Source organism: Desulfosporosinus youngiae DSM 17734, from assembly GCF_000244895.1.
Taxonomy (GTDB): Bacteria; Bacillota; Desulfitobacteriia; order Desulfitobacteriales; family Desulfitobacteriaceae; genus Desulfosporosinus; species Desulfosporosinus youngiae.
In genome coordinates this window covers 1,747,568-1,805,238 of sequence record NZ_CM001441.1, presented here as the reverse complement: position 1 = coordinate 1,805,238, position 57,671 = coordinate 1,747,568, and the positions used below count along the sequence as shown (strand labels likewise).

Annotated in this window: 46 protein-coding genes; 3 read left to right on the top strand and 43 right to left on the bottom strand. The window is 42.1% G+C overall.

Annotation, left to right across the window (positions count from 1 at the left end):
• Positions 1-90 precede the first annotated feature (90 nt).
• The 22 genes from DESYODRAFT_RS08495 to DESYODRAFT_RS08395 form a co-directional block, all read right to left on the bottom strand.
• Positions 91-1,491, bottom strand: a complete 1,401-nt coding sequence (locus tag DESYODRAFT_RS08495) for a sigma-54 interaction domain-containing protein (protein WP_007781824.1) — start codon at positions 1,489-1,491, stop codon at positions 91-93.
• A 20-nt stretch (positions 1,492-1,511) separates the two neighbouring features.
• On the bottom strand, positions 1,512-2,912 hold the full coding sequence (locus DESYODRAFT_RS08490; RefSeq protein WP_042339499.1) for a sigma-54 interaction domain-containing protein: 1,401 nt from the start codon (positions 2,910-2,912) through the stop codon (positions 1,512-1,514).
• A gap of 247 nt (positions 2,913-3,159) precedes the next feature.
• A complete protein-coding gene (locus DESYODRAFT_RS08485) occupies positions 3,160-4,614 on the bottom strand; it encodes a sigma-54 interaction domain-containing protein (protein WP_007781819.1) in 1,455 nt (484 codons plus the stop codon).
• A gap of 237 nt (positions 4,615-4,851) precedes the next feature.
• Positions 4,852-5,634 carry an enoyl-CoA hydratase/isomerase family protein gene (locus tag DESYODRAFT_RS08480; RefSeq protein WP_007781816.1) on the bottom strand — a complete coding sequence of 261 codons (783 nt, stop codon included), beginning with the start codon at positions 5,632-5,634 and terminating at the stop codon, positions 4,852-4,854.
• Positions 5,635-5,681: 47 nt separating this feature from the next.
• Entirely contained in the window at positions 5,682-5,834 is a 153-nt protein-coding gene (locus tag DESYODRAFT_RS28665) for a hypothetical protein (RefSeq protein WP_007781814.1), read from the bottom strand.
• 30 nt (positions 5,835-5,864) lie between these two features.
• Entirely contained in the window at positions 5,865-7,076 is a 1,212-nt protein-coding gene (locus DESYODRAFT_RS08475; RefSeq protein ID WP_007781812.1) for a thiolase family protein, read from the bottom strand.
• Positions 7,077-7,508: 432 nt separating this feature from the next.
• On the bottom strand, positions 7,509-8,702 hold the full coding sequence (locus DESYODRAFT_RS08470) for a thiolase family protein (RefSeq protein ID WP_007781811.1): 1,194 nt from the start codon (positions 8,700-8,702) through the stop codon (positions 7,509-7,511).
• Between the two features lie 50 nt (positions 8,703-8,752).
• Positions 8,753-9,607: a 3-hydroxyacyl-CoA dehydrogenase family protein gene (locus DESYODRAFT_RS08465; RefSeq protein ID WP_042338365.1), complete on the bottom strand. Its 855-nt coding sequence runs from the start codon at positions 9,605-9,607 to the stop codon at positions 8,753-8,755.
• A gap of 384 nt (positions 9,608-9,991) precedes the next feature.
• Positions 9,992-11,746, bottom strand: coding sequence for an acyl-CoA dehydrogenase family protein (locus DESYODRAFT_RS08460; protein ID WP_007781807.1), 1,755 nt, complete (start codon positions 11,744-11,746; stop codon positions 9,992-9,994).
• A gap of 35 nt (positions 11,747-11,781) precedes the next feature.
• Positions 11,782-13,125, bottom strand: a complete 1,344-nt coding sequence (locus DESYODRAFT_RS08455) for an MFS transporter (RefSeq protein ID WP_007781804.1) — start codon at positions 13,123-13,125, stop codon at positions 11,782-11,784.
• Between the two features lie 103 nt (positions 13,126-13,228).
• Positions 13,229-14,512 (bottom strand): CaiB/BaiF CoA transferase family protein, encoded by a 1,284-nt coding sequence (locus tag DESYODRAFT_RS08450; RefSeq protein WP_042338363.1) that lies wholly within the window; start codon positions 14,510-14,512, stop codon positions 13,229-13,231.
• 451 nt (positions 14,513-14,963) lie between these two features.
• Positions 14,964-16,343 carry an MFS transporter gene (locus DESYODRAFT_RS08445; protein WP_007781798.1) on the bottom strand — a complete coding sequence of 460 codons (1,380 nt, stop codon included), beginning with the start codon at positions 16,341-16,343 and terminating at the stop codon, positions 14,964-14,966.
• Positions 16,344-16,744: 401 nt separating this feature from the next.
• Positions 16,745-18,346 (bottom strand): sigma-54-dependent Fis family transcriptional regulator, encoded by a 1,602-nt coding sequence (locus DESYODRAFT_RS08440; protein WP_007781796.1) that lies wholly within the window; start codon positions 18,344-18,346, stop codon positions 16,745-16,747.
• Between the two features lie 33 nt (positions 18,347-18,379).
• Entirely contained in the window at positions 18,380-19,201 is an 822-nt protein-coding gene (locus DESYODRAFT_RS29510) for a methyl-accepting chemotaxis protein (RefSeq protein WP_007781793.1), read from the bottom strand.
• A 342-nt stretch (positions 19,202-19,543) separates the two neighbouring features.
• Entirely contained in the window at positions 19,544-20,974 is a 1,431-nt protein-coding gene (locus DESYODRAFT_RS29915) for a TerD family protein (RefSeq protein WP_007781790.1), read from the bottom strand.
• A 672-nt stretch (positions 20,975-21,646) separates the two neighbouring features.
• A complete protein-coding gene (locus DESYODRAFT_RS08425) occupies positions 21,647-22,189 on the bottom strand; it encodes a universal stress protein (protein WP_007781788.1) in 543 nt (180 codons plus the stop codon).
• Positions 22,190-22,450: 261 nt separating this feature from the next.
• The gene (locus DESYODRAFT_RS08420) at positions 22,451-23,023 is read right to left on the bottom strand and encodes a universal stress protein (protein ID WP_007781786.1); all 573 of its coding nucleotides are present in this window, start codon (positions 23,021-23,023) and stop codon (positions 22,451-22,453) included.
• Positions 23,024-23,052: 29 nt separating this feature from the next.
• Positions 23,053-23,682, bottom strand: coding sequence for a hypothetical protein (locus DESYODRAFT_RS08415; protein ID WP_007781785.1), 630 nt, complete (start codon positions 23,680-23,682; stop codon positions 23,053-23,055).
• Between the two features lie 280 nt (positions 23,683-23,962).
• The gene (locus tag DESYODRAFT_RS08410) at positions 23,963-24,673 is read right to left on the bottom strand and encodes a hypothetical protein (protein WP_007781783.1); all 711 of its coding nucleotides are present in this window, start codon (positions 24,671-24,673) and stop codon (positions 23,963-23,965) included.
• Positions 24,670-25,950, bottom strand: a complete 1,281-nt coding sequence (locus tag DESYODRAFT_RS08405; protein WP_042338360.1) for a sulfite exporter TauE/SafE family protein — start codon at positions 25,948-25,950, stop codon at positions 24,670-24,672. The genes DESYODRAFT_RS08410 and DESYODRAFT_RS08405 overlap by 4 nt, the downstream gene beginning before the upstream one ends.
• A gap of 855 nt (positions 25,951-26,805) precedes the next feature.
• On the bottom strand, positions 26,806-27,336 hold the full coding sequence (locus tag DESYODRAFT_RS08400; RefSeq protein ID WP_007781779.1) for a universal stress protein: 531 nt from the start codon (positions 27,334-27,336) through the stop codon (positions 26,806-26,808).
• Positions 27,337-27,338: 2 nt separating this feature from the next.
• Positions 27,339-27,809, bottom strand: coding sequence for a hypothetical protein (locus DESYODRAFT_RS08395; protein WP_007781776.1), 471 nt, complete (start codon positions 27,807-27,809; stop codon positions 27,339-27,341).
• 387 nt (positions 27,810-28,196) lie between these two features.
• Between DESYODRAFT_RS08395 and DESYODRAFT_RS08390 the strand changes: the two genes are divergently transcribed.
• Positions 28,197-28,439, top strand: a complete 243-nt coding sequence (locus DESYODRAFT_RS08390) for a hypothetical protein (RefSeq protein WP_007781774.1) — start codon at positions 28,197-28,199, stop codon at positions 28,437-28,439.
• 27 nt (positions 28,440-28,466) lie between these two features.
• Here the strand turns inward: DESYODRAFT_RS08390 and DESYODRAFT_RS08385 are convergent, their stop codons facing one another.
• The 4 genes from DESYODRAFT_RS08385 to DESYODRAFT_RS08370 form a co-directional block, all read right to left on the bottom strand.
• Positions 28,467-29,090, bottom strand: coding sequence for a hypothetical protein (locus tag DESYODRAFT_RS08385; protein ID WP_007781773.1), 624 nt, complete (start codon positions 29,088-29,090; stop codon positions 28,467-28,469).
• Positions 29,091-29,176: 86 nt separating this feature from the next.
• Positions 29,177-30,460 carry an ArsB/NhaD family transporter gene (locus DESYODRAFT_RS08380; RefSeq protein WP_007781771.1) on the bottom strand — a complete coding sequence of 428 codons (1,284 nt, stop codon included), beginning with the start codon at positions 30,458-30,460 and terminating at the stop codon, positions 29,177-29,179.
• Positions 30,461-30,543: 83 nt separating this feature from the next.
• Entirely contained in the window at positions 30,544-32,001 is a 1,458-nt protein-coding gene (locus DESYODRAFT_RS08375; RefSeq protein WP_042338357.1) for an SLC13 family permease, read from the bottom strand.
• A 684-nt stretch (positions 32,002-32,685) separates the two neighbouring features.
• On the bottom strand, positions 32,686-34,266 hold the full coding sequence (locus DESYODRAFT_RS08370) for an ATP-binding protein (RefSeq protein ID WP_007781768.1): 1,581 nt from the start codon (positions 34,264-34,266) through the stop codon (positions 32,686-32,688).
• 342 nt (positions 34,267-34,608) lie between these two features.
• Here DESYODRAFT_RS08370 and DESYODRAFT_RS29505 point away from each other — a divergent pair, with 342 nt between their 5' ends.
• Together DESYODRAFT_RS29505 and DESYODRAFT_RS08365 are read left to right on the top strand one after the other, a co-directional pair.
• Positions 34,609-34,743, top strand: a complete 135-nt coding sequence (locus tag DESYODRAFT_RS29505; protein ID WP_007781766.1) for a hypothetical protein — start codon at positions 34,609-34,611, stop codon at positions 34,741-34,743.
• Positions 34,744-34,877: 134 nt separating this feature from the next.
• Positions 34,878-35,489 (top strand): hypothetical protein, encoded by a 612-nt coding sequence (locus tag DESYODRAFT_RS08365; protein ID WP_007781763.1) that lies wholly within the window; start codon positions 34,878-34,880, stop codon positions 35,487-35,489.
• Positions 35,490-35,657: 168 nt separating this feature from the next.
• On the opposite strand, the gene DESYODRAFT_RS08360 is transcribed toward DESYODRAFT_RS08365, so the two are convergent.
• The 17 genes from DESYODRAFT_RS08360 to DESYODRAFT_RS08280 all read right to left on the bottom strand — a co-directional run bounded on the left by DESYODRAFT_RS08360 (position 35,658) and on the right by DESYODRAFT_RS08280 (position 57,654).
• Positions 35,658-37,055 carry a sigma-54-dependent transcriptional regulator gene (locus DESYODRAFT_RS08360; protein WP_042339497.1) on the bottom strand — a complete coding sequence of 466 codons (1,398 nt, stop codon included), beginning with the start codon at positions 37,053-37,055 and terminating at the stop codon, positions 35,658-35,660.
• A 72-nt stretch (positions 37,056-37,127) separates the two neighbouring features.
• Positions 37,128-37,760, bottom strand: coding sequence for a hypothetical protein (locus DESYODRAFT_RS08355; RefSeq protein ID WP_007781757.1), 633 nt, complete (start codon positions 37,758-37,760; stop codon positions 37,128-37,130).
• 674 nt (positions 37,761-38,434) lie between these two features.
• The gene (locus tag DESYODRAFT_RS08350; RefSeq protein ID WP_007781754.1) at positions 38,435-39,052 is read right to left on the bottom strand and encodes a hypothetical protein; all 618 of its coding nucleotides are present in this window, start codon (positions 39,050-39,052) and stop codon (positions 38,435-38,437) included.
• Positions 39,053-39,341: 289 nt separating this feature from the next.
• A complete protein-coding gene (locus tag DESYODRAFT_RS08345) occupies positions 39,342-39,878 on the bottom strand; it encodes a universal stress protein (protein ID WP_007781751.1) in 537 nt (178 codons plus the stop codon).
• Between the two features lie 36 nt (positions 39,879-39,914).
• Positions 39,915-41,723, bottom strand: coding sequence for a SulP family inorganic anion transporter (locus tag DESYODRAFT_RS08340; protein ID WP_007781748.1), 1,809 nt, complete (start codon positions 41,721-41,723; stop codon positions 39,915-39,917).
• 678 nt (positions 41,724-42,401) lie between these two features.
• Positions 42,402-42,749, bottom strand: coding sequence for a YlbF/YmcA family competence regulator (locus tag DESYODRAFT_RS08335; protein WP_007781746.1), 348 nt, complete (start codon positions 42,747-42,749; stop codon positions 42,402-42,404).
• Positions 42,750-42,975: 226 nt separating this feature from the next.
• Entirely contained in the window at positions 42,976-44,865 is a 1,890-nt protein-coding gene (aprA, locus tag DESYODRAFT_RS08330; protein ID WP_007781743.1) for an adenylyl-sulfate reductase subunit alpha, read from the bottom strand.
• 39 nt (positions 44,866-44,904) lie between these two features.
• Positions 44,905-45,342 carry an adenylyl-sulfate reductase subunit beta gene (aprB, locus tag DESYODRAFT_RS08325; protein ID WP_007781741.1) on the bottom strand — a complete coding sequence of 146 codons (438 nt, stop codon included), beginning with the start codon at positions 45,340-45,342 and terminating at the stop codon, positions 44,905-44,907.
• Positions 45,343-45,423: 81 nt separating this feature from the next.
• Positions 45,424-46,590 (bottom strand): sulfate adenylyltransferase, encoded by a 1,167-nt coding sequence (gene sat, locus DESYODRAFT_RS08320; protein ID WP_007781740.1) that lies wholly within the window; start codon positions 46,588-46,590, stop codon positions 45,424-45,426.
• Positions 46,591-46,853: 263 nt separating this feature from the next.
• On the bottom strand, positions 46,854-48,023 hold the full coding sequence (locus tag DESYODRAFT_RS08315; protein WP_007781737.1) for a (Fe-S)-binding protein: 1,170 nt from the start codon (positions 48,021-48,023) through the stop codon (positions 46,854-46,856).
• A gap of 152 nt (positions 48,024-48,175) precedes the next feature.
• On the bottom strand, positions 48,176-50,398 hold the full coding sequence (locus tag DESYODRAFT_RS08310; protein WP_007781736.1) for a hydrogenase iron-sulfur subunit: 2,223 nt from the start codon (positions 50,396-50,398) through the stop codon (positions 48,176-48,178).
• Positions 50,399-50,402: 4 nt separating this feature from the next.
• Positions 50,403-51,644 carry a CoB--CoM heterodisulfide reductase iron-sulfur subunit A family protein gene (locus DESYODRAFT_RS08305; RefSeq protein ID WP_007781734.1) on the bottom strand — a complete coding sequence of 414 codons (1,242 nt, stop codon included), beginning with the start codon at positions 51,642-51,644 and terminating at the stop codon, positions 50,403-50,405.
• A gap of 773 nt (positions 51,645-52,417) precedes the next feature.
• Entirely contained in the window at positions 52,418-53,308 is an 891-nt protein-coding gene (locus DESYODRAFT_RS08300; protein ID WP_007781733.1) for an NAD(P)-dependent oxidoreductase, read from the bottom strand.
• A 195-nt stretch (positions 53,309-53,503) separates the two neighbouring features.
• Positions 53,504-53,887: a desulfoferrodoxin gene (locus tag DESYODRAFT_RS08295; protein WP_007781731.1), complete on the bottom strand. Its 384-nt coding sequence runs from the start codon at positions 53,885-53,887 to the stop codon at positions 53,504-53,506.
• 125 nt (positions 53,888-54,012) lie between these two features.
• Positions 54,013-55,065, bottom strand: coding sequence for a M14 family zinc carboxypeptidase (locus DESYODRAFT_RS08290; protein WP_007781728.1), 1,053 nt, complete (start codon positions 55,063-55,065; stop codon positions 54,013-54,015).
• Positions 55,066-55,327: 262 nt separating this feature from the next.
• Positions 55,328-56,686 carry a VWA domain-containing protein gene (locus DESYODRAFT_RS08285; protein ID WP_007781727.1) on the bottom strand — a complete coding sequence of 453 codons (1,359 nt, stop codon included), beginning with the start codon at positions 56,684-56,686 and terminating at the stop codon, positions 55,328-55,330.
• A gap of 89 nt (positions 56,687-56,775) precedes the next feature.
• Positions 56,776-57,654, bottom strand: coding sequence for an AAA family ATPase (locus DESYODRAFT_RS08280; protein ID WP_007781725.1), 879 nt, complete (start codon positions 57,652-57,654; stop codon positions 56,776-56,778).
• Between the last annotated feature and the right edge of the window lie 17 nt (positions 57,655-57,671).

Sequence of the window (57,671 nt, the reverse complement as noted above, 5' to 3'; positions counted from 1 at the left end):
TAATCCTTATTTCGCAAATGCAACATTTTACTGCGTTTTGGCTACATTCTGTCCGTAATGCAACCTGCTGCCATGCTTTAATTTCCTGGGTCAGCCGCTGTTCTTCTTCCGGTACAGCATGCTGCTGTGGATTCCTAAGCGTTTAGCGGCTTCGCTCACCCGACCGCCGCATTCAGCCAGCACTTGATTTACATACTCCTTTTCAACGGATTTTTTAACACTCTTTAACGTCCCTTGATAGGGTTTTCCTGTTTCCGGCGAACACCGAACCGTTTCCGAACCAGCCTTAGTCTCTGCCAGCGAATCATTCCCAAAATTTATAACGTCACTGAAGGAGGTTATCACTAATCTCTCGATAACATTACGCAATTCACGGACATTTCCCGGCCAACTATACTTTAAAAAAGCCTGAATCACCTGGGGGGAAAATGTCTTTTTAAAACCATATTTTCTATTCAGCTCCTCTAGAAATTCATGCGCAAAGGCCAGAATATCAGCAGGCCGGTCCTGGAGAGGCGGCAAATTGATGGGTATCACATTAAGCCGATAGTATAAATCGCTCCTGAATAGTTTTCGGCTGATCATTTCATTCAAGTCTCTATTGGTAGCGGCAATAAACCGTACATTGGCCTGGTAGACCTTCGTATCACCCAACCTTTTTACTTCACTGGATTCCAGGACTCTGAGCAGCTTGGACTGCATGGTTAGAGGCAATTCAGCTATTTCGTCCAAAAACAAGGTTCCCTTATCGGCAATCTCAAACAATCCCGGTTTCCCTTGCGGATTTGCTCCCGTGAAGGCTCCCCGGGCATGGCCGAAAAATTCCGACTCCAGCAGCTCATGGGGAATCGCTGCACAATTCACCGGAATAAAGGGCTCATTGCAGCGCAGACTATGGCGATGGATATGCCTGGCCATAACTTCTTTGCCGGTGCCTGTCTCTCCAACCAGCAGGACAGTACTATCGGTTTTCGCTATAACATTACTCAGTTTAATAATCTTGCGCATTTCCTGGCTTTCAGCTATGGGTTCTTTCGTCTCTGCTGTTTCACTTAAATATTCTACCGCGGTTTTATAGCGTCTGACGTTCTTTCTTTCTTCTTCTAAAGCCACCAAATAATTATCTTCCAAATCTTCATTACGCCCATTGGTAATAACCATGACAATCTCCCCGTTTTCATCCAGCAGAGGCTTACTGGTGACCAGATGCTGAACTCCACGCGAGTTTCTCAGGATTCCTGATACAACAGAACGGGTCTCAATGGCTTTCAGAGTTGTAGACCAGTCGTATATACCTTTATCTACAAATTCTTTAACATTTCTCCCTATCAGATCTTCAATCTTGTATTCCATAAATATCCCGGTTCCAGGGTTAGCTAAGAGCACATTGCCCAATTTATCAGTGACAAATATGGAATCGTAGGAATTATCAATAATCTGTTGTAAAAACTGTTGTTCATTGGGCTTTAGCCTTTCAGGTTCGGAAGCCACTCCTCTATCACTCCTAACTATTATCCGGCTGATGTTTTTTTATTCAGCTTCCTGTAGAGCATGGTGCGGTGAATTCCCAAGCGGCGGGCCGCCTCCCCTATCCGCCCGCCGCATTCGGAGAGCACTTGATTCACATAGTCTTCTTCTACGGCTTTTATAACACTTTTTAAAGTTCCTTGATAAACTCTCTTAGGTACCGGGTAGCTTTGTTCAGTTTCTGAGCGTGTTTTTCTATTAACCAGGGAATCATCGTCGAAATCTAAAATATCCCCGGCCGATGTGATAACCAATCGTTCGATTACATTACGCAATTCACGCACATTTCCCGGCCAATTATAGTTAAACAGCCGCTTAGTCGCTTGAGGAGAAAACCTCTTCCTAAATGAGTATTTTCGATTTAGGTCTTCTAAAAATTTATGGGCAAAGGCCAAAATATCCTCAGCCCTTTCTCTCAAAGGGGGTAAACTGACAGGTATAACATTAAGCCGGTAATATAAGTCGCTTCTAAATAATTTTTGACCGATCATTGCTTTTAAGTCTCTATTGGTGGCAGCAATAAATCGGATATTGGTCCGGTAGATATTTGTGTCCCCCAACCTTCGGGCTTCTTTAGCTTCTAAAACTCTAAGCAGCTTAGACTGCATGGCTAAGGGCAATTCCGCTATTTCATCCAAAAATAAGGTTCCCTTATTAGCAATTTCAAACAATCCCGGTTTTCCTTGCTGATTTGCGCCTGAGAAAGCGCCTCTCGCATAGCCGAAAAACTCGGCCTCCAGCAGCTCCTGAGGAATGGCAGCACAATTTACGGGAATAAAGGGCTCTTTGGCCCGGAGGCTATGGCGATGGATATGTCTGGCCATGACTTCTTTGCCCGTACCTGTTTCTCCGATCAGCATGACCGTACTGTCCGTTCTAGCGATGACATTACTGGTTTTAATGATTTGTTTCATCTGCGGGCTCTCAGCCACCAATTCCTTATTGCCCGAATCAACCTCGCTTAAATATTCCACTGCAGTCTTATAGCGATGAACCGTTGTCCGTTCTTTTTCTAACGCTGCCATATAATTCTCAACCAAATCTTTATCCCGGGCATTGGTGATAACCATAACAATCTCGCCGTTTTCATCCAGCAAAGGCTTACTGGTAGCCATTTCCTGAACTCCATGTTTGTTTCTGACGATCCCTGATACCACTGACCGGGTTTCTATAGCCTTCATAGTAGGCGACCAGTCATAGACACCGCTTTTTACATGATCTTTTACATTCTTGCCGATCATATCTTCAGTCTTGTTGTATCCCATAAATACTTCCGTCCCTGAGTTAGCTAAGAGCACGTTGCCAAATTTATCGGTGACAAATATGGAATCATAGGAATTATCAATAATCTGTTGTAAAAACTGTTGTCCTGAGGCCGGACTCATTTCTTTGAGTGTTAATCCTTGCTGGCTGGCATTTGAGGCTTTGCGGTCAGAAGCAGCAGTCACATTATCTCCGTCCTCTCTAAAGGTTAGCACCTGAACAATTTTAGTTATCGAAAAGCGATCCGCCCCCATCGAAAGTTCTTGTCATTTTCCCAATATATTTTATATTCTGACTTTATTCTTCAAGGTTACTATATTTAAGTACAAATTACCAGGGGCAAATGAGCCGGAAATAACCTTCCGGAGTCTATATACATTTGTTATTCATCTTGCGATACAGCATAGTGCGGTGAATCCCTAAGCGACGGGCCGCTTCCCCTATCCGGCCTCCACATTCAGCCAAAACTTGATTTATATAGTCTTCTTCGACAGATTTAATAACGCTTTTCAACGTCCCTTGATAAACCCTCGTTGATTCCGGGTAACTTTGTTCAGTTTCTGAGCCTGTTTTTCTATTGACGAGGGAATCCTCCTCAAAATTCAAGATATCCCCGGAAGATGTTATAACCAGTCTCTCAATCACATTACGCAATTCCCGCACATTCCCGGGCCAATTATAGTTGAACAGCAGTTGGGTTGCTTTGGCAGAAAACTGCTTCTTCAAAGCATATTTCCGGTTTAATTCCTCAAGAAATTTATGGGCAAAGGCCAAAATGTCTTCAGGCCGGTCTCTCAGAGCCGGCAAACTAAGGGGTATGACATTGAGCCGGTAGTATAAATCGCTTCTAAACAGCTTTTGGCTCATCATTGCTTTCAGATCTCTATTGGTGGCGGCGATAAATCGAACATTGGCACGATAAACATTCGTATCCCCCAGCCTTTGCACTTCACCGGATTCTAAGACTCTGAGCAGCTTGGATTGCATCGCTAAGGGCAATTCAGCGATCTCGTCCAGAAACAAGGTTCCTTTGTCCGCGATTTCGAATAAGCCCGGTTTCCCCTGGGGATTAGCACCTGAGAAAGCTCCCCGCACATAGCCGAAGAATTCCGACTCCAGCAGCTCATGAGGAATGGCGGCACAATTTACGGGAATAAAGGGCTCTTTGGAGCGAAGACTGTTGCGGTGTATGTACCTGGCCATGACTTCTTTGCCCGTACCCGTTTCTCCGATCAACATGACCGTACTGTCAGCTTTGGCTATAAAATTGCTGGTTTTAATAATTTGTTTCATCTGCGGACTCTCAGCCACCAATTCCTTATTACCCGAATCAACCTCGCTTAAATATTCCACTGCAGTTTTATAGCGATGAACTGTTGTTCGTTCTTTTTCTAAAGCAGCTATATAATTCTCAACCAAATCTTTATCCCGGGCATTGGTGATAACCATCACAATCTCGCCATTTTCGTCCAGCAGGGGCTTACTGGTAGCCATCTCCTGAACTCCATGTTTATTTCTGACGATCCCCGATACCACTGACCGGGTTTTTATGGCCTTCATAGTAGGCGACCAGTCATAGGTACCTTTCTTTACTAAATATTCTACATTTTTACCGACCAATTCTTCGATCTTATGCTCCATAAATAGTCCCGTACCCGCATTCGCTAAAAGCACGTTGCCGAATTTATCCGTAACAAATATTGAATCATAGGAATTATCAATGATTTGTTGTAAAAACTGTTGTCCCGGAGTTGTGCTTAATTTTCCGGTCAGTAATTCTTGTTGGATAGGATGTGGTTTGTCATGATCAGAAGCAACAGGCACTTTTTATCTCCGTCCTCTCCTCATAAACCATTTTCCAATCAAACTATTAACCAGCTAAGAAAGAAAATCACGCAACTAAGTTATAATTGAATATTCTGTATATTTAAAACAATACCTGCTCCAACCCCAAAAATTAATCGCTTACCCGCTTACAAAATACTAAAACCATAGCCTTCTAGGGCTAAGGAACTTGCCTACCCCTAAAAGGCTATGAATTACATTGGCAATTTGCTTGGCTTATCTGTTTTTAAACACTGCAGGGCGTTTATTAATAAATGCCTCAAGACCCTCCTGCAGATCTTCTGTCTTGAAGATCTTTTCCACATGCTGCATTTCCATTTCCATGGCGTCCTGTAAAGGAAGTTCAGGCCCTTTGTTAACGAGGTGCTTGGCATAGGCCATGGCAACGCCGGCTCCCTTAGCTAATTTGTGGGCTAACTTAAGAGCTTCCTCTACCGCTGTGCCCGAAGGGACAACCTGATTTACCAGGCCTATCCGCAGGGCTTCTTCGGCGGAGATCGTTGTTCCTGTAAACAACAGCTCTTTTGCTTTTGATTGTCCAATCAATCTTGCCAATCTTTGGGTGCCGCCCAGTCCGGGAATCAGGCCCAGGGTCACTTCCGGCAAACCCATTTTTGCCTTTTCGTCGGCTATTCTGAGATCGCAGGCCAAAATCAACTCACACCCTCCCCCCAAGGCCAGACCATTTACGGCTGCAATGACAGGGATCGGAGTTTCTTCCAAATAAGTAAACATATCCTTATAGATAGTAGCATTCTCCCGAGGACCATTTTCCATCTGCTTAGGAAAATCCTTGATGTCCGCACCTGCAACAAAAAACTTTGCTCCTGCTCCAGTTACTACCAAAGCCCTGATTTCCTTATTTTCTTCGACTTCCTGCAGGACTTCCTTCAATTGCCCCCTGACGTCTAAGGTGAGAGCGTTTACAGGGGGGTTATTGATTGTGATAATCCCTACACTTTCACTAATGGTAAGTTCAACGACCTTATTCTCCGCCATAATATTCTTCCTCCCTAGTAGTTTAGTGATAGATATAAAACACCTAATTAATTAGCTTTAAGCTTTGCCGCTTCCATCTCTTCCATTTCATCATCAATGTCCATCAATTCGGTCAGCCATTTAGCGCGATTCTCCTTGTTTTCTGATAAGAGAGTCAAAACCTTTTCCCGTTGTAATAGCAAAATTTCTGTTCGGTTCATAAATTTTAGCTCCTCTCTGTTTCGTTCTTTTCAAGCCTTTTCAATAAGGATTGCAATCCCTTGGCCTCCGCCAATACAGGCACTGGCAATCCCGTAACGTCCTTGACGAAGCTGTAATTCGTAAACCAAAGTTCCCGCAATCCTTGCGCCGCTGCAGCCTAATGGATGCCCCAGAGATATTCCACCTCCATTTACATTCAGTCGTTGATACATATGGGAACCTAAATACATTCCCAGCTCCTTCATGCAACCCAGCATCTGTCCGGCAAAGGCCTCATTAATTTCAATTAAATCAATATCCTCCAGCTGCAAGCCGGTCTTTCTTAACAATTTCTGTATAGCGCTAACCGGACCAAGCCCCATGTAATGCGGATTCAGAGCAGTTATGGCATAATCAGTCATATAAGCCAAGGGTTTAAGTCCCATCTCCCGGCACTTATCTTCCGCCATCAAAACAAGGGCTGCAGCACCATCATTCGCACCCGAAGAATTACCTACTGTGACACTCCCTCCCTCTTTAAACACAGGCTTCAGCTTAGCTAGTGACTCAATGGTCGTATTCGGGCGGGGGTGCTCGTCAGTATCAAAAAGAGTGGCGGCTTTTTTGGTTTTAATTTTTACCGGGATAATTTCTTGGGCGAATCTCCCGGAATCCATCGCATCTTTAGCTCTCATCTGACTATTGTAGGCAAATAGATCTTGGTCTTCACGAGAGATTTGATACTTGGCTACAATATTTTCCGCCGTGTGCCCCATATGCTGTATCGCGGGATAGATCTGCTGGGGCTGAGCATTGGCCTGGCAACCTGTGTCGGAACACTTCATCTCTTGAGTTCCCCTGTAAAAACCTTCATACCTTACCGACAGGGGCAAATAGTAGGGAATCCGTGACAGTGCCTCAGCTCCGCCGGCCACCATAATATCCCCGCCGCCCGTTTGAATTTGTTGAGCCGCACTAATAATAGCCTGTATTCCGGAGCCGCAGATGCGATTGACCGTTAATCCCGGAGTTCCCTCCAATCCATTTAACAGGGCCGCAGTTCTGGCAAGGTTTGGAGCATCTGCTGAAGAAATAACATGACCCAAAATAATTCCATCAATATCCATATCGCTTAATTCAGACCTGTTCAGTGCCTCTTTGACAACTAAAGCTGCCAGCTCTTCGACGGGCACCGTCTTCAGTCCGCCGCAATAGGCCCCTACGGCAGTTCTGGCAAAACTTGTAATGACGACTTTATTCACCTTGCTTCCCCCTCGTATCATTAGTTCTTGACCTAAACTAGAGTATTGGCTGCGATGTTAAAGCAAGTTTCCCACTATTCAGTTAATGACTGATTATTAATGCAATTTCTATGCCAAATTAATAATATCTCAATACCCCTTGGCAGACCCTAATTTGGAGAGAATAGCGTTTCCAGCCTATGAAAGGGTGTAAAAATTCTTTCCTAATTTAGTAAAGAATTTTTCTCCCTCTAAAACCTGATCCAAAAAGAGAACACAAAACACCTACTCATAGAAGCTCATTAAGACTCATTGAGGTAGGTGTGATTCAAGTTCCTGATTATTTAGACGAAAGCAGGGCTGGGATAAAGCTATCAACAAGTTTATCCCGGCCCCGTAAGTTTTACTGATATTAGCGCATAAGCCTGGAGTTTTTACCGGCTCTTAGTATCTTCAGGAGACCTTGACAACTAAGGCTGCGCCAGTGTCGCCGGCAGCACAGCCTGTGAACAGACCATAGCCGCCGCCCAAAATCACTAATTCTTCAATCATTTCAATAATTGTCCGACCGGCAGTCGGCCCCTGAGGATGCCCGTAAACAAGAGAACAGCCGTAATTATTCATGGTCATGACATCGATACCCATTTCGTTAGCCATATAGAGATCATTGGCCGTAAATGGATTGTGGGATTTGATCGCTTTTACATCCTTAATCCCAATCCCTGCCTTTTCCAAGGCCATTCTTGCGGCAGGCACTACAGCCATAGCCATATGAGCCTCTTCGGCGCGGGCATAACCATAGGATAATATCTGAACTTCCAGGCTTTTATCCGTGCTCAGTTCCCGGGCTTTATCCTTTGTGGCGACGATCAACCCACAGTTGCCATCCGCCGGGTGAGTCTGAGCACCAAAGGAGTGTACCCCTCCTGGGATAACCGGCTTTAAGGGGGTCAGACTTTCCAGCGTTGTGGGAGTTACGCCTTCATCAGCCTCCACCAGACCCGTTTTCTTTTTGCTTATTTTATATTCTACCGGGATCATGTAGCGTTTTTGGAAGGCTCGGTCATTGGCCAAAGCATCCTGATATTGCTCGTAACGTCTTGCCGTAACCCGGTCAACATCTTCCTTGGTGATCCCCCCGGCCTTATTGACCACGTTTTCAGCGGTCTGTACCATGGGAACTCCTTTCCAGGGACCACCGTCAAAGTTATCCATCATCCAGCTTTCCGAGATCAGTTCACCGCCGGGGCCTTTGGGATTCGGCCAAACTGTGAAAGGACCATTGGAGCAGCGGTCCGTAAGCAAACAAAATGAGGTTTCATAAAGACCTGCCTCCAGAGCCATCGCCGCTTGATTTAAAACCGTCGTTGAAGTAGAGCAGGCTTGAGTGATGTGCATACCGGGAATGTCCGGATTGCCCATCAGAGAGGCTGCCCAAGGAGCATCGTAAAATGTCCACAATTGTCCAATAGTTTTACCAAATACCAGGTATTCAAAGATCTTAGGATCAATGGCTCTGCTTGCCAGCCATTTCTTGGCGGTTGAACCTGCCAGCTCGACAGCATGTTCATTTTGCAAACTTCCCTGCCAGCGGACAAAAGGTGTGCTGTAGTAACCGCCATAAGGAATAAACGCTTTTGAATACATTTGAATGACCTCCTAAACTTAGACTAGCCTTTTTAAGGCTTAGGAACTTATTATTTATAGTCATACCATCCCGCACCGGTTTTCTTGCCGAGACGTCCGGCCCGTACCAGAGCTTTAAGAGGTTCGGGAGCATTCCACTTTCTGTCTCTTGATTCATTGAATAAATAATCCGCTACATGAACTGAGATTTCTACGCCGGTGAAGTCCATGAGTTCGAAAGGACCCATCGGATAGTTCAGCCCCAGTTTAACGGCTGTATCAATGTCCGCCGGAGTAGCTATTCCTTCCTCCACAATACGTATAGCCTCAAGGAATTGGGGCATCATTATACGGTTTACAATGAATCCGGGGGTATCCTTTTGAACTACCACAGGAGTCTTACCCATACCTTGAGAAACCTCGGAAGCCAGCTTCACGGTTTCATCACTGGTGTAATAACCCCGGATCACTTCCACCAACCGCATAATCAGGGGAGGATTGAAGAAGTGCAGGCCCACGACCTTATCCGGACGATTGGTGGCAGCGGCTAAAGCAGTGATGGACATAGAGGATGTATTAGAGCCAAAGATGGTATGCGGCTCACAAATTTTATCCAGTTTTTCAAAAGCACTCTTCTTAATCTCCAAATCCTCAAAAATAGCTTCGATTACCAAATCCACTGAAGCAAAATCCTCCATATTGGTCGTAATAGTGATTCGTTTCAAGGCCGCTTCTTTCTCATCAACCGTCATTTTCTGCTTCACGACACTTTTATCCATGAAACCGGCTATACGCTTAACGGCACCTTCTACAAAACGCTGTTCCACATCACAAAGCACGACCTCAAAGCCCCTGGCCGCTGCCAGGTGGGCAATCCCTCCGCCCATTGATCCTGCACCTAAAACACCGATTTTCTTAATTGACATCATTCATACCCCCTATATCTTGTTGATTGTTGATTTTTAATTTCTTATGTTCACTAATTAAGTGACTCATCAATTAAACTTATTTGCACCCCGGACGCAGATTCAGGCTCCCTCCTCCCTTGTGCTGCTTAGTTCCCCGCGTATCTAAGATACCAACATTTAAGTTAAGGAAAGTTTTCATTATTCAACCAATTATAGTTATTGCAACTTCCGTGCCAAAACTTCCAACCCCGTCCAAACCCCTTTGCCGTACCTGGTAAGAAAAAAACTCATCATTTAACCTTTTAAAATTGTAAAAATTCTTTATTGCATTTGTAAAAAAAATTTCGTTTGCTATTTTCTCGTTTTAAAGGCTGCAAAAAACTTTGCAGCCTTTATGGCTATTTACACGACAAACTTACCGTTTTCCGAAATAGCCGCGGCAATCTCCTGTCTTAAAGCCACGGTGTTCCTGGTATTATATTGGGTCAGCTTCTTTAGATCTTCCAGCAGATTTGCCAATTCTTCACCCTCAGCCAGCGCTGTCAAAGTCTCTTTAGCGATATATTCCAATCGGCCGATGGTTGAATTAAGATAGGCCATTGTCATAGTTAGCTTAAGTTTGGCATTTGCCTCTCCCTGATTTGCCACAGCCTTTTGAGCCCTGAGCCAAGCACTTTCCATGGCAAACGCTTGCATCGCTAAATCTGCCAGCCTGCCAATAATCTCTTGTTGTTTCTGAAGATCTTTCCCATACTTCTTCATACCGGCAGCCATGGTCAGCAGGAAAATATCCTTTGCTGCCTGTACCAACCCAGCCTCTCCTTCTCTGACGATACTCCCCCCTGTGATGTCTTCCTTAAGCTTAGCTATCGCTTCTTGAAGAGGCAACTCCCCCTTTGAGGCGCGGCGCATCAAGGTGACCGGTATTATCGTACGGTTGATTTCATTGGTTCCTTCAAAAATGCGATAAATTCTGGCATCCCGATAAAGCCTTTCAATGGTGTATTCCGCACTGAACCCATAGCCGCCATGAATTTGGACTCCTTCATCGACAGCATAGGCCAAGGCTTCTGTGGCAAATACCTTATTCATGGAGCACTCCAGAGCATATTCCTCAATGCCTTTGGCAGCCACTTGACCCCCATCATCTCCTGAGGTGTCCAGGCTTTCCATCATGTTTTCCAATAAGCCTCCTGTGCGGTAGACCATGCTCTCTGTCACATAGATTTTGATCGCCATTTCGGCCAGTTTCTCTTTGATCAAACCAAAATTGGCAATGGGAGTGCCAAACTGCTTGCGCTCATTAGCATAGGTGGCTGCTAATTCTAAGGCAAACTTAGCATTGCCTACCGAATTGGCAGCTAGTTTATAGCGGCCTAAATTCAAGATGTTAAAAGCCACCACATGTCCCCGGCCAATTTCAAATAACAGATTTTCCGCCGGAACTTTGACATCTTCCAGAATGACAGACCTGGTTGAGGAACCTTTAATGCCCATCTTCTTTTCTTCCGCCCCAGTGCTAAGTCCCTCTGAATCTCCGTCTACGATAAACGCCGTGAACTTATCCCCGTCTATTTTGGCATAAACTATGAATATATCACCCATGGCGGAATTAGTTATAAACTGTTTCGTGCCGTTTAAAATGTAATATTTGCCGTCCGGGCTTAAATCTGCCCTGGTCTTAGCGGACAGAGCGTCTGAGCCGGCTCCCGGTTCCGTCAAAGCATAGGCCCCCACCTTTTTGCCGCTGGCTATGCCCGGCAGGTACTTTTTCTTTTGTTCATGGGTACCAAACATAACGATAGGCATGCTGCCGATCCCGGTCTGACCACCCTGGGTCATGGCGAAGGAACCGGACTTACCCATACACTCAGCAATAATTGTGGTGCTGATTTTATCCATTATCATGCCGCCGTACTCTTCGAAAATATCCGCTCCGTTAAGACCCAACTCTCCGGCAGCCTCCAAAAGCTCTCTGATCAGACCATCTTGTTTCGCTTCCAGTTCATCCATTCTGCTCAGGACGCTATCTGTCACAAAACCCGAAACCATTCGGTAAAGCATTTTGTGTTCTAAGGAAAAATCCTCGGGAGTAAAAATATCCTGGGGATCAGTTTGACTGAAGAGGAAGCTTCCTCCTTTTGGCAAGTTACTCATTGAGTTTCACCCTCACTTCCATAGAATTATTGCATTTAGGCTTTAATCCGGCCGATACTTTCTATACTTCTGCCTTTTGTTTCATCAATCATAAAAAAGGCTATAAAGGAAGCAATGACTGCCGGTATCGCAAAGAATATAAAAAGACCTGTAAAACCAACCCCCATCTGCTGGACAAAGCCGGCAACGATTGGACCCATGAATCCTCCGACCCGGCCAAATGCCTGAGCTGAAGAAACACCGGTATTTCTGAATTCAGTAGGATACCCCTCGGCAAGGAGCGGCTGGGTGCCGCTTAGACCCCAATTCATGGCCATACCTACTAACATTCCGCAAATAACCACCTGCCATTGGTTGGTTGCAAATCCCAGCAGGAGAATAGCGACAGCCGTAAATATCCAGCCGAATATTACATTTGTTCTGCGCCCAATCTTATCTGCGACATAACCCGTAACAAGACTGCCAACCATTCCGAAAACATTTTGCAGTACGGCGAAAGAATAACCTTTTACCAACCCGTACCCTTTTCCCACCAGAAGAGTAGGCAGCCAGCCATTGATACCATAAATAACCACCGAACCCATGAAATATATCACCCAAAGAGCAATGGTTGCCTTGCGAAATTCCGGAGAAAAGAGGGCACTTACTCCAACTTTTTTAGGGGGAGGAGGGGCAATTAGAGTATCCGGAATCCATTCGCTGGCTTGGCCCTTAGCCGCTATCTCCATTCGTTTGATTAAGTCGATGGCTTCTTTTTCCCGCCCTTTGCCTAAAAGCCAGTGGGTTGATTCGGGGAGTGCGGTTATTAAGACGAGGGCATATAAAGCAGGAATTCCTCCGACCAGATAGCAAACCCGCCATCCGTATACGGGGACTATATAAATGGCCACGATACCCGCCACTACCCAGCCTAAGACATAGAACGCCATGATTGAGGCGGAAAAATATCCTCTGTTTTTGGTGGGCGCACTCTCGGACATCATTGTGATGGCAATGGGTATGCAGCCGCCAAAACCAATGCCGCCTAAGACTCTAAGGAGGGCGAAGGTTTCAAAATCTTGCACATAATAAACTGGAAATGTCAACAAGGAATAGACGAGGACAAAGATGGTAAACGCCTTTTTTCTCCCGATTTTATCGGAAATAACCCCTGCGCTTAGTCCTCCAAACAACAAGCCTAAAATACTCCACGATGAAAGGCTCCCGGTTTGAATCTTTGTTAAAGCCCATTCTTGTGCCATCTGCGGCATTGTATAGGCTACAATCATATAGTTGTACCCTGCAAAAATCAGGGCAAGCCCAATTAAAAAATATATTTTAAAGGTATATTTTGAAACACCTAATCCATCAACAACTTCAGAAACTGAAACCTTATTCATTCTTTGTCGCCTCCTCCGTATTTTCGTTTCCCGATTCGTTCCCCCAATTACTCCCTGCCTTAAATTCACAGGATTATTCGCCTGCACTTATTGAGTACTCCCTCTAGATAACCCCTATTTCCCGGAAAGAAGAAATTTCCCCCGGAGTGTAACCCAGCAGGGTTTTGAGAATAACATCTGTGTCTTGACCAAGAATCGGAGCTCCACGCCAGACTTGGGCAGGAGTCTCGCTCATCTTAGGACAGAACCCAAAGGCTTTCACTGTTTCCCCGATGGTTTCATCTTTATACTCAATAAAATTTCCCCTCTTTTGGTAGTGTTCGCTGGCAGCCAAATCCGCAGAGGTCCGCACTATCCCACTAGGCACTTTTAAACTCAACAAGTGTTGCAGGGCTTCCTCTGCTTCACGTGCCGCTACCCATTCAGTGGCAATCCGATCAAGCTCCAGACCAAGCTCGGAATTTATGGCTTCTGCCGAACAACCTGCCGCTTCATAGGTGTATACCTTCGGGTCGAGATCCAAAGCTTTAATAAAACGATAGTAAACAGCAGCACCAAATGCCCCAATGTTTAAATACTTCTCATCCTTCGTCTTAAACACGTTGCCAGGTTGGAAAATAGCTACCTTATTGCCTTTTCTTTCTCTGACCTTGCCCAGCTGGAAATATTGTACGAATGTGTCGTTAAGACACTTACTCATTGCCTCGATCTGAGCAATGTCAATTGCCTGACCCTGGCCGGTCTTTTGAGCGTGGGTGTAAGCCATCAGAATCCCGTTAACTGTGAACATGGCAGTTAAGTAATCGTTAATAAAAGTAGCCGCGTGTGAAGGAGGGGATGGCTCAGGAAACCCATTAAGGTACATATATCCGCCCTCGGCTTGCCCAATAGGATCGTAGGAAGGCCGGTCGCACTCTGAGGGAACGCCACCAAACTGAGGTCTCCCAAAGCCGCTGATGTGAGCGATGACCAGCTTCGGGTTTATTTCTAACAACATCTTTTCCGTGATTCCCAACTTCTCGGTCCAAACCATATTCTCCACCCAAACATCACAGTTTTTGATCAGAGAAAGAAATATCTCTTTGGACTCAGGGATTTTAAAGTTTATTTCAAGGGTTAAACTCAGTTTATTTCTTCCCTCCTGAATCCAACCGGCACTAACTCTTTTATCACCACGCTCAATCACAGGAGCCTGTGCGCGGTAGGGGTCTCCCATATTTGGCCGCTCAACATGAATAACCTCGGCCCCATATTCCGCGAGTATAGATGACGCAAAAGGAGCCGCGACGATGCTCCCCGTCATCAAGACTCTCATTCCCGTAAGTGGTCCATACTTAGGTATTATAGCCGGTGCCGAAATACGCTCAATTTCCTTCCATCTACCCATATGCTTTCTTACCCCTTTCACAATCAAAATCTAACAATAATTTCATAAGCCGCCTGTGGCGGCAAACTGAATAATCTCACCAAGCTGTAAGGTTTCTGCCCTGATCTGTTCATCCATCCTCCTTCTTTTTCGGAATAAATTTCACATTATTCAGTTAATTAACCTTAATTGCAATTACCGTGCCAAGATAATTAGGAAGCTAAAACCTCTCGTAGCAAGGAGTCCAGGCTAACCCCTCACCAAAAGGATTTTCTAAATGTAAATATTCTTTCATTTCTTGTAAAGAATTTTATCTGCCGCGGATTGTTGTTATAGTTTTATCCCAGTCCCGCTTTCGTCTGAATAATCAGGAAAGAAAGGCGTCCTTATCCCACGTTTATCGTGAGAGAAGAACGCTTCCTGTTACCCGTAACCCATTTCGAATTTTGAGAATTATGGTTTCCCACGGCCCCTAAAATATCTTGCCTTTCGTCTCAGGCCCTAAAATCAATACTACAAAAGCGCCAAATAATAAAAGTCCCGAACTGCAAATGAACACTGCTTGAGGGCCATATGCACCCATAATGACGCCTAAAGCCATCGGGCCAAGAAAAGCTCCCACCCGCCCAATACCATAAGCGAAACCCGTTCCGGTTCCTCGGGCATGGGTAGGCCATAATTCCGGAATATAAACATTGTTAACCATTGTCATACCACATTGAAAAAACTGATAGATTAACCCTAAAATGATTACATAAGCGACCGTCATTGCTGAACCATAAGCATAGGCACTAAAGGCCATCGCCACAATTGTGACTATGGCAGACCACTTTCTTCCAATACGCTCCACTAAATAAGTAACCATCAAAAATGCCGGTACCCCGCCAAGAGCTATTAGGGATACAAAACCTATTGATTTAGTAACTGAAAAGCCTTTTGCTACCAGCAGGGCACTTAACCACATACTCAATCCATAATAGGCCGCCATGGTAGTGAACATTAATACCCCGCTCATAATTAAGCGTGGGGTGTAATACCTGGTCATTAGCTCACTTAAGCCCCTTTTCGCTTCTTTTTCAGCAGCGCTTTCATCAACAGCCTTTCTTCCGGACCAAGCCGAACTATCTATAGGAGGCAGCTCTCTGCCAATACTTTTTTGAACCTTTTCCTCTATTCCGCTGACTACCTGATCCGCTTCATCATATCTCCCCTTGGACTCCAGCCAACGTGCAGATTCGGGGAGATATTTCCCAATAACGATAAACCATAAAGCCGGCAAAGCTTCTACCAGGAATACCCCTTGCCAGTCAAACCTCGGCAGCAAGGAATAGGTTAGCAATCCTGCAGTTGCAATTCCCAGGGGAAGAAAGGCCTGGTAGAGAGAGAGATACTTCCCTCGTGAATGAGAGGGAACTAATTCGCTGAGCATAGTTATGCCGATCGGAACCTGAGCCCCTAACCCTATGCCAAGCAAAAACCGGAAAATCAACAAGCTATTGACGGACCAAGCAATACTTAACAATGCGCCGGCAGTTCCCCAAAAGGCCATGGCAGCAATAAGCATTTTCTTTCTCCCAAACTTATCGGATAAGCCTCCGGAGAAGATGGAACCAACAAACATTCCCGCAAAACTCATCGAAGCAGCTAATCCCATCATACTTGGCGGAAGGTCAAAATGTTTACCTAACACCGGCAGTAAATATCCCATACCGCCTAAGTCAATGGACTCTATAAACCAGGCTACAATCAATAAAAAGGTTAAAAAAACATGGTATGAAGAGCTTGGAAGCCGCTCTAAACGGCAGGATACCGGAACTCGTTCGTCAGTTAAGTCTGTCCTTAAATCGCTCATCTCTCTTTCCTCCTCATATTACTAATATCTCGCCGGAAATAGTGTCGGAAAAACTGAGCATTAATCACACCTCTCTTTTTGACTATTTTGAATTATTCAATTAATTGTTAGGATGCAAGTTCTATGCCATAGCCCCTAAACTTGACAAAACCCTTTAATTCAGCTTGTTCCGGCTTGTCCGAAGAAAAATAGTTCCTATTAATTTTTTTAAATTGTAAATATTCTTACATCTGTTGTAAAATATTTTACCACTCGCTTACTTTCCTCGCACCCATCAACTCTATACGCACATACCTAAAGGGCTGATCCTAAACAACTAAACTACAAGAGTTCTCACTCCACTTTGGCGGTGGAATGAGAACCCTTATGATTGCACTAACACTCTTAAACTCATTCAAATCTTATTTATAGTTTAACATTTTCGACAAGGTAGGCCTGCTAATGCCGAGCTTCAAAGCTAGTTCGCTGTTGCTTAGTTTGGCCTTGGCACTCATTCTGCGCACAATTTCGGAGTTCATTTCCGCTAAAGTGCTGATACATACGCTGATTTGATCTTCGGCGGCTTTATGGTCACCATTACCGGGAAAGGCGGTTTCCAAGAATTCCTCTTCCAATAATTCCATCACAATACCCGGTATACCTCTTTCATCATCAGCCAGCACTACGCATCTCTCCAAAAAATGCTCCAGCTGCCTGCTATTGCCTGGCCACTCCAGATTGGCAAGCTTCTTCAAAACAAACGACGGCAAACTATAGATTGATTTGCCATATTTATCAGAAAACTTCCGCAGGAAGAACGCGGCCTGACTGGGAATATCCTCTCTTCTCTCGCGCAGAGACGGTAAGGCTAACTTTAAGACGTTTAAACGGAAATATAAATCTTCTCTGAATAGTTTCTCACTGATTAAATCTTCCAAGTCTTCATTCGAAGCCGCAATTACTCGAACATCCACCGAAATTGTCCGATCACTTCCAATCCTGCGCACTTCCTTTTCCTGCAGCACCCTCAACAGGTTACCCTGTTGTTCCATTTTCATTTTCCCAATCTCATCTAAGAATAGAGTTCCTCCATTGGCCAATTCAAATAATCCAGGTTTTCCTCCTTTACTCGCACCGGTAAAAGACCCTTCTGTGTAACCGAAAAGCTCACTTTTAAATAAGCTGTCATCCAGAGAAGCACAGTTTACCGCTACAAATGGTCCTTTACGCCTCACACTATTCTCATTATGCATACTTTGAGCAAGCAGTTCCTTTCCCGTTCCACTCTCTCCCCGGATAAGCACGGTACAATCAGTGGCGGCATACTTTTTTGCCTTGGCAATAACGGCAGACATTTTGTTATTGACATGGATGATATCCTTAAAACAATATTTAGCAACTAATCCTCTGGCGGGGAATTCTTTTTTGACTTTGCTTTTCTCTCGGCTCTCAGCTTCTATAATAGCTTTAGCCCATCCCAGCGCATTTCTGAGGGTATTCTCTCCCGCTGAGACAGGAATGTAGTGCAAGCCTTTCTTGCTTACCAAAGATGAGATCTTTTCCCCCACACCCAGCACAACTTTATTGCCGTCCCGGCGGGCCTTGATAACTTGAAGCTCAAGTTCCTGCCAACTATTATAGACATACACCTTTACCTCCAGGCCAAGGACAGCGCTAAGCTTATCGATAACAGGCACATTCTCAGATCCCGCGAGTAATAGACCGACTTCTTTGCCCAACATTTTAGCTTGGTCCAACGCCAAGACTATATCGTACTCAGTTGGATGTACACTAACCAAATGTGCGGAAGGGAATTCTTGGCGTAAAAGCTCCAAAGTAGCGCCTCCACTGGCTATTACTCTGATGCGGTCAGGGTCTTGGGATAAGATCCCCTTAACCACGGCAACAGCGGCCTCAAATGAAGTTTCAACAACAGTCACCTGGACATTCAGCTCTTTACGGATTTTTTCAACGAGTTGAGTCACTTCTTTGTTAGGCGAAGTAAGGACTATCTCAGCAAGCATATACACCCCTCCATGACAATAGATTAAGTTTGATTAATTTTCCTTCGAATCTCCATGGCTCACTAAGTCTTTGGCCATCTTAGCTATTTCGCCCAAAGCCTGGGTCAGATTGATAACTTCAACCGCTTGATTCTCACTGACCAGCGCCAACTGATTAATGTACTCTATTAAACCGCTGATCGTGACATTCACTTCTGCAATATCCTTAGCTATACCTAAGGTGGATTGTTTTGTACCCTCAGATAACTTCCTGATCTCATCGGCCACAACTGCAAACCCTCTGCCATTCTCACCTGCCCTTGCAGCCTCGATGGAGGCATTTAGTCCCAGAATACTGGTTTGAGTGGATATTTTACGGATATCTTGGGATATCTGATTGATTTTTTCCAGTCCAAGCTGAGCAATTGAGGTCCCGCTCTCCATACTCCTAGCTGTGGCAGCAAGCTCCTGACTTGAGGCAGCGAGTTCCTCAGACACGGTATGGCTGCTTTTTACAAGCTCCAATAAATTTATACCAACTTTCTTCAGGGTGTCATACCGTTTATCGGATATTACCACGGTCATGGCGCCTACTAACTCGCCGCTATCCCATAATGGGTTGGCGATTGCTATATATGAGATGGCAAACTGGGATGCTTCTAACGGTACCCGGGCTACAAGTCTTCGCCTCTCTTTCATGCATCGATAAGTAACTGTTTTTTCGCTCGTAGGTTCATCTTTCTGTACGCCTAAATCTAAATTCTTATGATTGATCGCCAGTATAACCTTTTCGAGACCGGAGACAACAACCGTGATATCCTCAGCATAATAATCCTGCATCCATGGAGCCATGACTACTGCCTGTTCCAGATTCATTCTCTAGTCCTCCCCCAGCATTGAGCACTATAGCTTCCTTCGGTGATATGATTCTCTTGAAAGATTAATTAAGCAAGATTCATACCAAAAGTCTGAACCAAAACTATAAAATTACAGCAGGCCCTAATTAACCTAATTTACTGAAAATTAGGTTAATTAGGGCCTGCTCTCGTCCAGTTTCCGGTCGGCCTTTCTCATGGGTAAGTTGCATTAGATCAACATTTTAGTTGCATAATAGCTACATTGCATCAGTTATGCAACTAACCAGATATTGTTTCATAAAGGCTATAATTTATAGTTAAAGCTTGGGCCGAATATAAATCATTCGGCCCTTTAAGCACTCTAAAATACAAACTCTCTGGGGTCCAAGTGAACCTCGCGGCAAATCTCCTCGACAACTTGCTTCTCCACCGGAGCAAATTCTCCGTCAGCAAAACCTATTGCACAACACAATCGGACGACTAAGCGGGCAGCTTCAGGTTTACTCGCTAATTTGCCAATGGTCCTTAAAGCTTCAGCCTTGCCCAGCATATGATCACTTTGAATCCGCTGAATATAGTAATTAAAACGAGAATCTACTTCATTAATATTAATGCCGCGCATCTCCTGGCTAGTACGGAAATAATCTATGAGCTTCTGCCTTTCTGCCGGTTCGATAACTCCGTCTGCTAAAGCCACCAAAGCGCTGCCGGCAACCAAAGCTTCCGTCAGATCTTTCCCCATATATTTGTTCACGATATTGCGGGCATTTTCGGTTTGTCTTTGCAGCCATTCAGCAGTGTTCGCGTTGCTGCCTGAATTCCACCGTTCTTTGCAGCTCATGCAGACGAACTCCATATTTTTACTTCCAATAAACCCGGCTAAGAGCCCGACCGGACCTAATAAAACCCCCCCGATTGCAGCCTTGCCAAGACCAAACCCTTTCTTACCGGCTGTTACCTGATGCGAATGGCAGCGCGGGCAGACCATGCCCCCTTGATCCGGACGATACCCACCGCTCTGTCCAAAGGATTGGGAGTTATTATTCCCATACGAACTATTTTGAGCATGGGAATAGGAGCTATTCCGGGTGTTCCCGGAACCGCTGTAAGGCACCGGGGAGCTGACCGGTCCCGGACTGCCAAAGTTCGGATTTGCAGTATTTCCATAGCCCGTATTCATGGAATTATTGACACCCTGTGAGGATTGTTCTCCCTCAACTTCCAGGCCAAAATTACGGCATAGAGCAGCCAGGCCGCCTTGAAACCCGCTCCCAATGGCATTAAATTTCCACTCCCCGGCATGACGGTAAATTTCGGCAGCAACAATGGCTGTTTCCACAGAAAATTCCTGACCCAGTTCATATTTAAGAAGTAATTCATTGGTACTGGCATTAAGAATCCTCACGTAGGAGTTCTTTATATCTCCAAAACTTTGTCGCTTCATTTGAGCATCATTAATCGTAATCGTAAACGAAATTCTCTGGATATGCCCGGGAACCGCTGACAGGTTAATACGAATCTGCTCGTCATCCCCCTCGCCGGAACCTTTCTTATGATCCCCGCTGTGCTTGACTGAACCCTGACCTCCGGAAGGATTATTATAAAACACAAAATCGTTTTCATCCCTTACCTTGCCATCAGAGCCTACTAAAAAAGCCGAAGCATCCAAATCATAATCATAGTTACTGGCTGCCGGATTAGAAGCCCACCCCAACCCAACGATAATTTCCTTGAGATTAGGATTAGTTTTTGTAAGGTCTACTTTCTGCCCTTTACTAAGTCTTACTGCCATTATGTTTCCTGCCTTTCCTGCTCTATACTCTAGTATTAAAAACTTGCACTCAAATTTCTCTTTTAAAATAAGATTTACAAGACAATCCCTTCTTAATTAAGAGCATTTTACCATATCAAGCCAAGCACAAGCAAACACTCAAACTTGAGTATCCATTCTCTAAGATTCTCTTCCTTAATGCTCCTGAAGAAGTATTCATAGTAAACTAGCCCAGAAGAGCTAAGTTATCTCTCCCGGGCTAGCTTCTATTTCTACACTGAAAAACTCATCTTGAAAAGCACTTCCCAAAACTACCCTGAAAAATCTCACCGACCCGCAAGCAGGGCAGCTTCGTCCACAGAAGCGAACCCATTGCATGGAGAGGCGGTAAAAGCCCACAAGACGGTGCGGGGAAACGGAGCCACGGGTTCACATCAGGTACTACCCTGAGGTTTGGCGGAGTCCCGCACCGGCGAGTGGGCGAGCCTCGGAATGCTGCGGTGAGCGGATGTGGGCGAAGCTGCCCAACCCCGGATGCTCTCATTTTCATCCTCTGATGGTGCTGGACAGCGGCACAGGCGGCTACCCCGATATCGTCAGCCCTGGTATTATCTCAACAAAAATTACCCTGCTCCGTTCAATGCGGCCAAACCTTTTGAATCATAATAATCCCAACATAAGCGCAGCATTTGCTCACGCATCAACCTCAGAGCAGTAATTATCAATAAACTCCTGAGGCAGCTTTTTAATCAGCAAAACCGGTATTGCAGACTTGCTAAGCATGTTATGAGCTAAGCTCCCATAAATAAAACCTTTCAGACTAGTCAATCCCCTCGTGCCCATAATAATTAATTCAAAGTTCTTTTTAGTTGCATAATCAATGATTGCATCGGTTATATCAGGTATATTGTAGTTGGAGTATATCACCTGTCTATTGACATTGTGTCCTCTCATAGAAAAGATTTTATTAGTTTTTGTAAGAATACCCCGATCGGAATCCGGATCTTTCTCATCAACCAAATGCTCCACCCAGTCTGTGTTCGGATTAGAAGACCAAGTTTCCAACAAATTATAATCTCCTGTAATATTCCCCTGGACACTTTCCCGTATTTGCAAAACAGTCAATTGCATATTGGGCATATAAGAAAATAGGCTGGCAGCATATACCGTCGCAGAAAACGAATGCGGGGAACCATCCGTGTAAAGAAGTACCTTAAGAGATTTAGGGTCAATCATAACAAATTCCACCTTTTAAAGTTATAAAATTGATTATATCATGTTTATAAGGTTTAATCATTATGTCAGGCAGGTCATTACGCTGTACAGACATAAATCCTCCAATTAATCCTTCTATATAATATATAATTAAGAAATCATATATCCATGATTCTACATCTTATTTAGGAAAATATCCTATTTAGAAAACCACATGCCCTAATGAAATTCGAGGGCATGTGGTTTCAAAGTTTAATTAGCTGACCGGCCATTGTCAAATACTTAGTGCTTAATAAAAGCTTGGGGGAGCTTCTTTACCAACATCATCGGTATTGGTGAGTTATTGACTAAATAACCGAAAAGCAAAGCCTTCAAAGTATTAAGACCTCTTGTCCCCATAATAATTAAATTATAGGAGTTTTTTGCTGCATAATCATTGAGTGCCTCTATAGTGTCGGAAATACCGGAATTACAATATATCATAACATGACTAACATCCTCAGCTCTTTCTGAAAATACTTCGTTGGTTTTAGAAAGAATTTCATGATACTTGTCTTTAACAGAGGAATTAGAAGCGTTAGTAACTCTCTTCATCCAATCCGAATTCGCACGAATCGGCCAATAATATTCAGTACCTTTGGCATTACTTCTTGCCATGGCCCAATTGACTAAATCTTTTGTGTCGAGCCAGCTATATTCCGTAATCTTTGAATCCTCACAGCCCTCCTGTGCCTGTACTACAGTTAAATGCATATTAGGCATATTCCTTAATAAGGTTGCCGTATGAACAGCTGCATAAAAAGCCTGCTGTGAATCATCAAAGTAGAGGAGCACTTTGAACTTAGAATCATTCATAGCCAATACCCCTTTCCTAAAAAGATGCCCTAAGGTGCAATGAGGGTGACATTCTTTTTCGAAACTGATGTCTTATTAATCCAGATATGGAGCTTGTCTTTGTTCTCGATAATCTTTTCAGCTAATTTAGTACCGACATAACGATAATAATTCTCTCCGTCTTTCCTGCAGAAATAATTTTGCGTGTCAACGAAACTCGTACTTGCCCCAACCCGATGGAGTAAGGGAATTATATTTGTTTTGTTTATATCAAAGTTCTCGATTGATCTTTCAAATTCATCTCCTAAGATGGCATTACTCCAAGCCTTAGGGCCTTTTTCTGGCTTGATCTCATAGACACGTCTCAGAAATTCGTAAGCAAACGCCCCCAAAGAAAATAGGATCTTCGGTTTGTATTCAAAGGCAAGTTCCCTGAACAACTCAATTTCTTTGGCAACTTCGGGTCCCCACCAATTTAAAGTATTCGGAACTATTCTGGTATCAGTCACGGCATTCCTGAAATAAATATCGCTTGTTTCAATTCTAGTATGCATCTCTCTATATACTTTGTCTTGAATCTCATCTAAGATAGGTGTCCAATTATCATGACTAATAGGGTGTTTAGGATTCATTAATACCCAAATTGGATAACCTCTTTCCCCTGACTCTCTTATCATCATCTCTCAATCCCCTCATCACAGAGTAAATTTATATAAATAATGGGATATTTAAATGTCTTGCATACTGACCTAAAATATAGCCAGTCCCTTCATGCAAAGAATCAGCAATTATGAAGAAAACAGACAAGAATTATGAAACCTTTTGCTTCAACTAATGAAGCTCTTGCCCTACCACTAGTTGTTGCAAAAGGTTGAGTCCATAATATTCCCGGACTGGACTGGCAGAAAATAAGTGTCAATCATTTCCCCTTACAAAACGCCAACGCTGGAATTCCTAATTTTAAGCTGCCTTCTTCTTCGTTGCAACAACAATCCCCAGACCATCAAACAAATAGAAGAGCCCAAAGCCGTACCACATGGTGTAGATAAGGTAGAAGGAGAGCAGGAATGTTAGAGTAAGTTTATTCTCACTAACCTTCTTTATTTCAATTCCGTAGTAATTGTAAGCCGGCTCAACGGCCTTTTGCTGTACTTTAATCAGCTGAGCTTCTTCTCTAAACTGGGATTTATCTTTCAGTGCAGAGTCAATTTTCTTTAAGGAAGCGTTCCAGTTGTAGGTTGCTTCTTTGCCATCGTAACCATATTTTTTGGCCACTGATTCTTTATCATTGTGATACATGAAGTCGCTGTCAGCCACGGCAGCGCCGAGAATTTTGCCAAAATCTCCGTCGATGGTCAGCGAAGCTTCTTTAACAGTCACTTCGGCACCGGCTGTAGTGTACAATTTAGCCCATTTTTCCGCTTCAGCGGGTGATGATGCTTTAATAGTGAGATTAATATTTTTCCCTAATTCACCATCAGCAACCATTTGAGCGTCCTTAATGAAATAAGCTGAGCCCTTAGACAAGGAGTTAAACATATCATCGGCGAATTCCAGACCATTCCTGCCATTCCCGAAGTTCGGAGACATCATACCAATAAAGACTAGTACAAAACTGAAGAGCAATGTGAGACCAATACCTAACGTCTTTTTGTTTCGAACTACACTCATTGGGAAACACCTCCTTTGGTATCCTCAACATCATAGCCGGACTCAGCCCGCAGCTTTGGTATATTTGCGATAAAGGTACCTATAATCCAGAAGGCGAAAATGGACACTAGTCCAAAGAATAACCATACGCCTATCTTAGTGATTATGGCAGCCGTAGACGGCACAAGGGTAATATAGTTCATCTGCGCTAATTTTTCCGGCAGAGCAAAGAGTCTGTTGACAAAGCCCGCTAATATGGCTAAAGCATAAAAGGCCTTGATCTGTGTGCCCGGGACCACCTTGGTGGTGATAGCGCCTACTTGGATGCCAAATAAGGAACCCAGCAGCATACCCATAGCCAGGGTGTAGAATACATAACCATAGATGGCATACTGAGCAATAGAACCGTAACCGGCTGTAAAGATAATTTGTAAAATATCGGTTCCAACTGTAGTTCCTGTCGAAATCCCCAGCCCGTATACAAACATTGGGAAGGTAACAAAACCGCCGCCAACACCTAGTATAGAAGCCAAAAATCCAGTTACACTTCCACATATTGCTACAAAAATACCGGATATTCTTCTCCCGCCGGGAACAACATGCTCATCAAATTTAATCATAGGAGCCAAGTTAATGGATTGGAGTTTAGCGCCTAAAGCGGTCATCTCATCTGGTCCGCCATGAGCGTCGCCGCCTTTAGGTGATTTTTTTCTCATGCCAATATACTCACTCAAAGCGAAAAACCCGAGAAATCCAAGCAGAATAACGTAGACAGAACTAATTAATAAATCACTCATTACAGGGTTATAGTTAAACAATGCACGATTTATCATACCGCCGCCTGTAACCCCTAGTCCGGAACCGATTAGAAAGGCGATGGCCAGACCTGCATGAACGTTACCCATTTTCTTGTGCAGGGTGGTGCCCATGATGGCCTTAGCAAAGATGTGAAACATGTCGGTACCTACTGCCAAGATTCCTTTTACTCCCAGGCTCATGAGCGCAGGTGTGATTACAAAGCCCCCGCCCGCCCCAATACATCCTGTAATAAGACCTGCAACGACACCCACTGCTATGGAGCCATAAAAAGTAGTCGGTGAAAAAAAGGACGGTCCGAAGGCTGATTTGCCGCCGATAAAATCGGCCGCATGAGCCATGGCAGGAATGAGTAAGGGCAAGGCCATAATAAACAGTATTAAAAGTTGCTTACGGTTTTTTATAATGTTAAAAGATGTTTCAATCTCCCACTTAGCATGAGCCCGCGCTGCATACATAAAAGAGTTGTATAAACCTTTCATAGTCATATTTCCCTCCTCTACGATCTTAACGTTCAATCGAAGCTTGCAATTTTGGTTATTACCTCACTTTAACTGAAATATATGGTATAATAACTAGTGAAAAACCTTTTTTAGCGGCCTTTTATAGGCTGCCTTTTTTCTTGAAGAGGTACCAATACTTATAACCACTTAATGTGAATCCTCTTGTGATTATTGAACAAAATAGACCAGTTACTTTCTTCAGCGGTTACCAAGTTTAAACTAGTTAGGTCCTCCTCAATTATAATAGAGTACTTATCAACCCAAACTTGTTTCAACTAACTCTCCTTTCTTTTAGAATTTATTTTCACAAGTAAAGAGTAGCACTGCTTGAGAAATGTGTCTATAGAGTATCCATATCCCTATAATCACTCATTTCTATGGAGACCTTGTTGAAGTCATATTTTAATCATGAAATTGAGCTTATCACAAATAAATTCAAGTCATGTTACTCGCCGGACAATATTTTATTAATTAAAAAAACTAAAGGTATTGCCTGCATTGATGGCGATTTTCCGGCATAAATCCTCTGTCCAAATAATGCTTTCCTGACTGAAAAGCCTTGAAAAGTCAGCAAAGAGGGGTATTTTCATATGGTTTCTCTTACTACTTTCAAGTATGGACTAAGTAGAAGGAGAGTTTTTCATACTTAACTTTCTTAAATACAAAAAACAGATCGTAATAATCAATATATGCAATGAATAGTTTGTACAAATTTGTAAATAATATTTTAAATTGGAGAATACAAAAAAGAAGCGTCATCTGACACTTCTAATAATTCTAAATATTCAATTCTTTTATTGCAGCTATTAATTAGCCTGATTGTGATCTAATCCCTTAGCAGTCCCCATTCTGCTTATCAATTTCCAATAATCTTAAAGCTTGGCTTGGCTTTGATTTGTAACGTTCAAGAAAATCCTCAGAAACGTTCTTAACCTGTAATACCGGTATAGGCGACTTCTTTTGTAGGGTGTGAGCTAAACTCCCAAAAATCAGGCCTTTCAAAGTTCCAACGTCTCCTGCACCTATAACGATCAGATCAATCGATTTTTTTCTTGCATACTCAAGAAGAGCGTTTGCCGTATCAGGAATGTTCGGGTTACAATATATAACCTGGTGATGAATGTCTGCTTTTCGGGCAGATAATATATCCAGAATGATTTTCATACGCTCAGATTGGTGACTGACCGGCCAAGAATCTTGATTTATAGTCTCAGTGTTAGAGCCACGATTACTTTCTTTGATCGTTACCACAGCTAAAGACATATTTGGCATATTGGTCATTAGCATAGCTGTGTATGCGAGAGCAAAGGAAGCTGACCGTGACTCATCTGAATAAAGTAGTACGTTAAACTTGGCTCCATTCATCTTTAACACCCTGAAGACATTGTTAAGGCATTGCAGGAAAAGATATTGTAGTGATTAAAAACTATTGCCCCGCTGATCCATGTTTCTGAAATCACGTGTTCTTTCTTTTCCCTTGAATCTCCCTGGAGAGAGCAAGTTATTTTAATAATAAATTCTTCTTCTGAAGGGTTACCTTCTAACTCCCGAAACATGAGTGTGGCAATATCATTTGGTAAATCGTTTAATTCCTCCTGACTAAATGGCACATCCGGCCTGATATCCAAGGTAGCATATAAGGCTCGTTTGAACATGCCTTCCCGGATAACCGTACCCGCGCTTATGGTAAGAATAGCTACAGGCCGCCTGGCCCTCGCCCTATTATTATAGAGTTCAAACTTATAATTCCTCTCACCCTTAGGTGAAGAGATTGGTACAACTTTTAAAAAATTACCCCGAGTGTATCTTATCCCATAATCCAAGGACTCCTCTCTCATAGTTCCCCCTCCTTCAACATGGAGTTATCGTTAGTGCCAAGGATTTCCGTCCAGACTTTAAACCCGAACCTGAACCTCCTTGATTCGTATAACATAATTAAATTTCTTAGCGACCTTTCAGGCAGCTTTTTATTTTTACTGAGAATACTATCCGATTTCGTATGGGACGATAGATATGATCTAGCCTCCTTATTCGATTTTGTCTTAAAGTCTTACAACTTAAGACTACCATTGTATTTAAATCTCGTATATAGCAAAACAAAATGCTCTTAATCAATTTTAGTAATCGCACATTTAGAGGCTTCGAAATCAGGCAAACTATAAGCTATCTCATGAAAACCTGAGCAAGGGGTTACAAGCCTTGCAGCTAAGGAGAATATAACTGATATGGAAAATACAAGTGGATCCTTGGAATTACTGTTAGAATTTGAAAAAAAGTACTGCAGCTCTTCAAAACTTGCAAACTCTCAAATGATGTACTGGTATTACAAAGTTTTAGGAAATAAATCCTGGAAAGAAATGATTCCGGAAATTGATGAATGGGTTTATCACTATGAGCAATTTTTAGAAAACGGCGGAGATCCTTATCAGTTAAAACAAGCTGGAACATTTCTGGGACAGTACTTTTAGAATTTTTGTTGTAATAGTACTGTTTTTTTATTTAATCCATATCTTTAAACTATCCTTGTTTTGAATAATCCTTTCAGATAGTTTTGTGCCAACATAATAAAAATAGTGTTCGGCGTCACTGCGATTAAAGTGGTTTTGAGTCTCCATAAACTTATCATAGGGAACCATTCTTCGAAGCAAGGGGATCACATTGGTTTGGTTAATTTCAAAATTCCTGATTGATTGTTCAAATTCATCTCTTATAATTGGAGCACTCCAGTACTTAGGGCCTTTTTGTGGTTTGATCTCGAAAACACGCCGTAAAAATTCAAACGGAAATCCGCCAAAGGAAATCAAGATCTTGGGATGATATTCTTGAATTATCTTTCTAAACAATTTAATTTCTGCTTCTACTTCGTTTCCCCACCAATTCAATGAATTAGGAACGACTCCACAATCACTGACTACACTCCTAATATAAATATTTGTTGTATCAATTCTGGAGTGTATTTCTCTATAAACCTTATCCTGCATTTCATCTAAGACATGCCTCCAAATATCATTGACAACGGCAGGGTATTTGGGGTTTATTAACAGCCAGATGGGGTAGGCTTTATCTCCAGAATCCCTTTCAACTAAAGGGATATATTTATCGCGTGATAAGCCAGCCAACGAATCTCTCCTTTCTTAAGTTTTGATCTACATTTCAGAGGCTAAAATACATTCATTCTGCCTCTGAAATGTAGTTCCGGATTATTCTAAGTCAAGTAGAAGAAATACAAGTATATGGTGGAAATGACAATAGAAACGAGCATTAAGGGGAATGCCACTTTCATGAATCCTACAAAGGTCCATTTAAAACCTCTCTTCTCTGCCATACCCACGACTACAACGTTAGCCGATGCTCCGATAATTGTACCGTTGCCGCCCAGACAGGCACCAAGGGATAATGACCACCAGAGCGGGTTAAGATCTGCAATGCCGCCTAATCTGCCCATATCTTGAATCAGCGGAATCATTGTGGCCACAAAGGGTATATTATCTACAAAGGCAGAAGCTATCGCTGAGAGCCAAAGAATTAACATTCCCGTCGGCAAGATAGCTCCACCCGTAAGTTTTAATGCTTCCATAGCTATCCATTCAATAACTCCGACATGTTCCAATCCTCCAACTAACATAAATAGTCCGGCAAAGAAGAATATCACGGGCCATTCAACTGCTCCCAAAGCATGCTCAGGGTCATCACGGGTTATTAGCAAGAGGAATGCGGCTCCTGTAAGGGCAATAGTAGCAGATTCAAGATGAACATATTTGTGAATAAAAAAGCCAAAGACAGTCAGAGCAATGGCTAACAAGGATTTTTTCAAAAGAGTCATATTCTTGATTTCATCGGCTGGATCCATCATCATGATGTTATTCTTCAATTCTTCACGGGTAACTAATTGTTTACGGTATAGCATTTTAAGCAATAGTATCGTAACGAACATAATAACAATGACCACAGGTGCAAGGTTAATCACAAAGTCCATGAAGCCCAAGCCTGTTGCAGATCCAATCATGATATTAGGAGGATCACCAATTAATGTAGAAGTCCCACCAATATTAGAGGCAAATATTTCTGAAAACAAGATTGGCATTGGGTTAATTTCTAAAGACTTGGCAATTGAAAAGGTAATAGGCACGACTAACAATACAGTCGTTACATTGTCTAAGAGTGCTGAAAGAATGGCAGTGATAATTGTCAGTGAGACCATAATTTTCAGCGGATCTCCCTTACTACGTTTAGCAGCCCATACTGCCAGGTATTCAAAAAGTCCGGAGTTTCTGGCTATTCCCACAATGACCATCATACCGACCAATAGCCCGATGGTATTAAAGTCAATAGCTTCAATGGCCTGCTCCTGATTAAGAACCCCACCAATGATAATAATCATTGCCCCAAACAAGGCAACTACTGTACGATGAATTTTTTCGGAAATTATAATAGCATAAGAGATCAGAAATACTGCTGTAGCAAAGATTACTTGGCTATTCCCTTCCACAGACATTCCCTCAATTCTAAATAATCTGATTTATGGGTGATACACCTGGATCAATGACCCAGATGTATCTTTCTTAATTTTTTCTACTTCAGAAGCGGAGATAAACCTACAATTGGCCAGTAGGTAAAGGTCATGAGTACTAAGACACCCATAAGAACAGCACTGGCAGGAATACCACTTACAAAGAATTCGCCAGTTGTAAACTGCTTTGATTCATAGGCCATTGCATTAGGAGCAGCGCCTATCAAGAGTAAGAAGGGCATACCAGCCATAGCAGTGGCACCGTACAGGATAAGTTCCGGATTCACTCCAAGATACTGAGCCATAACGAGAGCTACCGGCAGAGTAATAGCAATAGCCGCTACATTCATGATAAAGTTAGTCATAAGCATCACAAGGAAACAAACCGCTAACACAAAAACCAACCAGTGTGCTCCAGCCAGCATTCCCAACCACTTGATAGCGATCCACTGAGCTGCGCCTGTTTGCCATAGACAGAAACCAATACTCATAGCACCCGAAAACAGTAAAACGATATTCCAAGGAATTTTCTTTTCCAGATCTTCAACCGTCAATATATTGGAAAGGAAGAACAATACTCCGGCAAGCAACAACGGAACGGAACGATCCATCGTCTTTAAGGCTGGAATAACAGCTTGCAGCACTAGCATAGCCAGTGCAAAGGCAACAACAACGCTTACGAATATCTCATTCTTTTTAATGGGTCCAAGTTTTGCATACTCTGATTTGGCCTTCTCACGTAAGCCCGGTATCGTAGACTTTTCCGGCTTATAAATGACCATTAACAATGCCCAAATAAGAAATACTGTTGCCCAACCAAAAGGAGCCAAGTGCAGGGAAAAGTCAACAAAAGAAACTTCAATACCGGTAAACTCTGTATAGAAACCAACTGCAGCAGGGTTACGCGCTCCACCAAGCAGAGTACAGATACTCCCTGCACCAGCAGTGTAAGCCATCCCTATGAACAAAGCCTTACCGAATTTTGAGGGTTTTCCATCGGAATTATCACCATTATACAAGGCTAAGATCGTCAATAAAATTGGGAACATAGTTGCGGCCACGGCTGTATGAGCCATGATATGGGTTAATAAGGCCGTAATAATAAATACCCCTAATAGAATCTTTCTGGTATCTTCGCCTACAATATCTAACATTTTATAGGCGATTCTCTTAGTTATCCCTGACTTAGTGAAGGCTAAACCTATGAGCAGGGAACCTAAAATAAACAAGACTGTCGGATCCATAAAATCTCTAAAGGCTTCCTTAGCAGGCCGTATCAGGAACAAAGCCTGCACAACCCCAATCATGAGGCTGGTAACACCGATAGGGGTTACTTCAAAGACCCACCAAATTGCGGCAAGGAAGAATAAACCAATGGCTGCCTTGCCTTCTTGACTTAAGGCAAAGGATTGGCCGGAAGGATCAACTGCCGGTCCAAACTGTGGTGCAGAGTAAAATCCTAAAAATAACGCAATTCCAAGTATAATAAAGAAAATACGTTTTGCATTATTACCACTCATTTTTTGACACACCCCTTTTTCATCTTTTAGGTGCTGCTTGTCTGGATTGTGTTCTAACAACAACATAAAACAAAATTACTTACTCCATCTAACACTTCTCCGGATTTTTGTGTTATAATACCATTACGATTAAATTTCTTAGCGGCCTTTCGAGGCTGCTTTTTTTATGAATTACAATATTTTGCGGCTTTATAACACTTCCTTACTTTGTTTGGTTCATTCATCCCTCCAATAACTCGAAGCCTATACATCCATAAAGGGTAGAAATTTACACAAGTCTTATAAATTAGATCAGTCCCTCCTTTCTCTTGATATGTGACTCTACTCACAAGTAAAGATTATCATCGGGATAGCATCGCGTCTATAGCAAATCAAAATGCTCTTAATCGATTTACTCTATTGCCAAAACAATGAATCCTCCGGATTTTTCTTAGTAATAGCCTAAAATTATTAATATTATGGTTCCACAGTTCCATTTTTAATCAACAATAAGGCTAACAGCCGGGTTTCTCCTCCTCAAATCACCTTCACCGCAATCAATAAACGCGGAAACATTATTCAGCCAAATTTATCTCAATAAATCAAGTTTATTATGAAAAAAATCTCCAAGAGAAAAAATGATTTCTCTTGGAGATTTTTCACAATGTATTTATAACTAAAAACTATGGTCAAAATTAATTTTATCTATTGATGATATGTTGGATATAGCTTATCCTTCGGTTCAGAAATGTTCGCCAATTGATCTGCACCTTCAGTATAAGTCCCCACCGGTAGACTCACCGCCATGATAGTCCCTTGAGGAGCGGTTTCAGAAACCCAAATTCTCCCTTTGTGCATGTGTATGATTTGATAACAGATTGACAACCCCAACCCCGCCCCATCATCCCTTGTCGTATAAAACGGATCAAATACTCGTGAAAGATCGTTAAGGGCGATACCCGTGCCAGTATCGGCAAAATGAACTTCGACGTTCTCTCCTTTGACGAATGATTCAATAAGGAGTTTACCCCCACCTTGCATTGCCTGAATAGCGTTTAGAATCAGATTGACAAAAACCTGTTTCATGCGATCCCTATCGATATTTACCAAAGGCATGTCAGCTTCAAACCGCTTTTCCAACACAATTTTATTTTGCCTTAACATTGGGTAAGTAAAGGTAAGAACAGATTCCAATAAGCAATTCAACTCAGTCGGACTAACAACCGGTTTATTAGGACGCCCAAAGTCCAGCAACTCTTTGATAACAAGATTCCCCCGATCAACCTGATCACAAATCACCTTGGTATATTCCTGCAGCTCAGGTGCTGTTTTAAATTCTCCCTCCATGACTTGGACAGTCGCTCTAACAATCGCTAAAGGATTTCTCAGCTCATGGGCAACTCCTGTTACAAGCCGACCCAAGGCAACCAGTCTTTCAGAGCGCATCAATTCTTCCTCAAGCCGTTTCTTTTCCTTCAGGTTATCCGCCATGTTGTTTATGGCTTGAACAACCTCTCCGATTTCCCCAGGCATCGAAGAAAGTCTTTTTTCACTATCTTCCTGCATACTTAAGATTCCATTTTTAATCAATTGCACCTCCGCTGCCAGGTTATGAATGATATATAAAGCAGCTCCCAAGCCGATTATCAGCCCAATAAGCGTCAAGTACCGGGTGATCAGACTAAATTGCCTGCTCTGAGCGAAAACAGGATGAACTTGTTCGTCTGCCCAGGCTATAGCAATTAGTTTTCCATCTCTCATCACTGGCATCAGATATTCAAAGGCTTGATTGCCTAGTGAACCCGCGATACGTGAAAGAGGCTCTTTGGTTGCCTTCACAGCCGTTAGACCTGAGGAAGCCTCGTCTAAAATTCGATATTCTCTTGCTTGGATCTCCTCAGGTGTTTGAGGACGGTATTGATGAAGAAAGCCATAAACATACAGATCATTCGTTTCAGGGATATATAACCCCAAGCGCACTCCCGGATTACCATCAGCCAGTGGCTTGGCAATAATATCGAAAGCGTTGGCAATGATAGCTATATCCCTTGGCGAGAGACGGGTGCTGTCTTCCAGATTTGAACGCTCTATAACTTCAGTTAAGCTCTGTACAGTCGCGTTAACCATGGTCCCCAGCCGCTCTTCCTTTGTTTTTAACAGCATTTCATCCTTAGCCCCTGAAAAAACTATGTCATACATCATCACTAGAATAGGGATCAATAGAATGGCGGCAACTGTAAACATTATTTGGGTAGCAAAGGATTTATTTTTTAGAATTCTTAACAAATTGAAGCCTCCAATAGTATGAATTCAGACAACGAACTCATAACTGTTTAATAACAAACACCCGTCATTACTTGCAGCAAAGGGCACGAGCAGGGCATTTAGGCTCTTCGTTTATGTTTAAAATCAAAGCATTTGTTTAAATGCAGATCAATCTGGCTGAAAACGAACAAAATAATCCGCAAACAGACAATAATGGCTGGCATAGAAATTGCATTAGCTAAGTACTTAAGCAGCGGAAACACAGAACCAGTTCAATTAAGACAAAAGGTCATAATCAGGGTATCCTTTATAAAGAAAAAGTCAAAGGTTTACTTATACTTCAAAGGGTTGGAGGTACGCGTCATGACCACGAATCAATTCATCCTATGGGTACAAGAATCGTTTGATTCTTGTAATATTCATAATGAGATTGAAACGAGCAAGCTTATTGTGGAAGTGATGAGGGAATTTTATTCACTCACTAATGAACAGGTATAGTCAATTAGGTCATTTTGCGTTTAAAAGCGCTTTTTTAGTCTATCTTCCTGACGGTCATACGAAACCGTTTGTCTTCAACCAGAATTGCTTAGCCTTCAACTCTAGAAATTTCTTTCTGAAAGGTGGAATTGGTTTTGTCGAACTCATTACTTAATAATTATACTACGTTTTTAGAAAGAATAACGGAAGAATCCGGAGATAAGTTTTTCCCGATTTGGCTGTTAGTTGATCCTAAACACCCTAACGATATCACTAATATATGGAATCCCATCATGTATGAAATTCAGGAAACGGTCTTTCGTAAACTTCACGCTAGAATTAATAGCCGAAATATTTTTATAAAAAATATTGTAAGTGATATCGGCAGCATTCACAGTGAGTCAACGAAAGCTGAAGTGACTAAAACTATAGAAATGCTGCGGCAAAGTATTTTTGAATATCAACCCAGGCTGTTATTTACGTTCGACGCAATTACAAACGAGTATGTGAATCGCGCCTTGGCTCAAAGACTTCCAAACGACCTTCAGTATTGGCATACCAGAAACTTAGATTATGAATTTAAACATTCAACACAGAACTTTAATTCTGCTCAAATAAACTTGATTCCCTTAATTCGCCGGAAAGCGAATACTAGTAAGGTCATAAATGATTGGCCGGAATACGGCAATAGCTACATTATTGATGTTTCTGCAAAAATTGCTGAGATGATCATCAATAACAAAGATAATCTAAATATATGGATTTAAAAACACATTTTTCAATCAATTGATTATCGCTAACTCCGGAGATTAAAAGAGTAAAACTCCCGAAAAGACAGTGGATCTCTTGGGAGTTTTACTCTTTTAATCAATATTAAATTACTAATGGTCCTCTCCTCGCTTAAGTGACAATAACCTCATCATTTTATGGTGTGGTTATAGCTTTAATTGGTACTTTTGAGCTCTATAAAGAAGCGCTGAACGAGTAAGCCCTAAAAGTTGAGCCGCTCTGGTTTGATTCCCTTTACTCTTTTCAAGAGCTTTAAGGATCAGTTCCTTCTCTACCTCATCAAAGGATATCCCTTTATCTGGAAAATTCAGAATCAAACCTTGCTCAATAGTTCGTTTCTTGTGTTCAACGTTTTGAATTTCCTTTGGTAAATGCCTTGCCTCAATTTGATTTCCCTGAGAAAGAATAACGGACCTTTCAATCACGTTCTGTAACTCTCTGACATTTCCCGGCCATTTATAATTCATCAATAACTCCATAGCCTCCGGAGAAATCATTTTTTCCTGAGAAGGATTAAATTTTTGAAGAAAGTGTATTGTCAGTAAAGAAATATCTTCTGATCGTTCCCTCAGCGGGGGAATATAAATCGGCAATACATTTAAGCGATAGTACAAATCTTCACGAAAGGTGCCGCGTTTAACACACTCCATAGGATCGCGATTCGTTGCAGCAATAATCCTTACATCAACTTTAATGCTTTCGGTTCCACCTACCCGTTCAAACTGCCTTTCCTGCAGAACTCTCAGCAATTTAACTTGCATAGACAAAGGCATTTCGGTAACCTCATCCAAGAAAAGTGTTCCTTGATCAGCTAATTCAAAACGACCTGATTTTCTAACAACAGCACCTGTGAACGCTCCCTTTTCGTGGCCAAATAACTCGCTTTCCAGCAATGACTCCGGCAGGGCTGCACAGTTAATCGCCACATAAGGTTTTTCCCGGCGATAACTTAAATTATGAATCGAAAGTGCCGTAACTTCTTTGCCGGTTCCGCTTTCTCCGGTAATTAATACCGTAGCATTACTGTTAGCGACCTTTTCCACAAGAGTGTTAACTTCTTGAATAGCCGGGCTATTACCTAAAATCCGGCCATGTTTTTTGTTCAGTTCAGAACGCAAAAAAACAACTTCTTCTCGTAACCGGCTAACCATTAAGGCCTTTTTTACAACTATCTTAAGCTCGTTAAGGTCGAATGGCTTGGAAATATAGTCAATTGCCCCCAATTTCATAGCTTCGATGGCAGTATCTATCGAACCATGGGCAGTAATCATAATTACGGGAAGCTTTGGCATGAGGTCTCTGGCCTTGACCAATACTTCTAATCCATCCATTTCAGGCATTTTGAGATCAAGAATAACCAAGGAAGGTGTTTCATTCTGAATTAGTTCAAGGCCTTCTTTCCCCCGCGTAGAAGTCATTACCTGATATCCTTCCTGACGGAGGCCTCTCTCGAGTGCCCAACACAGATGCTCTTCATCATCTATGACAAGTATCTTATTCAATAAAAACACTTCCTTCACTAACAGAAAGTGAGTTGCAAACATCCCCACAGACTTATGATTTATAACTCGCATTCCGGCAACTCTTCACCAAATTCTGACCGGACTATCAATGTTTTACTTAATCCAAATATCCAAGTAGTCCTTGTTCTCGATTATCTTTTCGGCAATCTTTGCCCCGACATGTTGAAAATAAGTCTCCCTCTCCGTTCGAGACAATAGACTGCGATTCTCCATGAACCTATCATTGGGAACCACTCGTCGAAGTAAGGGAATTCTATTGGTTTGATTAACATCAAAGTTTTCCATAGCTTTTTCAAATTCATCCTTTAGAATAGCTGAACTCCAAGCTTTAGGTCCTTTTTCCGGTTTGACTTCGTAGACCCGCCGTGCAAATTCAAAAGGAAATGCCCCAAAAGAAATAAGCATTTTGGGTTTGTGTTTTAGAACAATTTCCCTGTAAAACTCGATTTCTTTTGCTACTTCCCTCCCCCACCAATTTAAGGTATTGGGAACTATTCCGCCATCGCTTACAGCGCTTCTTATATAGACATTAGAAGCATCTATTCTCGTATGCAATTCTCTGAATACTCTGTCCTGGATTTCATCCAATACAGGTCTCCAAATATCGTGACGAACTGCAGGGTATTTCGGATTTATTAGCAGCCATATCGGATAATTTCTTTCTCCCAATTCTCTCCTTGTATTCTCACCTTTAGATAACGCACCATCAGACGTTAAGCAGGACAAAACCATCCCCACCTTTCACTGTACTGCCAATTAACTGACCAAGCATATAAAATTTACGATCAAATTTCTTAGCGGCCGTTCAGGCAGCTTTATAATTTTTTATAAAGATCCAACTTACATGAGCGAACCACATTAAATTAATCCTACACCCCTTTCAGATTTACATGTGTTTTTTATCACAATTAGAGATTATCATTGCAACATAACTGTGTCTAGAGGAAATCAATATATTCATAATCAATATTTTTAATTCACACATAATAACAATGTTTTCTACTTAGTTCAGGAATGGATAATCAGATGAGCACACCTGCAAAGAAGCCATCAAATCGTTGCATAAGTCATGGTTTTTGGAATAACGTAAGCTTCACTTGTAAACCCCAAAGAATTTTACTTTAAATATTTACATATATGGGTGTTGTTTACTTTTAATTGTTTGAAAAGGCTTTTGTCCACGATTGTTAATATTGATTACGTTTATTTGATCTTGAATAAATCAATAATTCCTTAATTAGGATATAATATTATGAACAAATCTTCAGGACTCTGGGAACTACTGATCAATACTTCAGCGCCATCTTAAGCACTTTATCCCCACCGTCGATACAGACCCTGGAGCACCTACTTACAAAAAGTGAACATTATAATCGCTGTGCTATGGTTAGTTCCTTATTTCAATCCATCCATATATTGAGATTATCCTTATTTTCAATAATCTTTTCAGCGATCTTTGTTCCGACGTACGCAAAATAATCGTCCCAATTACCGGACTCTTCTATAAACTTCTCACTTGTAACGACTCTGCGAAGCAAGGGAACAATATTTGTTTTCCCCACATCAAAGTTCTCCATCGATTTTCCAAATTCATTACCCAAGTTAGCAGTTCCCCAAAACTTAGGTCCCTTTTCCGGTTTAAGTTTATAGACTCTTCTTAAAAATTCAAAGGGAAATGCCCCAAAGGAAATAAGAATCCTTGGGCGATATTCAAGGGCAAGATTCCTCAACTCTTTGATTTCCTCAGCAACTTGGTTATCCCACCAATTGCGTGTATTAGGCACTATTCTGCTATCGTCAACAGCATTCCTGGTGTAAATCTTAGAAGTGTCTATTCGTGTGCGAAGCTCCCTATACACTTTATCTTGAATTACAACTAATACAGGGGTCCAAATATAATGACGAACGGCAGGATGTTTCGGATTAAATACTAACCAAATCGGATTGGACTTTTCTCCCGACTCATTCATCCGGCCCACAAATGGCTTATCTTTATTATTAAGTATTATTTCGGACAATTCTCTCACCTTCCTGATTAAATCTTTTACAATACATCAAGCTTTCGGTAAATGAGCTTGCTTACAACTTATTCTATACAACCGGTTGCAATTTCTTACACCCGATGAGCACTTACTATTATACCCTATTGTCGATAGATCAAAAATAGTTGGAATATTGATTCGATAAAACAATTTAAGCCCCGAAGAGACAACTTCTCTGCGGGGCCAATTGCTCCTAACTAAATTAACTTAAGCTAATTCGAACAATCCAAAGCTATCCCTTAATTATAAATCTATTTCCTCTTAATCAGGCAGAGCAATAACCGTCGATAAAATCTTGAGGAAGCTTCTTAATTAACAACACCGGTATCGGAGACCTGTTAAGTACGTTGTGTGCCAAGCAGCCGAAAATCAAACCCTTTAAAGTTGTCAACCCCCGTGTCCCCATAATAATTAACTTAAAATGATTTTCTTCCGCATACTCAAGCAGGGCATCTACCGTATCAGTAATGCTGGGATTACAATGTATTACATGGTGACTGACATTCCGTACTCTTTCGGTAAAAATTCCGTTGGTGGTTGTTAGAATATCGGTATACAGTTCTTTGACATTCGTATCGGTTTCTATAACCCTCTTCATCCATTCAGCAGTAGGGCTAACCGGCCAGGTATCAATCCATCTGTACTCCGTCCCTGCAGAACCATCTTCGCCTTCTTGAACTTGCACAATGGTTAAATGCATATTCGGCATATTCTTCAGCAGGTTGGCAGCATAAACAGCTGCAGAAAAAGCCTGCTGTGACCCATCGGAATAAAGGAGTACATTAAACTTAAAATCACTCATGCCATATTCCTCCTTATCATACCTAACTGCCGTTTTTTAGAAAGAAACCGTGTTCTTATTCCTCATATTGATGCCCGTCTCAGGAACCTCAGATTCTAATAGTACACATGCCGCAGATTTATCATCATCAGCGATAAGTTCACAGCCTAAAACAGATCTTGCTTTCTTTAAGGCGTTGGTGGAAGATGCAAAGATTTCATTTTCTGACATAAAAATATTGTCTTCTCCAATGTCGGAGGTAACATGAGAATTGATGAGTAAGTTATTAAACTCAGATTTAACACCGCTGAAGATGACTAGTCCCCCAGATTCTTTTACAGCTCTGATAAATACTTTTAAAGCACCTAAGGCGGTTAAATCAATATTAGCAACGTACTTCATTCTTAAAATGAATACTTTAGACTTATCAACTAAATCATCAAGTTTATTTTGAAGATCCTCTGCTGAGCCAAAGAAAAGATTCCCTTCCAGCTGAACAATGATAATATCTAGTTTTTCCTTAATGGTACGGACTTCTTTTTCAATAATTTCTCCATTCTTTCCTTGTGAAGGAAGGAGAAGTTTCATGGGTGCTTTGTTTGTATCTTTTAAATATAAGGCAATCGAAATCGCAATCCCTGTATAAATTGCTACATCGAGATGAGGCATTAGAATGGTTGCAATACATGTTGCCCACATTGCCAGAGAATCCGACTTGAATTTACCTGCTTTTACGATATGCGCTATTTCCTTTTTATCCACCATATTATAGGCAATAACTAAGATTACGCCGGCAAGACATGGATTAGGTATATACTGGGCAAAAGGGGCGAAGAACAATAGAACCAAGGCAACAATCACGCCTGACAACATTCCTGCAATTCTAGTAACTGCTCCGCTTTGGTAATTGATAGCAGAACGTGTAAAGGACCCTGAGCCAGCAAAGCACTGGAAGAAGGCAGCACCGGCATTGGCTATACCTTGCCCGATGAATTCCTGGTTAGCATCAATTTTTTGTCGTGAGGTAGTGGCTATGGATTTAGCAATTGCTATTGCTTCAACAAGTCCTATGATTGCAATAGCTACTGCTCCTCCGAACAGATTTTGAGCTACCTGCAGATCAAATTGAATCATTTTGAAAGGAGGCAGAGAGGAAGGAATATAGCCGGTAAGTTTTACTCCTTTTTGATCTAAGGAAAAGATTACGATAAAAATAATGGGGATGATAATTCCGATCAGCGCACCGGGAAGCTTTTTGTTAATCTTTTTACAGATTATTATAATGGCCATTGTCATGGCTCCGAGTCCAAGGGCATATAAATTTGTTTCGCTCAGATGAGTCATCACATAATAAAACTTCTGCATGGTAGACATATGTGAGGAATCTTTAATGGATATGCTCAGCAGTGTACTGAGCTGACCAAGTCCGATCAACACGCCTGCACCGGCCGTAAAACCAATAACAACGGAATGAGACACAAAATTGATGACTTTACCCAGTTTGATAACCCCAAATAGGATTTGTAAGACCCCTACCATAAATGTCATCAGGAAGAGCATCTCGTAGACATTTTCCTGCCCCATATAGCTGCCCAAACTGCCTGCTACAAGCAAAGCAATGGCATTCGTCGGTCCGGCAATGATATGATTCGAACTGCCGAAGGCTGAGGCAAGAATGGTAGATACAATAGCCGTATAAAGTCCATACACAGGATTTACGCCCGCGATCAGTGCATAAGCCATAGACTGTGGGATTACTACTACAGCCACGGTTAAGGCTGCAATTAAATCTTTACTGAAATATTCCTTTTTATAATTACCGATCGTTCCAATCAAAGGAATATATTTAAATCGAGTTAAATACAAAGGACTCCCACCTTTCAATTACAAAACTTAATACACGTTACATCTCTGTTATCAATAAAATTTATTGTCACAATAGCGTCAAGTGATTTCAAAAAATAAAACAGCTATAAAAAGCATCCTCCTCTCGATCTCCAAGGGTTCTCAATGGCTGAAAAGAGATTTTTTTCACTAAATAATTTAAAAAAATTTAAAACTTTATCTTAGCAATTATGGTTACAAATAAAAAGAACCGCTTCCTCCCTTTGGAAAACCACTGAAAAGTAAGGCCAGGGATCCACCTCCAGTCACTATAATTTCCATATATGACATCTTCCGAATATTTGCCGTCATTTAACTAATTGATTACACGTAATAAAATGCACAAATAATCTTAACAAAAATTGTATATCGTTCTCTCAAATTTAGATTAGCATTGATATTATATCAAGTCAATATTATTGCAATCAATATATCCTATTACAAAGAAAAAATTTATTTAGTTGTAACCGGCAAAAATAACAATACATCACACAATAAGAGTTACAACTTACTGCGTGATGTATTGCTATCGTTTAATGAAAAATATTATTTCTATAGGCTCATTAGGAGCTCGTATTATTAGGGCTTATTTCCTTCCGAGACCACTGAATTATCTAAATCAAAAGAGGTCATAACCAATAATCAGTTATCTTAATTGTACTATTTATCGACGCTTTGTATTCCAGCCTTTATATTTCCGGATATTTTCTCCATAAACTCCTGGAAACTAGTATTAGCCTGGTTGGAAGACAATACTTGGCGATTTCGGATACATGTTTGTTCCAATTCTTTAATCTGTTCTTGTTCTTCTTTAGTTAACTCCAGACCCGCCATCATTTTTCCGCGGTGTTCCTGCTTCATTTTTTGAAGATCTTCTACCAACTTACGAGCTTCTGCATCTTGAAATAGTTCATATTCTGCCCGCTTAAATTCTTTGTACACATCTGTTTGAGCAATTGCTTTACCAAGTTCAATGCTCATTTGCATAAGTTCCTCTTCTTGAGCCATATAATATTTCCTCCTTTAAATTAATTCGATAAAGTTAGTTCCCTAGATATTAAATTATAACTGATTACCACAAAATCTTAAAGGAAGAATCTAGATTTCTGCTAAGTATGACAGGGATGAATACAAATTCCGACATATTTCGAGAATCTGCATCCATCCCCTCTTGCAATCAGTCTGAAAATAAGAGATAATTAAATATCTGTCTTAGCAACTGACTGAATTAGTCTTACTCAACGCCAAACATATCGATGACAGGCTTTTTGAAGACTGACCACTCTTTTGTGTTTGGATCCCACTTCATGTTAACAAAGCAATGCCAGTTCTCTTCGTCAAGGGTTGGCTTATCTGTTCTGAAGTAGTATCCAGGCCAACGTGTTTCTTCACGGAAGGATACAGCTTTAAGGTGAGATTCAGCTTGCCATAATCTGTGTTTATTTTCCCAAGCTCTCAGGAGCTCATAGAGATCTCTGGCAGCTATTTTTTCGGAGTCTTCTTTGAGGAACTCGAAAAGTTCTGCTGCGCGAGTTAAGGAAGCTGAGTTCATGTTGAAGAATACGTTAGCTCCACCAACATACTCGTCCATAAGCTTTTGTAAACGATACATGAACTGCCTAGGCATAATGTAAGCAGGGTTAACTTCAGGATCGGTGCTGAAGTCTTTGTTAGCATCAAAAATTTCGAGTGGCTTAACAATTTCAGCTTTTACTGCATCAATAGCCGCTTGATCTGGTTCGATCAGTACGTTGTTCTCTAAGATATATTTAATAGCTGACTTAGCAGCGATGCGGCCTTCAGCATGAGTTCCTGAGGAGAACTTGTGAGGGCAAGCACCGGTAGCGTCTCCGGCAGCAAAGAGTGCAGGTACTGTGGTCATGTTAGCATAACCCCAGAAATAATCTGTTCCAGCGGAAAGGTCTTCAGGACCGGAAACCCAAGCTCCTGAGGATCCCGAGTGAGAACTGATGAAGTATGGCTCGGTAGCAGCGATTTCAGAAGATCTAACTTCAGGCTCAACGTTAGTAGCAGCCCAGAGTAAGGCTTGAGCAATCGTCATATCGAGGAAGTCTTCCCAAGCTTCGTTTTCTAAAGTTTTCATTTTCTTCTTGAAAGCTTTTTCGTCCCCTTCATATGCTTTTGCTAAGTTAGCGATAGCTTCCTCAGTACGCATGTAGAGAGGCCCTTTACCTTCTTTGATATCTTCTAAGCCAAGGAGGTTACGTAGGTTAGCTGGGATCGGCTTAGCTGTGCCGTATTTGCCCCAGTTTTTCAATTCTTCGGCACGGGTTTCCATGTAGTTTTCGCCTAAAGCATTGGTTGCACGGGATTTGAAGAGTAAGAACCAAGCTCCGACAGGACCATAAGCGTCTTTAAAACGAATAGGTACGAAACGAACTTCTTGACAGGTCATTTCTGCTCCGGCCTTCATGGTGAAGTATGCGGAAGAACCTGTGGAGAATGGAGGATACCAAGAACGTCCAGCGCCTTCACCAGTGGATTTAGGTTTGAATACTCCAACCGTACCACCCATAGCACATAGTGTAGCTTTTGCTTTGAAGACATAGATTTTATTCTCACGAACACTAAATCCAACAGCTCCTACGCATTTGCCATCTTTCAACAAAGGCTCAGTGATGAAAACTCTCTCATAAATGTTCTCTTCACCTAAAGCATTCTTAGCAGCTTCAGCTACGATAACTTTATAAGATTCACCGCTGATCATTAATTGCCATTTACCCTCGTGAACATATCCGCCATCTTCGTCTTTCCATAAAGGAAGTCCCCATTTTTCAAACAAATGGACTGAGCTGTCAACGTGCCGTGCGATGTTAGCGACTAAGTCGTCACGGGCAATCCCCATCATGTCATACTTTACGTATTTGACATAATCTTGAACGGTGTTTTTGCCTTCTGCAAGTCCTACATATAAGTTAATAGCGGACAATCCCATTCCGACTGCACCGGAACGCGGCATTGACGCTTTATCAACTAAAATTACTTTAAGTCCATGTTTCTTGCCCCAATAGGCTGCTTCAACAGCTGCACCACAGGACCCCATTCCGCCTCCAATGATGAGAAGGTCGGTTGTTACTTCTACTGTTTCAAAGTTGATTGGCATTGATTTTAACCTCCCTATTTATTCCCTTTTTACAAGAGCTTACTTCTTATAAGTCCATACTGGCATATGCATTGAAGCGGGTTCAGTATACAGTTCGATGCTGTTGATGTCAGTCGTAATTTCATAACCACCATCGGGTACTGCGGAACCTTCTTCGGTCGTACGAATTGGGAATTTAAAGCGTTTGGTCATGCCGTTACGGAATTTAACGGTCCACATAATGCTGTCGGAACTACGAAGTGGTACACAAGAAGCGCCCAGTGGAACGAAGTCAGCATAGCCGCGAACGTCCATTGCTTGTTGTGGGCAGGCCTTAACACAGCACAGGCACTCCCAGCATTGACTAGGATCAAGGTTTACAGCCTTCATTCTTTCTTTGTCTAACAACATTAGGTCATTTGGGCATGCATACATGCAAGCTGTTTTGTCTTGCCCTTTACATCCGTCACATTTTTCCTGCATTACAAAACTTGGCATTCGTTTAACCTCCATCATTCATATATTTTTGAAACTAAACTTAAGAATAATTCTCTTGTTTAATTTTCAAACCATGATTATTTATTTTGAGGAGTAGTACTTAAGAAGAATTTCCAGTACTTCTTTACGGCTGAAGTTGCTAGGTGGTACTTCGCCGGCTGCTAACATAGCTCTTAGCTTAGTGCCGCTGATTTTCAGATGATCTTCTTTGCCGTGTGGGCAAGTTTTTTCAGTAGTCATGCCTTCGCACTTATTGCAATACATAGCTGCTGTCACTTTCAGAGGTTGGCAGAGAATCTCGCCTGGTTTAAAGGTTTCAAAGATTTCTTGTGCTTGATAAGCTGTATAGTAGTCGCCGACACCAGCATGGTCACGACCAACAAGAATGTGGCTGCAGCCGAAGTTTTGGCGGAATATAGCGTGAAGAATTGCCTCGCTAGGTCCTGCATAACGCATTTCCATTGGATATACTTTCATCACAACGTTTTTCGGATTGAAGTAGTTTTTCATGAGAACTTCATAGCACTCTAAACGAGTCTCAGCAGGAATATCTCCAGCTTTGAGTTTACCTACGATTGGGTGAATAAATAATCCATCGCAAACTTCATTTCCCATTTTGCAGAGGAATTCATGTGAGCGGTGTAAAGGATTTCTGGTTTGGAAAGCTGCTACGGTTCCCCAACCTTTTTCGTCGAAGATTGCTCTGGTTTGTGCTGGGGTAGCATAGTAGTCGCCGTATTTAGAAGCATAGCCGAGTTGGCTGAAGGTTACTAATTCTCCGCCGATGTTAACATCGCCCTGAGCCATTACCTTTTTAACGCCATCATGTTCAGCGTCATCTGTGAAGAATACTGCTTTGCACTCTTTTACTTTGTCATACTGATATTTATCATTAACTGTCAAAATGCCGCAATACGTATCTGTTTCATCATCAACTAAAGCAACTTCCATCCCAAGGCTGATGGTCTCAGCTTGTTCCGGGGTCACTGACAAGGTAATCGGGAGAGGCCATGCTAAGCCATTGGTTAAGTGTTTTGTTTCTACAACACTTTCATAATTAGCTTTGTCCATGAACCCGGTTAATGGGCTGAATGCACCCATCCCAATCATTAATAAGTCAGAAGTTTCTCTGGAAGTCATACGAACTACTGGTAATGTTTTAGCTTTTGCTAAAGCATCTGCTCTTTGTGCCTCAGGAAGTAGCACCGGTGTTAATTTTCCACCATGGGGTGGTACTAATTTTGACATCGTCTAATCCTCCTTTAATTTTTTATAATGAATGTGAGTCTACTACAGAAACAAGCGTTTATCCTGCCCATCACCAACAACAATCCTGTCGGAAGAGACATTATATAAACAACGTTTCTGGCATCCCCCCTTTCACTAACACTTTGAGTCTTTTTTCACCATATCAGTTAACCAACCCCATAGCTATAAGCCATCTGAATGTGTTCATATACTTCTAGCATGGGGTTAGTTTAACACCAATATTTGCTCAAAATAACCTGTGTTTATTTCTCAATGGATTCACAAAGGAATTCTGACATTTCCATAACTTTTAATACATCGCCTTTTCCTAATCCAGCACAGGCATCATCCAACATTGTGATGCAGTAAGGGCAAGCTGTAACTATGACATCGGCACTTTGCTTCACTGCGTCATTGATTCGCAACTCACCGAAACGCTCCCCAAAGGGTACTTCAGCCCAAATCCGTCCGCCGCCGCCTGAGCAACAAAGACTCTTATTCTTAGCACGATCTAATTCAACAAATTCTACCCCCGGAACTGCTTGGAGAAGTTCTCTTGGAGCATCGTAAACCAAATTGTGTCGTCCTAGGTAACAAGGATCATGGAATGTAACTTTCTTGGCTAGTTCCCCAGGTAAAGAAAGCTTTCCATCTTTTAGAAGACTGCTCAGAAGTTCGGCATAATGCATAACTTCATACTCTCCGCCCAGCTCCGGATAATCCTCTTTAAAGGCATAGAGGCAATGTGGGGAAGTCGTGATGATTTTCTTAACGCCTTTTCCATTAAACAGGTTAATATTTGATTCAGCGAGTTTTGTAAAGAGTTCCTCATCCCCGATTTTACGAATGGTCTCACCGCAACACTTCTCTTCACCTGTCAAAACTCCAAAACTAACTCCAGCTTTTTGTAAGAGTTTCACAACGCTTTTAGCGATTTTTTGGCTGCGAGTGTCAAAACATGACGTACAGCAGACATAAAGCAGATATTCAGTGTCTTCAGAAAATGCTGGGACATTCAAACCTTCAAGCCAATCAGCTCTCTTCTCCGAAGGACCAGTCCATGGGTTGCCATTAGCATGAAGACTTCCGGCAACAGGCCGTAAATGTCCCGGTAAGATGCCGGCTCCAACGATGGTATTGCGCATAGAACGTACATTTTTAATAATTTCTACGCTTCTCGGACAATTCGACTGGCACATGCCACAGGTAACACAGGCAAAAAGCACACTTTCATCATCAAAACCTTCTAAACCCAGCTGACCTTGTCGTTGCATTTTACGGATATTAAATACTTCGCTAAGCTCACCGGGAACCTGTCGATAAGGACATAGATTGGTGCAGAGACCGCACTGCATACACCAGTTGAGCGTTTCAGCCCCTGAAGAAATAATATATTCTCTCATCTCCAGAGATACTTCTTTTATTTCATCCATAATACTGCTCCTTTGCTATCTAATGGAGACATACCTCCCACCCGGAGTTTAAGGCTTAATTAGGAGGTGTATCTATTGGGGACATACCTCCCACCCGAAGTTAATCATTAATTAGGAGGATGTGTCCCCTTTCCTTATTTCCTAAGATCTACTTAGAACCCTTTGTAGGGGTTGGGGCCCAGTTCATTCAGTTTCTCAGCGAAGTCATCTAACATAGCAGGTATCTTGTCATAATCCGTAATGGAGACTTGATCCATCCGCACACGTTCAGAGTCCAGATCCAACCTGTTTAAGGTCTCTGACACTTTTGATAACCTGATTTCAGCCAACTCACTACCTTTAATGAAGTGGCATTGATAATCATCACCATGCTTGCAGCCTAATAGGAAGATCCCATCAATTCCTTGGGACATTGAATCAGCAATCCAGACCAAGCTTAATGAGCCAAGGCATCTTAGCGGGATAACGCGAACCCAAGCGTTATAATTCAGCCGATTAATACCAGCCATATCCAAAGCTGGGTAAGCATCATTTTCACAAGCGAAGATGAGGATTCTTGGTTTTTCTTCATCTTCATCAGGGACTTCGATTGCTTTAATAAGGTTACCGATCATAGGTACCGAGTAGTTCTTAAATGAAATAATCCGTTCCGGACAAGCTCCCATGCAGATTCCACATCTGCGGCAACGTGTAGGATTTGGCAACGGATTGAATTTATCATCTTCGTTAATCGCACCGAAGGGACATTCCACTGTACAGCGTTTGCATTGGGTACATCTTGACATTGCGAAGTCCGGGAAAGACATATCCCCTACACGAGGATGTACAGCCACACCTTTGGCGCTTGATTCCATACATTGAATAGCCTTTAATGCTGCTCCGGCAGCATCTTCAACGGAGGATAACTCATCCATCGGAGCTCTGACGCTGCCAGCTGCATAAATTCCTGTACGGCGAGTTTCATAAGGGAAGCAGATAAAATGGGAATCTGCATAACCATATTTTAATGTAGGCATCTCCGGACCTTGACGATAGGCAAGATTCAGAAGATTGGACTTGCGGATAATTTCCGGCTTCGGACCATCTTCTTCTTTAGCATCTTCTTCTGCATCAGCCTTAGCAGCTATATCCTCACCAAATGCTGTCGTGGGAACCATACCATTGGCCAAGACCACCATATCTACGCCTTCAGTCGCAATCGTTGCTCCGGATAGAACATCTGTTGCTTCGATGAGAAGGTTCTTATCCCCATCTTCGGTAATTCCATTAATTTCTCCTCGAACGAAGATACCTCCATCTTTTTGCACTTGTTGATAGAGACGCTCGTACTGACCGGCTGCCCGCATATCTTTGTAGAAAATAAATACGTTAGCTTCCGGATTTTGCTCCTTAAGATAAGACGCCTGTTTTAAGGACTCTACACAACAAGTTGCCGAGCAATAGGGTAAATGTTCGGGATCCCGTGAGCCAGCGCATTGGATAAAGGCAATACTCTGTACTTCTTTTCCGTCCGGGCGAACAATTTTGCCCTTAGAAGCCAGTTCTTCCATTTGTTGTGAAGTAATAACATTTTCATATTTACCATAGCCAAGATAGTCTAATTTTGTCGGATCATAAGGGACAGCACCTGTAGCCAGAACCACAGAACCGACTCTTTCCTTCACTGTAGCGCCATTATGACTGATCGATGCATCGAACATACCTGGTGAACCAGCAATTTCTAACATTTCAGCGCTAGTGTATACTGTAATGTCCGGATGAGCTTCAACCTGTTTAATCCACTCAGCGATATCAACCTCTTCAGGAGTTGTAAAAGGTACTTTCCGAGGAGCCTGCTTAAACAAGCCGTTCATCCAGCCGCCAAGAACTGGGCTTTTCTCAACTAAAACTGCTTTGTACCCTGCTTTTGCGGCTTCGAGTGCTGCGCTCATACCTGTCAAACCTCCGCCGACTACCAGCAGGGTTTTGACCATATCCACACCTTGGTAAGGTTCAGGCACATCGATATGTTTCACTTTAGCAAGGCCCATTCTCAAATAATCCTCAGCCATCATCTGAGTATCCTCATCATTAGCCGGTTGACTCCAGATGACCTGCTCTCTGATATTGACCCTTTCCATAATAACTGAGCTGTCAAATTCAAAAACATCGTAATTAACACGTGGTGAGCAAGCAGCTATAAGAACAGTATTGACGCCCTCACTCTCAATGTCATTCTTTATTAGTGCAACCCCTTCTGCTCCGCAGAGAAAGGGGTGTGTTTTACAAACCGGAACCTTGCCTTCCTTGGTGGCAACCTTGGACAGGCTCTCTACTTTCAAGGATTCTCCGATACTACAGCCAGTGCAGATATAAACACCTGTTTTTTTATCCATTGGGCTACCTCCTCACCGTAGATTGAATGGCTTTAAGAGCTGCAGAAGTAGAATCTTTAACCGATGAGGAAACATCCAACGGCTTTTTAACACATCCTGCGCCATAAATCCCTAGTTGTTGTGGATCGGAAACAACAAAGCCATCCTCATCATAGGCTATTGCATCCGGTACATTCGAAGTAGCTGGTACCATTCCTGTTGCAAGTACAACCATGTCGACGGTTTCCTTCATAATCTCACCAGTCAACTGATTTTCCACTTGAACGATTACATCTTTAGTTTCCGGGTCTTCGGAGATTTCGCCAACTTTTCCCTTGATCATAGTAATGTCATCTTGGACTTTGGTATAAAACTCTTCGTGTTTACCCATAGCCCTGACATCTATATAAAACATATAAACCTTTGAATCCGGATACATTGCTTTGACGTAGGTTGCCTGTTTTAGCGAAGCCATACAGCAAACTCCGGAACAATAGGGCAGATGATTTTCGTCACGTGAACCGGCACACTGAACAAAAGCAACTGTTTTAACTTCTTTTCCGTCGGAAGGACGAACAATCTTTCCAGCAGTAGGACCGTTTGAAGCAGCTAGACGCTCCAGCATAACGTTCGTAATAACATTTTGATGCTTACCAAAACCATAATAATCAACCTTCTTGGCATCATAGGGTTCCCAACCCGTCGCCCAAACGATCGATCCAACATTCAAATCAAAGCTTTTTGCCGCCATATCCGTTTCAATAGCGGCGTATTGACATACCTCAACGCATTTTCCGCATTCTGCTCCTAAACACGCCTCACCATCTATAACATACTTCATTGGGAAAGCGAACTCATGAGCCCTATAAATAGCTTTGGTTTTATCCATCCCATAATTAAATTCGTTAGACCTCTCTGCAGGACATACTTCGGAACATTTACCGCAAGCTGTGCAGTTCTGATTTACATAACGGGGATTTAATTTAATTGTTACTGTATAATCTCCTTCTACACCGTCAATCTTTTCAATCTCGGCTAAAGTGAAGAATTTGATCCGGGGATTTTGCTTAATCCGTCTAAAATTAATCTCCAACCCGCAGTTCGGGGGGCACAACTTAGGAAAATACTGGTTCATCTGGGCCACTCTACCACCCAGGTAGGATTTTTGTTCAACCAGATAGACCTCACTTCCTGCTTCGGAAGCTTCAACAGCGGCTGTAAGCCCGCTTACTCCCCCTCCGACCACTAAAATACTCTTATGCGCCATCCTTCTACCTCCCTTATATGTCAATAAAACTCTCGGAATTCACCGAGTCAGTTGGAACAAGGATTCCTCGATCCAACCTTATAGCATTCCTCCTATGATTAATAGGAGATATTTGCTTTCTTATTAGTACTTTGGGGAATAATATAGGATACTCCGCTATCTAAATAAGCTTTTTCCAAGTCTTAATTGTAATCCATTAAGGGAATATGATTTCTTTCACATATGTATATATGACAACTCGTCTAAGGGTATGTCCATAAAACAAAACTAAACGTAATAAAATGCACAAAGTATGTAAAATGTATGTAAAATTATTACTTCCAAAATAAGACTAGCACTCTGGTCGTAATTAGTCAATATGGCGATAATTAAGAAATTTTATTGTATTTTTCTTCGATCTTGGCACGGAATATCTGCCCGAATTTCCAGTCATAGCCTCTTCTTCTCCGCTTTAAACCTTCTCAACATTCAGAATCTTATAATCAACCTTAAATTTTGATTGGTATATGTATTCTTTTTTCTGTTGGGGTAAAGGATTTTAATTGAAAAAATCGACAATAATCAATAGCTCTAAACAGACTGATTGCGAAATTAACCCATATAATTCCTAATATACTTATATCTTCTACATTTACCCCAAGAATTCCTTCCGGTTATTATTTTTTTTTGCTTTGCCTGCCCCCTGCTATAGAGAAACTTCATGTGTAACTGGGCCAATAATTAAGGAGAGTTGTGCATTTTAGATGCCAACTCTCCTTGAAGCTTATAAAATATCAGCTCTCAGTTTCCAGATAAAGTTTAAATAAGGCTTGTGTTCCGCTGTTTTCTTCTCCCCGATCCGCCAATTTCTCGTAGAGGGTCTTTGCCAAAGCTAACCCTGGAGTATACAGGCCCATTTGTTCAGCAGATTCTAAGGCAATCGTCATATCCTTGATAAAATGTTTAACATAGAAACCCGGCTCGAAATTATTGACTAACATACGCGGAGCCAAATTACTCAAAGAAAAACTTGCGGCTGCTCCTGTTTCAATACTTTTCAAAACAGTTTCCGGGCTTAAACCAGCTTTTTGAGCATATGCCATTGCTTCGCAAACTCCAATCATATTGGAGGCTATGGCAATCTGATTGCACATTTTTGTATATTGTCCGGCTCCCGCCTTTCCTTGTAAGACAATGTTTTTTCCCAAGCAATTAAAAATAGGAAGCATTGCTTCAAATGCATCTTTATCTCCGCCCACCATAATAGCTAAGCGGGCTTCTTTTGCACCAACGTCTCCGCCGGATACCGGGGCATCAAGCGCATACATTCCTAAGGTCAAGGCTTTTTCATAGATTTTCTTCGAGAGATCCGGCGATGAAGTTGTCATATCAATTAAGTAACTTCCGCTTTTAGCATGATTGATAATTCCATCGGTTCCTAAGTATACTTCCTCAACATCTTTTGGATAGCCTACCATGGTGATGATAACGTTGCTCTTTCCAGCCAGCTCAGCAATTGTATCTTGCCAAACTGCTCCTGTATTAATTAAATCTTCAGCGCTCGCTTTAGTCCGGTTGTATACAAGCACCTGGTAACCAGCTTTTAACAAATGACCAGCCATGCTTTTACCCATAACTCCTATACCTACAAAGCCAATAATTGTTGTATCTTTCGTTAGTGTCATTGTTATTATATCTCCCTTCAGTTGACCCATCAGAAAAAACTATAGAATATCCTTTAGAATGTGTCAAGTATATTAAGACAGCTGTCATTTGGCTTGCCCTCAAAGGGATGTAAATTCGAGCCGAAAACTTGAATAAAGATAGGCAGGACTTTTCCTGCCTATCTTATTATCTCTTAGCGGCGATGGCTAATAAAATTACTTGCCAGTCTTCCAAAGACCATGAATATTGCAATATTCTCTGACCTCAAGAACCTCGTCCTCTGCAACCAGGAAAGACGCTTCGGGTGCTTGACCTGGTTCAAGTTCAGCTCTCAAAACCTTTTCCTTTGTCAGAACTTCGATAAATCGAATAAAGTGTTTTTCTACCATGGGGTGAGCTTCGCTGCCAACCTTAACTTTGATCCCGCCGGTTATCCCTTCAATGACTGGTACATGTTTTTCTAAACTCGCATCCTGGGTACCCGCCTCTAGTTTCTCCATAGGTTGGTTACAGCAGACCAATGCCGGTGCTCCCGTATGAACAACCTCTACCACATTTCCACAAATCTTACATACATATAAATCTCTTAAGTTTGTCATGTTTTACCCCTCCGCTTCATTCACCTGTCTATGTATTAGTATTCTCCAAAAAAAGCAATTTTCCTCCTTATAGAAATTACTTTTTTAGAATTAAAATCAAAAGAAGTTCTTTGGCTAGGGGGGCTCTAGACATAAATACCCATTAAGAAAATGCCGATTACCTTGCCCCAAATTTCCCAAAACTGAGAAATCGGCAGCGGATTAATTCCGTGTCCGCACTCGATTGTAAATCCTGGCCGTCTCCATTCCTGAATAAACCAATCTTTATACCCTGCATCACTTTCCACATACTGTATGGCTTCGTAGCCACTTACTTCAACGAACCGATTTACGATCTGCCGTGATTCACTTGGCTCTAATCCCCTATACCCCCAATAAATCTCCTCACCTTGAGTATGAAAAGCACTTACTAAGCGAAAATTATGTGACCTGGTAAACTGAGCCATCGCCCTGGACTCAGGCTCGGAAAGAGGGGCAGTACCCGGATAGTCTCTGGGTGATGGGCTTGAGGACGCTCGTCTGGAAACTTCGGTTTCCCAGTAAGCAGGAAACTGATCATTTAAATCCACACCTCGAATATTAGCCTTCCAGCCACTAAAATCCCGGGATCCGCGATTAATTTGTACGGCGTTGGTATAGACTGTTGTGTTCGTATCGATTTTTCCCTGCACTAGCTGTACACCATCTGGATTGACCATAGGAACAACCCATAAAGAAGCACTGTCAAATAAGCTTTTAATATTAAAGGAGCCAATTTTCTTCCCTGAAGCATAGGCTTTGGCATATACTTCGATAAACTTCATCAATAATAAGGTTGTAATCCACTCATTGGCATGAAACGAACCGTTGTAATGCACTTCTTTGTTCCCATGCCCTAACTTCACAGCAGGAATAGACCGTCCCATTACGGTTGATCCGATAGATGTGATCTGGATAAAGGGATAGATTTCTTGCAAATTATTAAGATCATTTTGCATTTCATTATACCCGTAGCTCTCTCTGGGAATTACTATCGTTCTCTGAGCCGCGGTACTTGGTATGTTAATCACTTGGCCTGGCATAATCATGCCAGGGTTTTTGATAGTTGGGTTGGCCGAAACTAGCGAGCTTAAGTCTATTCCATATTTCTTAGCAATTATATAGAGCGTCTCCCCTTTTTTAACCGTGTGTCTGGTCACTGGTTATTCACACCCCTCTGTAATAATTACCTATGTAACTATGTAGCCATGTAATATTTAGTATTTTAGTTATAAGGAATATATACCAGACTTTAATTCTTTGTGTCTGATACTTACCTTTCACATGAGCTTGGCCCAAAGACTCAGGTCGGAAATGAACCAAAAACGAAAAGCCAGTCGCTTCTGGGAAGCAACTGGCCCGCTAAATGTATCAACCATATCAATTTACACTTAATGAACGCATATTCAAGGCAACAAACTCTTAGAATACATCCTTAACAATTCTCTGCAGGTCACTGGCAGAGCGGCAGCGGTAAACTTTGGAACAATAGGCTTGGTATTCTTTCATGACATTATCCGGCTCTGACCACTCCTTCAGTTCTAAGGGATTCAGCCAAAACACTTTATGTACTTTTTCAGAAATCCGTGCTAGGTATTCCGGCTGAGCCTGACGATAATTGTTCTTACCATCTCCCATGATCATGAGGATTGCCTGTGATGATATCTCACTAAGTTTGTACTCGGCAAGCTCCTTAAAGACCGCTCCATAATCTGAAAACCCCAAACTCACTTTATGCCCCCAGCTCTTAATCTCTTGCTTTACCCCGCTGAGATCATCCCCCCAAACATACTCAGTAACATCCCAAACTGAATCGATAAAAAAGAATACCCGTATTTTTCGGAAACGAGTTCTTAGACATGTCACCAAATAGATTAAGAATTCTACAAAGGAAGCCATGGAATTTGAAACATCACAAAGTACCACCAATTCTGGTGCATGGGGAATTCTATACCGATAGCACAAGTCAAAAAAGTGTCCATCCCACTGAACACTTTGGCGAACGATTCTAGCAATGTCAATCGTCCCTTTAGTATGGGATTTCCAGCGCAACCCTGGCCGTAAGGCTAGTTTCCGAGCCCATCTTCGAATACTTGATCTAACAAGCTCCTTTTCCTCTTCTGTTAGGGTACTTAACGGTTTAAATAGCCAATGCTGACGAACAAGGGGCTGCCAGCTGTTATCAAGCGTAACCTGGCTCATCAAGACCTTCTGCCGGATTTCACTCAGGATAGAAGCCCGGGTGTTTTGATGGCTGAACCATTCATCCTCAGAAAGAATACCTCTCTGATACGCTAAGTCAAAGGAATTAATCCAAGTATAATAATCAATGTCTGCCAAAACTGCTTTGACAATCTCTTCAAACTCTATCCCTTTTCCCGCTAACTCCTCAAGCCGGGAAAAGGGGATCAAATTAGAAATTCGAAAAAGATCGGGCCTATCCCCTATAGACGTCAGGCTGATACCTCCCGTACCACGGCCCACACCCTGACCGCCTATTCCTTGACTATCACTGTTTTCAGCAATCCTCTTTTCAGAGGTCCCGTTTCGAGAATTCTCCGGTTCGGAGAATTGAGCATTTTCAACGACGATTTTCCAAACCGTCTCAAAGATGGCAGCGTCTTGGGGCCGATGAATAAATAATGATTTTATAACTTGTTTATGAGGTAAGGTTGGATATCGCTCCAAGCAAGTTCGCGCATCAAAAATATCCTGCGAAGAAATCGATATAGAAACCTGTCTAAGAGCATTTACTAGCCTGATAAAAACCCATCCATTCATAGTTTCCATCCCTTTATTTAGCGAGGTTCGAAGTTCGAGGCACGAGGTTCGGGGTAAAGGCACCCTGCATCAGTATACAATGCCAAGATTTAACGTCTATTTAGTGTTTCGCTCTCCCATTTTTTCAGACGCTCCTCTAGTTTAGCAACATCCTTTGGATATTTCAGCAATACGCTGAGGGTTCCCATCAGATCTCCATAGTTCAATTGCTCTTTATGCAGAGCGCTTAAGGAGCGGGCGAAGTCAATGGTTTCAGAAACACTGGGAAGCTTTTGCAAAGGTAATTTCCTTACCTTGGCAACAAACTCACAAACATCCTTAATCAATCCTTCCGCAAGCTCAGGCGCGTGGGAACTAAGAATGGATATTTCCCGTTCCAGAGATGGGTACGACAAATAGATATGGATACAGCGCCGTCTTAGTGCATCACTAAAGTCCCGGGAATTGTTACTGGTTAAGATGACGACAGGTTTTGTTTTTGAAGTTAAGGTCCCCAATTCAGGAATTGAAACCTGTTGTTCAGCAAGTAACTCCAGGAGAAAGCTCTCAAACTCTTCGTCACTCTTATCTAATTCATCAATGAGTAACAGAACCGGTTCGGGAGAGAGGATTGCTTCCAAAAGGGGCCGGGAAAGCAGAAACTCTTCTGAAAAAAGATCAAATTTTATCTCATCCCAGTCTTCCGTTTTAGCAAGCTGCAAGCGCAAAAGCTGTTTAGCATAATTCCAATCATATAGGGCCTTACTTATATCAAGACCTTCATAACACTGCAACCTTATCAATCGCCGCTTTTCCGCTCGTGCCAGTGCTAAGGCCAATTGTGTCTTGCCTACTCCGGCCGGTCCTTCAATGAGACAAGGTTTTTCTAAGGCCAAGGCAAGGAACAAGGTGGTTGCTGCCTCTTGATCTATAAGATAGCCTTCATCCTCAAGTTCTTTAGCTAAATCTAAGGGAGATGTCAGCATCATCTCAGTTTCCTCCATAT

Excerpts from the sequence above, each read along its gene's own strand:
- DESYODRAFT_RS08490 (WP_042339499.1), bottom strand. The coding sequence starts at position 2,912 with ATGAGTCCGGCCTCAGGACAACAGTTTTTACAACAGATTATTGATAAT.
- DESYODRAFT_RS08480 (WP_007781816.1), bottom strand. The coding sequence starts at position 5,634 with ATGGCGGAGAATAAGGTCGTTGAACTTACCATTAGTGAAAGTGTAGGG.
- DESYODRAFT_RS28665 (WP_007781814.1), bottom strand. The coding sequence starts at position 5,834 with ATGAACCGAACAGAAATTTTGCTATTACAACGGGAAAAGGTTTTGACT.
- DESYODRAFT_RS08470 (WP_007781811.1), bottom strand. The coding sequence starts at position 8,702 with ATGTATTCAAAAGCGTTTATTCCTTATGGCGGTTACTACAGCACACCT.
- DESYODRAFT_RS08465 (WP_042338365.1), bottom strand. The coding sequence starts at position 9,607 with ATGTCAATTAAGAAAATCGGTGTTTTAGGTGCAGGATCAATGGGCGGA.
- DESYODRAFT_RS08460 (WP_007781807.1), bottom strand. The coding sequence starts at position 11,746 with ATGAGTAACTTGCCAAAAGGAGGAAGCTTCCTCTTCAGTCAAACTGAT.
- DESYODRAFT_RS08455 (WP_007781804.1), bottom strand. The coding sequence starts at position 13,125 with ATGAATAAGGTTTCAGTTTCTGAAGTTGTTGATGGATTAGGTGTTTCA.
- DESYODRAFT_RS08450 (WP_042338363.1), bottom strand. The coding sequence starts at position 14,512 with ATGGGTAGATGGAAGGAAATTGAGCGTATTTCGGCACCGGCTATAATA.
- DESYODRAFT_RS08445 (WP_007781798.1), bottom strand. The coding sequence starts at position 16,343 with ATGAGCGATTTAAGGACAGACTTAACTGACGAACGAGTTCCGGTATCC.
- DESYODRAFT_RS08440 (WP_007781796.1), bottom strand. The coding sequence starts at position 18,346 with ATGCTTGCTGAGATAGTCCTTACTTCGCCTAACAAAGAAGTGACTCAA.
- DESYODRAFT_RS29510 (WP_007781793.1), bottom strand. The coding sequence starts at position 19,201 with ATGAATCTGGAACAGGCAGTAGTCATGGCTCCATGGATGCAGGATTAT.
- DESYODRAFT_RS29915 (WP_007781790.1), bottom strand. The coding sequence starts at position 20,974 with ATGGCAGTAAGACTTAGTAAAGGGCAGAAAGTAGACCTTACAAAAACT.
- DESYODRAFT_RS08425 (WP_007781788.1), bottom strand. The coding sequence starts at position 22,189 with ATGATTGACCCTAAATCTCTTAAGGTACTTCTTTACACGGATGGTTCC.
- DESYODRAFT_RS08420 (WP_007781786.1), bottom strand. The coding sequence starts at position 23,023 with ATGAATGATTCTAAGTTCAAAGTGCTCCTCTACTTTGATGATTCACAG.
- DESYODRAFT_RS08415 (WP_007781785.1), bottom strand. The coding sequence starts at position 23,682 with ATGATGATAAGAGAGTCAGGGGAAAGAGGTTATCCAATTTGGGTATTA.
- DESYODRAFT_RS08410 (WP_007781783.1), bottom strand. The coding sequence starts at position 24,673 with ATGAGTGTAGTTCGAAACAAAAAGACGTTAGGTATTGGTCTCACATTG.
- DESYODRAFT_RS08405 (WP_042338360.1), bottom strand. The coding sequence starts at position 25,950 with ATGAAAGGTTTATACAACTCTTTTATGTATGCAGCGCGGGCTCATGCT.
- DESYODRAFT_RS08400 (WP_007781779.1), bottom strand. The coding sequence starts at position 27,336 with ATGAATGGAGCCAAGTTTAACGTACTACTTTATTCAGATGAGTCACGG.
- DESYODRAFT_RS08395 (WP_007781776.1), bottom strand. The coding sequence starts at position 27,809 with ATGAGAGAGGAGTCCTTGGATTATGGGATAAGATACACTCGGGGTAAT.
- DESYODRAFT_RS08390 (WP_007781774.1), top strand. The coding sequence starts at position 28,197 with ATGGAAAATACAAGTGGATCCTTGGAATTACTGTTAGAATTTGAAAAA.
- DESYODRAFT_RS08375 (WP_042338357.1), bottom strand. The coding sequence starts at position 32,001 with ATGAGTGGTAATAATGCAAAACGTATTTTCTTTATTATACTTGGAATT.
- DESYODRAFT_RS29505 (WP_007781766.1), top strand. The coding sequence starts at position 34,609 with ATGACCACGAATCAATTCATCCTATGGGTACAAGAATCGTTTGATTCT.
- DESYODRAFT_RS08360 (WP_042339497.1), bottom strand. The coding sequence starts at position 37,055 with ATGTTTGCAACTCACTTTCTGTTAGTGAAGGAAGTGTTTTTATTGAAT.
- DESYODRAFT_RS08345 (WP_007781751.1), bottom strand. The coding sequence starts at position 39,878 with ATGAGTGATTTTAAGTTTAATGTACTCCTTTATTCCGATGGGTCACAG.
- DESYODRAFT_RS08335 (WP_007781746.1), bottom strand. The coding sequence starts at position 42,749 with ATGGCTCAAGAAGAGGAACTTATGCAAATGAGCATTGAACTTGGTAAA.
- aprA (WP_007781743.1), bottom strand. The coding sequence starts at position 44,865 with ATGCCAATCAACTTTGAAACAGTAGAAGTAACAACCGACCTTCTCATC.
- aprB (WP_007781741.1), bottom strand. The coding sequence starts at position 45,342 with ATGCCAAGTTTTGTAATGCAGGAAAAATGTGACGGATGTAAAGGGCAA.
- sat (WP_007781740.1), bottom strand. The coding sequence starts at position 46,590 with ATGTCAAAATTAGTACCACCCCATGGTGGAAAATTAACACCGGTGCTA.
- DESYODRAFT_RS08315 (WP_007781737.1), bottom strand. The coding sequence starts at position 48,023 with ATGGATGAAATAAAAGAAGTATCTCTGGAGATGAGAGAATATATTATT.
- DESYODRAFT_RS08310 (WP_007781736.1), bottom strand. The coding sequence starts at position 50,398 with ATGGATAAAAAAACAGGTGTTTATATCTGCACTGGCTGTAGTATCGGA.
- DESYODRAFT_RS08305 (WP_007781734.1), bottom strand. The coding sequence starts at position 51,644 with ATGGCGCATAAGAGTATTTTAGTGGTCGGAGGGGGAGTAAGCGGGCTT.
- DESYODRAFT_RS08300 (WP_007781733.1), bottom strand. The coding sequence starts at position 53,308 with ATGACACTAACGAAAGATACAACAATTATTGGCTTTGTAGGTATAGGA.
- DESYODRAFT_RS08295 (WP_007781731.1), bottom strand. The coding sequence starts at position 53,887 with ATGACAAACTTAAGAGATTTATATGTATGTAAGATTTGTGGAAATGTG.
- DESYODRAFT_RS08285 (WP_007781727.1), bottom strand. The coding sequence starts at position 56,686 with ATGAATGGATGGGTTTTTATCAGGCTAGTAAATGCTCTTAGACAGGTT.
- DESYODRAFT_RS08280 (WP_007781725.1), bottom strand. The coding sequence starts at position 57,654 with ATGATGCTGACATCTCCCTTAGATTTAGCTAAAGAACTTGAGGATGAA.